We start from the raw sequence: 54,965 nt of genomic DNA on the forward strand, positions 1-54,965 counted from the left end.
GGTCATTCGCAATACCAATACCCGCTCTGGGGACTATGCTGATCTCCGGGACATTCCCCGGCCGGGACATGCCGACTATACCGCCCAGGTGAAATACGGGGGCTTTCAGGATGTGGCGGGCGGGGGGCATTTCTCCGGTCGGCTCACCGCCCCCCTGTGTATCGCCGGCGGGATCTGCAAGCAGATGTTGGCCCGTCGGGGCATCTGGGTGGGGGCCCACATCGCCGCCATCGGAGGAATTTGGGACCGGGCCTACGATCCGGTGGCCCTCTCCCGGGAGGACCTGCTGGCCCCCGGCAGGACGCGGTTTTCCGTCCTTGCCCCGGAGGCGGGGGAGCGGATGCAGGCGGCCATTGCCGCGGCCAAGGCCGACCGGGACTCTCTGGGCGGGATCATTGAGTGCGGCGTGGTGGGTCTGCCTGCCGGTCTGGGGGACCCCATGCTGGACGGAATGGAAAACCGCATTGCCCGGCTGGCCTTCGCCATTCCCGCGGTCAAGGGCGTGGAATTTGGCGCGGGCTTTGGCGTGGCGGCCCTGCGTGGCAGCCAGAACAACGACCCATTTTACATGGACGGGGGACAGGTAAAAACCCGAACCAACCACGCGGGGGGGATTCTGGGCGGTATCACCAACGGTATGCCCCTGGTATTCCGGGTGGCGGTAAAGCCGACCCCTTCCATCGCACAGCCCCAGGACAGCGTCAGTCTGTCCCGGGGAGAAAATACCACCTTAGAGATACACGGACGCCATGATCCCTGCATTGTCCCACGGGCTGTGCCCTGTGTGGAGGCGGCGGCGGCCATCGCCGTCTGTGACGCGCTGTTGGAGCAGCAGAGAAGGAGTGAACTGTTATGAACTTAGAGGAACTGAGAACAGAAATTGATGCCATTGACGACACCCTGGTCAACGCCTTTGCCCAGCGGATGGACGTGGTGGCCCGGGTGAGCCAGGCCAAGAAGGAGCAGGGACTGCCCACCCTGGACCCTGCCCGGGAACGGGCCAAGCTGGCGGACATCGCCTCCAAGCTGCCCCCGGAGCTGGCGCAGTACGGCTATGCCCTGTGGTCCATGCTCTTTGAGATCAGCCGGGGCTATCAGAACGCCATGAATCCCCAGCCCTCCGCCCTGCGCAAGGAGATTGAGGGGGCTATGGCATCTACCCCCAACCTCTTCCCTCCTTCTGCCACGGTGGCCTGTCAAGGGGTGGAAGGCGCCTACTCCCAGCTGGCCTGTGAAAAACTCTTCAAGCACCCCCAGGTGATGTATTTCGGCAGCTTCGAGAGTGTGTTTAGTGCCATTGAGAACGGGTTCTGTGACTATGGGGTGCTTCCCTTGGAAAACAGCACCGCGGGCTCCGTCAAGCAGATTTATGATCTGATGCTCCGCCACAGCAGCTTCAAAATTGTCCGCTCCACCCGCCTGAAAATTGACCATAACCTGGTGGCCAAGAAGGGCACTAAGCTGGAGGACATCAAGGAGATCTTCTCCCATCCCCAGGCCATCAGCCAGTGCTCGGCCTATCTGGAAAAGCTGGGTAAGGATGTGAAGATCACCCCCTGTGAGAATACCGCCGCCGCGGCGGAGGCTGTGGCCCAGTCGGACCGAAAGGATGTGGCCGCCATCGCCTCCCACAGCTGTGTGGCCCTCTATGGGCTCGAGCGCCTGGCCGCGGACATCCAGGACCGGAGCAACAACTACACCCGCTTTATCTGCATCTCCAAAAAGCTGGAGATCTATCCCGGCGCGGACAAGACCTCCCTCATGGTGGTGCTGCCCCACCGGCCCGGTTCCCTGTACCAGATTCTGGCGCGGTTCTATGCCCTGGGGCTGAACCTCATCAAGCTGGAGAGCCGCCCCCTGCCTGACCGGGAGTTTGAGTTCATGTTCTACTTTGATCTGGAGACCTCGGTCTATTCCGACGAGTTTATCCGCATGGTGGACGACCTGTCCGCGGTCTGTGAGGAGTTCCAGTACCTGGGAAGTTACAGTGAGGTGATTTAATGCGATGCGGATTGTTGGGAGAGAAGCTGGGGCATAGCTATTCCCCGGAACTGCATGCCTTTTTTGGGAACTATGACTATGAGCTCTTTGAGGTCCCCCCGGACCAACTGGGCGATTTTATCCGGGCCCGGGATTTTCAGGGCTTGAACGTGACCATCCCTTATAAGACCACCATGCTGGCCATCTGCGACGATCTCACCGAGGCCGCTGCGGCCATCGGCAGTGTGAACACCGTGGTCAAGCAGCTGGACGGGTCTCTGCTGGGGGACAACACCGACGCGGCCGGGTTTGAGGGCATGGTCTGGAAGAGCCGGATGCGGATTCTGGGCCGGAAGTGCCTGGTGCTGGGCTCCGGCGGGGCCAGCCTGTCGGTTCAGTATGTCCTGCGAAAGCTGGGGGCTGGGGAGATCGTGGTGATCTCCCGCACCGGCGAGGACAACTATACCAACCTGGACCGGCATCGGGACGCCTCCATCCTGGTCAATACCACCCCTGTGGGCATGTATCCCAACACCGCTGCGTCCCCTGTGGACCTGCGGGAATTTCCCCAGTGCGAGGGGGTTCTGGACCTGATCTACAACCCCGCCCGCACCGCGCTGCTCCAGCAGGCGGAGGCATTGGGGATTCCCTGTCTGGGCGGGCTGTATATGCTGGCGGAACAGGCCCGGTGCGCCGCCCAGATTTTTACGGGAGAGGTCATCCCCGCCATCCGCACCAAGGAGGCCTACCACGCCCTGAGCCGCCGGAAGGAGAACCGAATCCTGATCGGTATGCCCGGCTGTGGGAAGAGCACCGTGGGGCAGGCGCTGGCCCAGCGCCTGGACCGGCCGTTTGTGGACTGTGACCAGGAGCTGGAAAGAATTTTGGAGATGCCGGTGGGCGAGTACATCACCCACTATGGGGAGGAGGCCTTCCGGGCCCAGGAGACCGCCCTGCTTACCCAGCTGGGGAAGGCGTCGGGACTGGTGATCGCCACAGGTGGCGGTTGCGTGACCCGGCCGGAGAACTATCCCCATCTTCACCAGAACGGCGCCATCATCTTCCTGGAGCGGGAGCTGTCCAAGCTGCCCAAAAAGGGCCGCCCCCTGTCCCTGCGGGGGAGCCTCCAGGATATGTATACCATCCGTCTGCCCATGTACCGGCGGTTCGCGGACATCACCGTGGCCAACGACGGCCCGGCGGAGACTGTGGCCCAGACCGTGGAGGAAGCCTATGAACATTTTAGTGATTAACGGCCCCAACCTGAATCTGCTGGGGGTCCGGGAGCCGGACCTCTATGGGAAACAGGACTACACCGCCCTGGTGGCCCTGGTGGAGGAGACCTGTGCCCAGGAGGGGATGGAGGTGGAGGTATTCCAGTCCAACCACGAGGGGGCCATTGTGGACCGGATTCAGGCGGCTCTGGGGACTGCCGACGGCATTGTAATCAATCCCGCCGCCTATACCCACACCAGTGTGGCGATTTTGGACGCGCTGAAGGCGGTGAACCTGCCCGCGGTGGAGGTGCACATCTCCGATGTCTCCCAGCGGGAGGACTTCCGCCAGGTTTCCTACGCTGGCATGGCCTGCGTGCAGACCTACATGGGATTGGGGCTGGAGGGCTACCGAAAGGCCATCCTTTTCCTGAAGGACTATTTGCAGCACCGCTGACACAGAAAGGAAAACGGCCAGACTGTGGTCAATTCCACGGTCTGGCCGTTTTTTGTCTTGTCATGGTTCTGCCGCGATCCGGCGGCGGATGTAGTCCTCCAGAAAATCCGTGGTGCCGGAGAGCCCCAGGCGGGAGGAGTTGATGGTGAGGTCATAGGTGTCCCCATGTCCCCACTGGGTGGGACAGTGTTCGTTGTGGTAGGCGGCGCGGCGCTTATCTCCCTTGCGGATAAACTCCAGCGCCTCGTCCTGGGTCAGGTGATGGGCCTGCTGGATGCTGGCCACCCGGTCTGCCAGGTCCCCCCGGACGAACAGAGAGATCAGCCCGGGAAACTCCCGCAGAATGTACCCCGAGCACCGACCTAAGACGACAAAGGAGTCCCCTTTGGCCGCCTTTTCCCGCAGGAAGAGAAACTGCATGCCGGCCAGTCCCGCCTCGGCGGAGTTGCTGAGGCCCCGGATACTCCGGGAAAGGTAGGGATGCCGGGGCGCCTCTTCATACTTTCGCAGCGTCTCCGGGTCCAGCTCCCGCTGGGCCGCCAGCTCGGCAATGAGATTTTTGTCGTACAGCGGCAGGGAGAACCGCTCCGCCAGAGCCTCCGCGATCTTATGACCGCCGCTGCCCACCTGTCGGCCCAGGGAAATGATCAGTTGCTTCATGGCAAACCCTCCTTTTTGTCGCTTTCTTTTCCTCCATTATGGCAAAGGCGCGAAGAAAAATCAATGTGAAAGGACGGGAAAACCCTTGGTTTTTTCTTAAAAACACGTTTTTAAGACGTACACTTGTCCATAAAAAAGGAGTGGCGTTTCTGACTGCCCAGATGGGAACGTTGACAGAGCAAGGACAAAAATGCTATATTCTGAATAGAACATATGTTCTAATTTGGCAAAATAAAGGAAAATGTTTAGAGCAAATGGAGATGATTCATGAGAAAGCAGGCAAGCAGGAGCAGTCCGCCTAAGCAGAGATTACATACCGTAAAGCAAAGAAGATATTTCTTCCGCTGGTCGGGGTATTCTTTGGCAACAACCTTGTAGGAAATGAGGCTGGCCATTGAGGCGATGAGAGAACCAAGTCCCCCTAAGTTACATCCGATCATCAGTGCTTGCCATTGGGAAGTAAACCCGGATAGTAATAGAGCGGTTGGTACATTGCTGATCACTTGACTGGTCAACATAGCCACCGGTGCCACGTGATTTGTAAGGAGGGAGGCAAGGAAAGTCTGGAAGTCACCAATGCATCCGAGGTTTCCAATGAAAATAAAAAGAGCAAAAAATGTTCCCAGAAGGGAATAGTCAAGGTCAGCCAGTACACTTTTGTCTGTGAAAAAAAGAAAAATAAAAATGCAAAGGGCGATGAGAATAGGAGGGATGGTTTGAAAAATCCCTAAAAGACATAGGGAGAAGCCGACGGAGGAACATAGAAAGCACTTTGGGTCCGGTGGCTTTGCTGGGGAGAAAGACATCGGAACGGAGGTGGACCTCCGGAAAAGGATGAGAAGCGTCAAGCAGAGCGCGGATAGTAAGACATAGGGAAGCATGAGTTGGCAGAGTTGTCCAAAATGAAGGTTAAACTTGGTATACAGGTATAGATTCTGGGGGTTTCCCATCGGGGTTAGCATACTACCTAAATTTGCAGCGACGGTTTGCATGACGACCAGAGGGACTATGAGGGATTCTTGATTTGCCATTTGCAGCACGGTGAGACCGAAAGGAACAAAAATAAGTAAGGAAACATCGTTTGTAATTACCATGCTGGAGATAAAAGGTAAAAAAACGAGAGAGAATAGCATTTTCCGGGAGGTAGTGGCTCTCTTGATTAAGTGATTCCCAAGGTAGAGAAACAATCCGGCTTTTTGAAATCCTTTGGTAACTGCCATCAGGCTAAACAAAAGAAATAGTGTGTCCCAATCAACATAGGCAATGTAAGAAAGATTGGGAGGGACAATCATGGAGAAGATGAGAGCTAATGCAATTGCGATACACAGAATCGTTTCTTTCTGAACAAACCCAATACAGCGTTTTACAAATTTTGACATAAGGACATGAACTCCAGGAAAAGGAAAGAAATGAAAAAGTGACCGATTATAAAATCGATCACTTTCTTGTGGTGGAGGAGGATGGATTCGAACCATCGAAGTCGTCGACAACAGATTTACAGTCTGCCCCCTTTGGCCACTCGGGAACTCCTCCATATGAAATTGGAGCTGGTGGACGGACTCGAACCCCCGACCTGCTGATTACAAATCAGCTGCTCTACCAACTGAGCTACACCAGCATAGGTACTCATCCGCAGCGAGGATTAGTCTAACAGATGGCAGCTGTTTTGTCAATAGTTTTTTGAAAAAAGAAGGGATTTTTTGTGGAGTGAAACCGGAGGCAGGTGGGGAAGGAGGACATGGAAGCTGAGGAGAAGGCAGAGTGGGTTTCCCTTTCGGGACAAGCAGCGGGATTTCCCCTGGGCAATCTGCCCCGTATGCGGACAGGAACAGTATCAGGAGGATCTGCCGCTGGAGGAAGGCCGGTGCCTGGCGTGCCGGCGGCGGGCGCGTAAGAGAGAGGAGGATGCTATGACATTGCGGGAGATGTCCGTGGAGTACCGGGCCCAGGCCCAGGCGCTCCGGGGACGGATGCAGGAGCTGGAGAAGGCGTGGAAACAGACGAAGGACCCGGCGGAGCGGGCCAATTTGGAGGGAAGAATCTGGACGCTGGAGGTCCTCTGGCGGGAGACCCGGGATCAGGCGGTTTTGCTGGAGCGTTACTATGAAAGGGGGTACCACCGCAATGAAAAGTATACGTTATAGGAGAGGACGGGAAAACGAACGGGACCTGGCGGTGTACACCCGCCTGATGGCCGAGGACAACGGCAGCCAGCTCCAGCAGCTGCGCCGAAATCTGGCCCAGGCGCTTCGGGAGGAGGTGACGGAGCGCCAGAAGCAGGTCCTGTTTTTATACTATAACCAGGGGCTTACCATGCGGGAGATTGGAGCGGCGCTGGGGGTGGACCGGAGTACGGTGTCCCGCACCATAAAGCGGGGAGAAGCCCGGCTCCACCGCTGCCTGCGCTATGGCGGGGCGGCGTTGCTCCGAGGGTCTCTGGGGGAGGAGGGAAGAAAAAATTTTCGGCACGCCGTTGACAAACGGGTTTTCCGGGGAAGATAATACAGACACGAAGTAAGCCAAAGGGGGAAGGCGGCATGAAAGAAAATCCGATCCGGGACCTGTTGGCCCAGGGAAACTGGGGGGAGGACCAGGCCCTGCTCCAGGGGCTGAGGCAGTGGCAGTATGCACCTGTGCTCTGGCAGGCCTATGAGACCTTGCAGGAGGAGGCTTTGTTTCACAGCCAGGTGCATGGCCCCGGCCACATTCACCGGGTTCTTCTCCTGGCGGCGCTGCTCTGCTGGAAGGAGGGTGCGCCGGAGGAGATGGTCCGGCAGGTGTTCCGGGCGGCCAGCTATCACGATGTGGGAAGGACCTTTGACGGATATGATATCTACCATGGGGCTCGGTCCGCCCTCCGTCTGGCGGCGCTGACAGGCCAGACGGGGGAGGCCCTGGTGGAGCTGCAGGCGGCGGTGACCGCCCATTCCCGTCCGGACCGGGAGATGGCGTCCATTGTGGCCTCGTTCCAGCCGCGGGACCTGCCCCACGCCATGGCGCTGACCCGTCTTCTGAAGGATGCGGACAACCTGGACCGAGTGCGTCTGGGCGACTTGGACCCAAAGTTTCTCCGGCATGACAGCGCTAAGGACTTAGTGGGTTTTGCCCAGCGCTTGTTTCAGAGGGACCAGGCGGCACGAGAACCATAAGGATGCCCAGCGGGATGGCCGGCAGTAAGCCGGCTGTCCCGTTTTTTGTCGAATCTGCCTGAAAACGCCCCTGGAATGTTGTGCAGTCGGTGCAGCGGTTTGGAAGAAAGAAACCTTTACATTTGCCGGGTCGAATGATACAATAGCCGCGTTGGCCGGCCCCCAATCGCTTTTGAAGGGCCGGGCGGCAAACGGATGGTATTCCGAATAGGAAACTGTACCGGCATATTCCCTGCGGGTCCGCTGCTCCGGCACGGGACCCATCGCGTCACCCTGACCTGTGGAAAGGCAAGGTGATCGGATGAAGATTGGATTCATTGGAGCGGGAAAAGTTGGCTTCTCCCTGGGGCAGTTTTTTGTCCAGGGTGGCCTCCCAGTGACCGGCTATTACAGCAGGCACCGAGGGTCGGCCCAGGAAGCGGCGGCATGGACTGGCACGAAGCAATACGAATCTTTGGAGTCGTTGGTTCGGGCGAGTGACGCGTTATTTTTGACCGTTCCGGATGGAGCGATTGCCTCAGTGTTTGCACAGCTGAGGGAATTTGACCTGGCAGGAAAACAGATTTGTCATTGCAGCGGCGCACTGACCGCCCGGGAAGCCTTTCCCGGGGTGGAGGAGACAGGCGCCGGTCACTATTCGATCCACCCGTTGTTCCCCCTCTGCGACAAGACCGTCGCCTGGCGGGAATTACCGGGTGCTTTTTTCTGCCTGGAGGGCCATGGCCCCCACCTGGACTGGTGGGCGGAGCGGCTGGCTTCTCTGGGGGCCAGGGTGCGGATTCTCCCCAGCCGGGGAAAAGAGGCCTACCATGCCGCCTGCACCGTGGCCAGCAACCTGATGTGTGCGCTGGTTCAGGAGAGTGTGGCACTGTTGCGGGGCTGCGGGTTCTCCCAGCGGGAGGCCCTGGACGCATTGGCCCCCCTGATGAAAGCCAATCTGGCCCATCTTCTCCAGGTGGGTCCCCAGCAGGCTTTGACAGGGCCTGTGGAGCGAGGGGACACTGCCACGGTGGCCAAACATTTGGCCTGCTTGACCGGGGAGGATGCCCGGCAGGTTTATCGGGGGGCCTCCCGCATGCTGGTGGAGTTGGCACGAAACAAGCACCCGGACATTGACGCGGAGTCTATGAACGAGATACTAAAGGAAGGATCGAACCGATGAAACAGAACAATGTTGTCACCTTAGCAGCCATGAAAGCCCGGGGGGAAAAAATCTCCCAGCTCACCTGCTACGACTATTCCACCGCCCGGCTGATGGACCAGGCGGGCATCAACATGATCCTGGTGGGGGACAGCCTGGGGATGACCATGCAGGGCTATTCCGACACCCTGCCGGTAACCCTGGAGGAGATGATCCTCTATGGCCGCAGCGTGGCCCGGGGATGCCGGAATGCCTTTGTGGTTTTGGACATGCCCTTTATGAGTTACCAGGTCTCCCCGGAGCAGGCCCTGGCCAATGCCGGCCGAATGATGAAAGAGACCGGCGTGGACGGCGTGAAGCTGGAGGGCGGCGAAGGGATCTGCCCCCAGATCCGGGCCATCACCGCCGCCGGCATTCCGGTCTGCGCCCATGTGGGGATGACCCCGCAGTCCTACCACGCTTTTGGGGGCTTTACGGTACAGGGCAAGGGGGAAGCCGGCGCGGCCCGTCTGCTGAAGGATGCCTTGACGGTGCAGGAAGCTGGGGCCTTTGCCGTGGTTCTGGAGTGTGTTCCCCCTAAGCTGGCCGCGCTGATCTCCCGGAAGCTGGACATCATCACCATCGGCATTGGGGCCGGCGGGGGCTGTGATGGCCAAGTGCTGGTCTACCAGGATATGCTGGGGATCACCGAAGGACAGACGCCAAAGTTTGTCAAGGCGTTTGCCCAGGTGGGACAGCAGATGATGGAGGCCTTTCAGGCCTATGACAGCCAGGTGAAGAGCGGTGCTTTTCCCGCCCCGGCCCAGACCTATGCCAAAAGCGACTGCGGCGATGAAGTGCTGAACCGACTGGACGAGAGCCAGTCGGCCCCGCTGCTGTCCGTCTGTTCTACGCAGTGAGGAGGAAGACCATGCTGATTGCAACAACCTGTTCTGAGGTGCGGGCCCAGGTGGCGGCCTGGAAAAAGGAGGGACTGACCGTGGGGCTGGTCCCCACCATGGGATATCTCCATGAGGGCCATGCCAGCCTGGTGGAGGAAGCGGTCCGCCAGTGCGACCGGGTGGTGGTGTCCGACTTTGTCAACCCCACCCAGTTTGGCCCCAATGAGGACCTGGAGGCCTATCCCCGGGATTTCCGCCGGGACTGCGCTATTCTGGAGGCCCACGGCTGCCATTTGGTGTTTCATCCCACTGTGGAGGAGATGTACCCGCCCGACGCGGCGACCTATGTGGAAATGCTATCTGAGATGCCCAAACAGCTGTGCGGCAAGACCCGCCCCATCCATTTCCGGGGCGTGTGCACCGTGGTGGCCAAGCTATTCAATATTGTCACCCCGGACAAGGCGTTCTTTGGCCAAAAGGACGCCCAGCAGCTGGCCATTCTCCGCCGGATGGTCCGGGACCTGTCCTATGGAATCACGCTGGTGGGCTGCCCTATTGTCCGGGAGCCCGACGGACTGGCCAAGTCCTCCCGCAATACCTATTTAAGTAAAGAGGAACGCCGGGCCGCATTGGTGCTTTCCCAGGCTGTGGCCCTGGGGGAGGACCTGGTGGCCTCCGGGGAGACCGATGCCCGCAGCATTGTGACGGCGATGACCGACCACATTGCCGCAGAGCCCCTGGCCAGAGTGGACTATGTCTCCGCTGTGGATGGGGAGACCATGGAGCCGGTGGATCAAATTCGGGAAGGGGTTCTGGTGGCGCTGGCGGTCTATATTGGAAAAACCCGTCTCATTGATAATTTTCTTGTGGAGGGCAGATGATATGACGGTGGAGATGCTGAAGGGAAAAATCCATCGGGCCACGGTGGTCCAGGCGGAGCTTCATTACGTGGGGTCTATCACCGTGGACCAGGCACTGCTGGAGGCCGCTGGGATTTTGGAGTATGAGAAGGTCCAGATTGTGGACATCGACAATGGCAGCCGCTTTGAGACTTACACCATCGCCGGGGAGCGGGGCTCGGGGATGATCTGCCTCAACGGGGCTGCTGCCCGGTGCGTCAGCGTGGGGGACAAAATCATCATCATGTCCTATGCCCACATGACGCCGGAAGAGATTGCCCGGGGATACCACCCCAATGTGGTTTTTGTGGACGAAGAGAACCAGGTGGCCCGGGTAACAGCCTATGAAAAGCACGGCCTGCTCAAAGACATGGCCTGAGCCATTCCCCCTGTGGGGACGTGAAGAAGGATGCGTCGGTATGCCGGCGAGATTGGAGCGAGAGATTCATGGAAAATCTGCAAGGAAAGTGCGTCCTGCTGTGTGTGTCCGGCGGCATTGCCGCCTATAAAATGCCCAACGTGGCCAGCGCCCTGCGGAAAGCGGGGGCGGAGGTCCATGTGGTGATGACCCAGAACGCCACTCAGTTTATTACCCCCCTGACCTTTGAGTCCCTGACCAACCACCGGTGTGTGGTGGACACCTTTGCCCGGGACTTTCAGTATGACATTGCCCACGTCTCCCTGGCCACCGCTGCGGACCTGATTTTGGTGGCGCCGGCCACCGCCGATGTCATCGCCAAGCTGGCCCATGGCATTGCCGATGACATGCTCACCACGGTGGTTCTGGCGGCCCGCTGCAAAAAACTGGTGGCCCCGGCCATGAACACGGCGATGCTGGAAAACCCCATCACCCAGGACAATCTTGCTGCCTTGGAGAAGTACGGTTTTTCCATTATCCCCCCGGACAGCGGCCTCTTGGCCTGCCAAGCGGTGGGCAGTGGGAAGATGCCGGAACCGGAGGTTTTGCTGGACCACATTGCCCGGGAACTGGCCCGGGAGAAGACCCTGGCCGGGGTTCGGGTGACAGTGACGGCCGGCCCCACCCAGGAGGCCCTGGACCCGGTGCGCTACCTTACCAACCACAGCTCCGGCCGGATGGGGTATGCCATTGCCCGGGAGGCCATGCTCCGGGGGGCGCAGGTGACCCTGGTCTCCGGACCGGTGGACCTGCCCTTGGTTCCCTTTGTGGAGACCCGTCCGGTGACCACGGCGGCGGACATGTTCCGGGCGGTGCGGGATCTGCTGCCCGCCACGGATGTCCTCATCAAGGCCGCCGCTGTGGCGGACTACCGGCCGGCCCAGGTGGCCTCGGATAAGATGAAAAAGTCGGACCAGGACTTGTCCATCCCCCTGGAGCGCACCGATGACATTCTGGGATGGGTGGCGGAGCACCGCCATCCCGGCCTCTTTGTCTGCGGCTTTTCCATGGAGACCCGGGATATGGTGGCAAACTCCCGGGCCAAGCTGGAGCGAAAGAAGCTGGATATGATTGTGGCCAACAACCTGAAAGTGGCCGGCGCGGGCTTTGGGACCAAGACCAATGTGGTCACCCTCATCACCCGGGAGGGGGAGCGGGAACTGCCCCTCATGGGAAAGGATCAGGTGGCGGCCCATCTGCTGGACGAGATTCAGCGGCGCCGGTGAATGCCCAGTGCCGAAGGACCCAGGAAGTGTATACACTTCCTGGGTCCTTATTTTTCTCGGAACAATCGCCTGCCAGCCTTTGCCCTTTCCCTTCAACTTTCGCCTGACCGTTTTTCCAGAACGCCGCCCCTTGCCGCCGAAGAAGACGGGACAAGGGAAAATGCTGGAGAAAGCCCCCATCTTTCCCCATGCACCGTCCGACAGCCTTTTTTTCCTCCGGTGGGTATAATCTGGGCACACGATGCATAGAAAAACAGGTTCGCCAAACACAGGAGGGATCATCCATGGCAACGAAAGAAAGAGCGGGGGGACGGCTGCTTCGGTTCCCACGCCGGGACACCGTCAATCTGTCCCGACGGGCCTTCATGGGCATGGCAGAGGCGGGGGTGGGATTCCTCCTGGGGGCTGTGCTGTCGGGGGCGGAGATCTTTGGGCTCTATTCCCCCTTCGGGGTGGCCGCGGTGGCGGCGGCCGGGTCGGGGATCAGCGGGTTTTGCACCCTGGCCGGGGCCTGCCTGGGGTACCTCTGTCTGGAGGGGATGACCGATGGGATGCGCTACGCGGCCTCCGCCATTTTGACATATTCCGTGGCTTTCGCCTTTTATGATGCAAAGTTTTATAAACGGGCCTGGTTCATGCCTGCCATTGCCGCAGTGCTCAGCGCCCTGACGGGGATCATCTGCCGAGGAGGCGAGGGCTGGTACGGGGAGGACCTGGTTTACTTTGTCACAGAGGTCCTGTTCACGGGGGCGGCGGCCTATGGCTACCGGATCATTTTCACCCAGTGGCCCGAGGCTCTGGACGGACCCAGAAACTTAACGCCAAGGCAGAGTATCGGTCTGATGATGTTGGCGGGCACGGTGCTCATGGCCCTGGCCCGGGTGGAAATTTTGGGGACCTTCTCCATGGGCCGCCTCCTGGCGGCGGTGGGGGTGATGCTGGCGGCCCGCAAGGGCGTGGGGGAAGGGGTTCTGGCCGGGGCCTGTGCCGGGGTGGCCCTGGACCTGGCCTCTGGAGAACAGCCCTATTACAGTATGGTTTTTGCCCTGGCGGGCCTGGCCTGCGGGCTGTGTAAGGGAACCCGAAAGATCGTGGCCGCGCTGGTCTACGTGCTGACCTGCTTTGTGGCGGTGCTGTGGAGCTGGGACGGGGGACTCCATGTGGGCCTGCCCATGGAGGCGGTGGTGGGGGCCATTGTCTTCTTGGTGCTGCCCGTCCGCCCGAAGAAGGAACAGGCCCTTCCAGCCGCCCCGGGGGCAGGGCGGGGACCGGACCTGGAGAGCAGCCGGCAGGCAATTTCCCGTAAAATGGGGGAGATGGCCTCGGCCTTCCATGCCCTGTATGATACGGTGCAGGAGACCCTCCATCCCGAGAGCGCCAATACGGAGAATCCAGCGGAAATTTTTACCAGTACGGCGGACAAGGTGTGCGCCAAATGTGTGCTGCGCACCACCTGCTGGCAGAAGGAGTACCAAGACACGCGGCGGGCATTCAACGATGCCACCGGCCCCATTCTGGAACGGGGCCGGGCATTGGCCACGGACTTTTCCGGGCAGTTTAGCGCCCGCTGTGTCCATTTCCCGGAGCTGTTGGGGGAGGTAAACCGCCAGCTGACCGCCTTTCTCCGCCGGAGGCAGGCCCTCCGGCGGACTTGGCAGACCCGGTCCGCCCTGTGCAGTCAGTATGCCCGGCTGGACAAGTTCATGCGCAGCGCGGCCACGGAGCTCTCCACAGGGCTGACCCCCGACCTGCCCCGGCAGGAAAAATTGGACGGGTTTCTGCGGAGCATGAATCTCTCCGGCGGGGTGGTATACTATGACAAGGAGGGACGTCTCCGGGTGGAGGTTCCCGCCGCAGAGGAGCTCAAAACCCGGTCGGCCCGCCGGGAGCTGGCGGAGATTTTGGGTACGCCTCTGCGGGAGGGAGAGGAGGAAAACAACCGAATTTTGTTTGCCCAGGCAGAGCCCTTTCGGGCCACCGCCGCCCTGGCCGGGGCCCCCAGACAGGGGGAGCCGGTGAGCGGAGACACCGGCATCTGGTTCCGGCGGGAGGACGGGATGCTGTTTCTCCTCCTCTGCGACGGTATGGGGTCCGGCCCGGGGGCGAAGCAGGAGAGCGCCCAGGCGGCCAAGCTGATTGAGCGATTTCTCCGGGCGGGCATGGACCCGGCGGAAGCGGTGGAGACCGTCAGTTCCGCCCTGTCCCTCCGGGGAGAGGCGGGGGGCAGCACCACCATTGACCTGCTCTCCGTGGACTTGTTCACAGGGCGGTGCTGTGTCCATAAGCAGGGAGCGGCCCCCACCTATGTCCGGCGGGGAAGGCAGATCAAATGCGCCGTGGGGAGTTCTCTGCCCGCCGGCATTGTGACAGGGGAGCAGGCAAAGCCCGATGTCCATCGTTTCCGGGGGGAGCAGGGGGATTGGATCGTCATGGTGACAGACGGAATTCTCTGCGGACGGGAGGACATTTGGATTCGGGACCTGATGACCGCCTACCAGGGGGACAGCCCCAGTGACCTGGCCCAGCGAATTTTGCAGCAGAGTGAGGAAATCTGTCAGGGAGAGGACGACGGGACGGTACTGGCAGTGCATTTGGAACGGGGAAAGGAGGGCTGAGGCAGAGAAATCCGGCAGAGCAGAATCGGGAGAGGAGGCTGCCTGTGTTGACAGACCGCAGGGGCGCGTTGCGCGCCCCTGCGGTCTGTCAATTTTCCTGGCAATTTGCCATCCGGTATGGTATGCTGTTGATGACTGGTTTCCACACCCCGGTCCAACCGGCGGAGAGATGTCTCTTCGCCGCTGCGTGGCCCGCGCACCACGTTCTAAATACGAAAATGGAGGCAATTTATTTTGACGCGCACAAATACCCACTTGTTGGCCCTCAATGGGGTCATCGCGGCGGCCTACGCCGCCCTCACTTATGTGGCTGCGGCCATGAATCTGGCCTATGGCCCGGTGCAGTTTCGAGTTTCCGAGGCTTTGACTGTGCTGCCCTTCCTATTTCCTGGCACCTGGCCGGGGCTCTTTGTGGGCTGTCTGGTGGCCAATTTAATGAGTCCTTACGGTCCTTTGGATATCCTCATCGGCTCGGCGGGCACGCTTTTGGCGGCATGGCTCACCCAGAGGACCAACCACCCGTGGCTGGCGCCGCTGCCCCCGGTGCTGAGCTGCATGGTTCTGACCGGGGGGATGCTGACCTGGTACGAGGTGGGCTTCTCCGCCCAGTTCCCCGCCCTGTTTGCAGCCAACGCCCTCTGGGTTGGCATTGGAGAGGCGGTGGTATGCTATCTGCTGGGCATGCTGCTTCTCCGGGGACTTCCCAGGGTGCCCTCCCTCCGGCGCTATATTCCGGAAGCCCGCCAAGGGCTTGCCCGGGCCCGAAAAGAGTAGGATCGTTGCACAAATGGTAGAAAAAGCAGGTCCCCGTGCGCGGCGGGGACCTGCTTTTTTAAGGAAGTGCCTGGGGCGGCGCCGGAGAAAAGACGCCCGGGGTATGGAGCAAGGCCTCCAGTTGTTCCGGAGTATCCGCCAGGGCCGCCGCACCGGCTTCCCGCATGGCCTCGACCTGGCCGTAGCCCCAGGTGACGCCGATGGTGGGGATGCCGTGGACCTTGGCCCCCAGAACGTCAAAGGCGGTGTCCCCCACCATCACCACCTGGCCGGGGTCGCCGATCTGGGCGAGAAGATAGGAGATGACGTCCTCCTTGGTCTCCCGGCCTGCGTCCAGGGAGGCCCCGCAGACGCGCTCGAAGTAACGGGCCAGCTGGAAATGCTCCAGCACCTCCTGGGCGGTGACCTGGGGCTTGGAGGTGGCCACGAAAAGACGGTATCCCGCACCTTGCAGCCGGTCCAGCAGGCCGGCAATGCCGGGGTAGGGGGTGTTTTCAAATTTTCCAATGGGGACATACCGGGCCCGGAAACGGGCAATGGCCTCGTCCAGGGACGCCGGGGGAACCCCGAAGCGGGCAAAGCTCTGCCGCAGGGGCGGGCCCACAAAGACCCGGAGCTGATCGCGGTCCGGCACCTGGATGCCAAAATGGGCCAGGGCCAGCTGGGCGCAGTTGATGATCCCGGGACCGGAGTCGGTCAGGGTTCCGTCTAAATCAAAGAAAATGGCGCGTGACATAGGGGGTCTCCTCTCGACTGGAATGACGCTGTTTGGGTATTATACGACAATGGGCGGCGGTTTGCAATGGGGGCATTTCCATTGACACAGGCGGGGAAGGTGTGCTATCCTAAAGCAAAAGAAATGCTTTCTTCGGAAACGAGGTATTCTCTACTGGCGGTCAAAGCCCGCGAGCCATGCGCTGATTCGGTGAAATTCCGAAGCCAACAGTTGGTCTGGATGGGAGAAGAAAGAGGTTCAGGCGTGTCGCCGGCGGCCTCCCATCCCCTTGTTGTCTGGAACGTGAGCTTGGGATGGCATCCGGTGGCCCAGAGACCAGGGGCGTATCCGGGTGCTTTTTTTGCTGCCCGTCCGCCCCGCCGTGGAAGAAAGGAGCAGGAACGATGGAACAACCCCAACGGAAACAGAATCCCCTGGAGACCGAACCCATTGGCCGTCTGATCCGCCGGTATTCGATCCCCACAGCCCTGACCCTGATGGTCAACTACTTGTACAACATTGTGGATCAGATCTTTGTCGGCCAGGGGGTGGGGGTCACGGGGATGGCCGCCACCAACGTGGCCTTTCCTCTGACCATTGTCACCATTGCCCTGGCGCTGATGATCGGGGACGGCTGCGCGGCGAATATGAGCCTCTGCCTGGGCCGCCGGCAGCAAGAGGAGGCGGACCGGACCGCCAGCCATACCGTGACCCTGCTGGTGGCCGCAGGGGTTTTCCTGGCGGTGGCGGGAAGCCTGTTCGCCCGGCAGATTGTCCTGCTGTTCGGGGCCACGGAGACGGCTTTTCAGGCGTCTCTGGATTATACCCGGATCATCGTCTGGGGGCTGCCCTTCCTGCTCTTTAGCTCTGCCCTCACGGCCATTATCCGGGCGGACGGCAACCCCAAATACACCATGAAGTGCATGATTTTAGGGGCGGTGATCAACACGGTGCTGGACCCTGTTTTCATTTTCGGTCTGCACATGGGGGTGGTGGGGGCCGCCATTGCCACCGTCATTGGACAGGTGGCGGCCGGCGGTCTGTGCCTGGTCTATCTGCGGCGGCTTCAGTCGGTGCGGATTCGCCGGGCCTGGCTGCGTCCCACGGCGGCCCTCACGGGCCGGATTTTCAAGCTGGGCATCCCCAGTTTTCTCACGCAGATTATGACCGCTGCCGTTCAGGTGACCATGAACAACTTGATGACCCGGTATGGGGCCCAGACGGCCTATGGCGGGGATGTGGCGCTTTCGGTTTATGGCATGGTGATGAAGGTGTACCAGATTGCCCACGCCATGTTTGTGGGGGTGTCCTCGGCCACCCAGCCCATCAACGGCTATAATTTCGGCGCCAAACGGTATGACCGGGTGCGGGCTACCTACCGTATGGCGGCTACCATCGCGCTGGTGGTGTCCGTGGGCTGGTTCGCGGTCTATCAGCTCTTCCCCCGGGCCATTGGCACATTGTTTGTCTCAGGGGACCCGGTGTACCTGGACGCCTGCCAGCACATCTTCCGGGTTTACATGCTGGCCTTTTTCCTCTATGGGATTCACATGGCCACTTCCTCCTTTTTCCAGGGGATTGGGAGACCCGTGCAGGCTCTGGCCATTCCCTTGGTCCGGCAGGCTGTGGTGCTGATTCCCCTGGCGCTGCTGTTGTCCCAGGCCTTTGGTTTCAATGGGGCGCTGCTGGCAGCCCCCATCGCCGATGTGGTCTCCTTTCTCCTCTCCCTGGCGCTGGTACTGCGGGAGTTCCGGCGTTGGAAAAAACAGGGCTGGCTCTCGTAAGCCGGCGGAGATGGAACCAAACCGCACACCGCGCCGTCCAATTAGGACAGCGCGGTGTGCGGCTTTTCTATGGAGAACCGGGGCTCCCTCAGGGGCGGTCCTGCTTTCGGAACACGTGAATCCGAAAAGAGATGGTGGTGTCCAGCTGGGGCAGCCCAGCCAGGCGGAGGGCGCCCTGCCGGGGCGTTTTCCAGAAATACGGGGTCATTTGAAACAGGTCCAGGATGGCCTGGGTATCCGGCAGATGGATGGTGCCGTCCACCGCCTGAATTTCCTGGTAAGAGAGGCCGGGGTATGGGGTTTCTTTTTCCTCGTTGGGATAAGGCGTGTCATAGAGCACCTGCTTGAGCTCCCACAGGTGGCGGGCGCCGGGAACCACATAGCAGTAGAGCCCGCCGGGCCGCAGCACCCGGAGAAACTCCTCCAGGGCCAGGGGGGAGAAGCAGTTGACCAGCAGGTCGATCTGCTGGTCGGCCACCGGCAGGTCATAGACGGAGGCCACGGCAAACTCAATGCTGCCCTGGCGCTTAGCCGCCCGGCGCAGGGCGTGCTTGGAGAGGTCCACCCCAGCCATCCTGGGGTGTTTTCCCGCCTGGAGCAGGGCCTGGAAAAGGGCGGCGCTGTAATATCCCTCTCCGCAGCCGGCGTCCAGGATCTGAGCCCGGTCCGGTGCGTAGGCCAGCGCCAGACGGGTCAGGGCATCCCGGAGCGGGTCGTAATAGCCCCCCGACAGGAAACGGTTCCGGGCAGCGGCCATGGCCTTGTCGTCTCCCGGGTCTTTGGAGTGGAGCTTGTTGGCGGGGAGGAGATGCACATACCCAGCGGCGGCCCGGTCAAAGCTGTGGCCCCGGGGGCAGAGATAGCGGGTGTCCTGCCGGTCCAGGGGCTGGGCGCAGAGGGGGCAGCGCAAGAGACTTTCCATGGGATCGCTTCCTTTTCAATGGATGAGATGGGTCAGAGGGACACGATGGTCTTGACCAGTTCAGGGGGCTTGTCCCTCATGAGGGCAAAGGCGGTCTCCACCTGGGGCAGTCCCTGGAACCGGTGGGTGATCAGCGGGACCGGGTCCACCCGGCCGTATTGGAGCAGGGCCAGGAGCTTTTCCATCCGGGCCCGCCCCCCGGGGCACTCACCGCCCCGAATGGTTTTGTTCCCCATGCCGAAGCCATACCGCACATTGGGAATGGGCAAGTCCCCCTGGGTGGTAAAATAGTTCACATTGCCCACGGTGCCGCCCCAGCGGACCATGGTGACAGCCTGCCCCAGGGCGTCGGGACCGCCGCCGGCACAGATGCAGCAGTCGGCGCCCTGCTTGTGGGTGAGCAGGTGGATTTGCCGGGTGACGTCCCCCTCTTTGTAGTTGACCAGGTCGGTGGCCCCGTAGAACTGGGCCAATGCCAGCCCGGCTGGCCGGCTGCCGATGGCCAGGATGCGTCCGGCCCCCCGGAGCTTTGCCCCGGCAATGGCCATAAGCCCCACAGGCCCCACGCCCATGACCACCACCGTGTCCCCGGGCTGGACGTCGGCCAGCTGGGCGCCGTAGAGGCCGGTGTTCAGCATGTCCGCCGCCATGACAGCCCCCTCCCAGGAGACCCCGGGGGGAATCCGTGCGGCATTGGCGTCCAGGTCACGGATGCGGACGTACTCGGCCAGAAGACCGTCCTCTCCGTTGGACAGCTTCTGCCCGGTGATTAGCCCCGCGCAGTGCTGGTGGGCGCCCAGCTGGGAGGGGACGGTCCGCCAGTCGGGGGTCACAGGGGGCACCACCACGATCTCTCCCACCTGGAAGTCACGCACCTGGTCCCCTACGGCCACGATCTCTCCCAGACCCTCGTGGCCCAGGATGCGGTGGGGGGCCAGACAGCCGATCTCCACATTGTGGACATCAGAGGTGCAGGGGGAGACCAGCAGGGGGCGGATGATCCCGTCAAAGCCTGTGGCCTGGGGCGGCGCCTTCTCCACCCATCCTGCCTGACCCTGGGACAGGTAAGCAAATGCTCTCATAGGACAACCTCCTTTGGGGCGCGATCCCGGCGTTGGGATGGCCGATTTTTTACCAGTGTAGCACAGTGGGGGCCTGGGGCGCAAGGGCGGAGACGGGCTTTGACTTGTGTTTTCCCCAAATTATGATATAATGAGGACCTATTGCAGGGGAGAAGGCGATTCTTGTCCGGGGACGGAGGGGCCGCCTTCTGCCGTGCACTGTGTCAAGAGGACAGACCGGCGCTGTTTGCCGGAGAAAGGAGGGACGCATGCAGGAACTCATAGCCCGTTTGGGCGTGATTTTCTCCCAGCTTGGCGACCAGGTCCGGGCCGCGGTGGAAAACGCGGACACCGGCGCGGCGCTGGGCGCCGCCATTGATGTGATTCTGCCTGTGGCCTGCGGGATTCTGCGGGTGGTGGCGGTCATTGTCGCCATTGTGATCATTGTCCGCTGCCTAATGTCCCTGTTCCGGGAGAAACCCGGAAAGGAAATCTGGGGGTGGCTCACCCTGGGAGATGGGACCCGTCTGGACCTGTGCCATTGGGAGAACGCCATTGGACGGGGGCGATGGGCGGATGTCAGTCTGGATTTTCCCACCGTCTCCCGCAGCCATGCGGCCCTGCTGCGGGACGACAAGGGGAGCTGGAAACTCCAGCCCCTGCAGACCAAGAACGGAACCCGGCTCAACGGAAAGAAAGTCACCCACACCGTGCCGGTGAAGACAGGGGACGTCATTGACTTGGGCGGCATCGGCCTGTCGTTCTACGCCATCAGCGAGAAGGAGGAGCGGGAGCAGGCGATGCGCTGGGGGGTGGCGGAGCGGCCCCTGAGCCCCGGCAGAACCCTGGGATACCTGACCGTTTTCCAAATCATGATGGCAGTGCAGTGCCTGCCCGACCGGGAGAGCCCGGAGATCGCCATGATCGGGGTGGCCTTTGGCATTCTCATGGCGGCCATGTGGGGGACCTATCTGCTCTACCGCACGCTGAAGCGAACGGCCTTTGAGGCGGAGACCATCGCCTTTTTTCTGTGTACCATTTCCTTTGCCGTGACGGCGGCCTATTCCCCGGAGGCCCTGCTGACCCAGACCATCTGTGTGATCGCGGGCATCGCGGTGTTTCTGGTGCTGAGCCTGCTGCTGCGGGACCTGAAGTCCACGGTGTCCCTGCGCTGGCCGGTGGCCGTGTTTACCTGCCTGCTGCTGATTTTCAATGTGGTGCTGGGCTCCCGGATTTTCGGGGCCAAGAACTGGATCTCCCTTGGCCCCATTGGATTCCAGCCCTCGGAGTTTGTGAAGATTGCCTTTATTTTTACCGGCGCTGCCACGCTGGACCGGCTGTTTGCCCGGCGAAACCTGATTTTTACCGTCCTCTTCTGCGGCTTCTGCATGGGATGCCTGGCCTTGATGAGTGACTTTGGCACGGCGCTGATCTTCTTTGTGGCCCTGCTGGTCATCGCCTTTCTCCGGTCTGGAGACCTGGGCTTCCTGGCCCTGATGGCCACGGCGGCGGGGGCAGGCGGCTGGATGATTCTCCAGTTTAAGCCCTACATTGCCAACCGTTTTGGGGCCTGGCGGCACGTCTGGGAGCACGCCGCGGACTCCGGCGGCTTCCAACAGACCCGCACCATGTCGGCCATTGCCAGCGGCGGCCTCTTTGGCAAGGGAACCGGGGAGGATGCCTTCCTGAAGAACATCGGCGCGGCCAACACGGACCTGGTCTTTGGGGTCATCAGTGAACAGTTTGGCCTGATTCTGGCCCTGTGCACGGTGTTTATTTTGCTGGTACTGGTGCTCTATGCCACCCGTTGTGCCGCCACGGCCCGGTCCAGCTATTATGTCATCGCGGCCAATTCCGCCGCCGCCATGCTGGTGTTCCAGGCGACCCTGAATGTGCTGGGTGCGGTGGATATCCTGCCCCTGACCGGTGTGACCCTGCCCTTTGTCTCTGTGGGCGGCTCCAGCATGATCTCCTGCTGGGGGCTTCTGGCCTTTTTGAAGGCGGCGGACACCCGGCCCAATGCCAGCTTTACCCTGAAGCTGCCCAAACGCATCCGGGGTTGGATTCCCCCGGACGCGGACCGGATGTACGATGACCGGTACAACGGCTGGTATGACGACTACGATGAGGATGCCTATGAGGACTATGGGTATGACGACGGATACGAGGACTATGACGAGTATGAGGACTACGACGACTACGACCAATTTGCGGAGGACTGGACCCAGGACCGGGGCGGCTGGGAGGACCTGATCGACGGCCCCCTGTGGCCGGAAGGGGAGGACCCCTTGGCCGATCCCCCGCCGGCCTGCGGACGGTCGGATGAAAGGAGGCGGCGCAGATGAAACGACTCAGACGGCGGACAATCATCGCTCTGGTGCTGGCCGGGGCGCTGGCCGCCGGGGTGCTGTTCTTTTGCTTCCAGCTGATCGGGAAGGGCAATGACTGGGTGGGCTTCTTCGGCACCCGGTACTATGATTCCGGCGCCATCTATGATAGAAACGGTGTCCTCCTCTACGACGGGCAGACCAAAAGCTATGCGGAAAACCAGGCTACCCGGGTGTCCACCCTTCACCTGGTGGGGGACCAGAATTTCGGCACCTCCCTGCGCTCAGTGCTGGCCAGCCGGCTGACAGGCTATAATCTGGTCACCGGCACCTCCCTGGGCAGCCATGACGTGACCCTCACCATTGATGCGGCCCTCAACGAGACGGCCTACGCCGCCCTCAACGGACGCAAGGGGGTGGTGGCGGTGTATGACTATACCACGGGAGACCTGCTGTGTGAGGTGAGCTCCCCCTCCTACGACCCCAACAATCCCCCTTCGGACATCAACGAGAACCCCGCCTATGAGGGGGTGTATTTGAATCGGTTCTTTTCCAGCACCTATCCCCCCGGCTCGGTCTTTAAGCTGGTGACCACGGCGGCGGCCATTGAGCAGAAGAAGGACCTGGACCAGTTCCGCTATACCTGCACTGGCAGTCTGGAAGTGGACGGAGATGTCATCACCTGTCCCTATGCCCACGGCGAGAATATGGACATCAAGCAGTGTCTGGCCACCTCCTGCAATGGGGCCTATGCCACCTTGGCCATGGAGCTGGGGGGCAAGACCCTGGGAGAGTACATGGAGCAGGCGGGCCTGCTGGATTCCCTGGCAGTCTGCGACATCCATACCGCCAAAGGAAGCTTTGTGGCCCAGGAGGATGGAAGCGCCTTTTTGGGCTGGTCGGGTGTGGGGCAGGACAAAGACCTGGTCAACCCCTGCAATATGCTGGCCTTTATGGGGGGCATTGCCAATGACGGCGTGGCGGTGGTGCCCAAACTGGTGGAGCGGGAGACCATCACCGGAACGTCCATTCCGGCGGCCTTTCCCGACGGCAAGGACACCTATTCCATCTATGGAGAGGAGACCTGCCGGCAGCTGAAAGAGATGATGCGCAACAATGTGGCCAGCCAGTATGGGCAGGCCCAGTTCGGGGACCTGGCGGTCTGCGCCAAGTCCGGCACGGCGGAAGTGGGCGGGGGACAGGAGCCCCACGCCTGGTTTGCCGGCTTTATCGACGACCCGGAGCATCCCTTGGCCTTCCTGGTTCTGGTGGAAAACGGCGGCGGCGGCGCCCGGGTGGCGGGTTCCATCGCGGCCCAGGTTTTGGCCCAGGCAACTGCGGAGTAAGAGAAAACGCCTCCCTTCAAAGGGAGGCGTTTTTCTTGGGTTGCGCTTTTTCCAGTGCCCGCAGAACCCGGTCCAAGGTGTGCTCGATGTCCTGCCCGCCGCAATCCACCGTAATATGGGCGTATGTCTCGTACAGGGGAATGCGCTGTTCGTAGAGCATTCGGAGGGTCTGGCCCGGGCGGAGAACCACCCCGCGGTTTTTGAGGTTGCCCAGCCGGCGGGCCAGTGCCTTGTAGCCCAGCTTCAGGTAGACGACGGTACCGATTTCCCGGAGATGGGCCATGGCCTCCGGCTCATAAACCACGCTGCCGCCGGTGGCGATCACGGCGTTTTCCGCCTGGAGGCCGGCGCAGACGGTGCCCTCCAGGGCCAGAAAGCCGTCGATGCCGTGCTGGGCGATCAGCTCCCGGAGCAGGGCCTTTTTTTGATCCTGAATGACAAGATCTGTGTCAAGAAAGGTCATGCCCAGGGTTTTGGCCAGCAGCACCCCCAGGGTGCTCTTGCCCACACCGGGCATGCCGATGAGAATGACGTTGTGCATGGCGCTCTCTCCCTTTCTGTTTTTGGAGATAGCCTGAGTATACCACCGGAGGAATTAAAAGGGAAGAGGAAAAACCCCAGTGGCAAAAAGCCAGATCACCGAGGCGACCCCGCCGCCCGCCAGGGCGGAGACCGCGGGAATCCAGATCCGCCGCCGTTTCCCCTGGGGGGAGGTGCGAAGAAGATAGGCGTCGGCCACTTCCTGGGCCCGTTTCAGCACTTGCTCCTCCGGCGCGTCCTCTGCGCCGGCCTCTTCCCGGAGCAGAAAGATGGCCTGTTCAAACCATTTTGGGTCCGGGGACTTGACCACCACGACCCGTCGGGAGACTCCTTTTACCATGGATACCACTCCTTTCCGTTTCCCTCAGTATGGACGGGGCGGGGCCATTTTATACCAGGGGGGAAGGGAGGATTACCGGCAGAGCGCGGGGTGGTAGAGCTGGGGCTGCCGGTGGTGGAGGTAGTTGAGAAAATCGTCGGGGGCGGTGGTGTCCTCCATATCTATGAGGGCATAGAGGGTGGTCTCCTCCTGGGTGCCGGCCTCCGCCAGAATGCGCCCGGTGGGGTGGAAGGCTCCGCTCTGGCCGCAGTAGTGGAACCGCTTTTCATCTCCGACATAGTTGCAGTAGAGGGTATACGCGCGGTTCTCCATGGCCCGGGTCCGCATGTACAGGAAGTGGTAGTCCTCATAGGGGCTCATGTTGGCCGCACACATGCAGATCAGCTTGGCGCCATCCAGAGCCAGCGACCGGGCAGTCTCGGGGAACTCCCCGTCATAGCAGACCAGAATCCCCATGCGGCCGAAGGAGGTGTCAAAGGCCCTGAGGCTGGTGCCTGGCGCGAACATCTTCTCCTCCCCGCCAAAGAAGTGGGTTTTGGCCTGGAACCCGGCGGGGGTACCGTCCCGGTCGATCATGACCACGGCGTTGTAGGGCTTGCCGCCGGGGTTTGCCAAGGGCATGCCCATGACCACCCCCAGGGAAAGGGCTTTGGCTTTCTGGCCCAGGACGGTGAGGGCGGGGCCGTTGGGGTAGGGCTCTGCCAGCTGTGCCAGCTGGTCCCGGATGAGATAGCCGGTGAGGAACATCTCGGGGAAGAGAATCAGGGACGCGCCCCGGGCGGCGGCGGCCTCCATGGCGCGCAGGGCCCGGTCCAGGTTGCCCTGCTTGTCATAGGGCAGGGAGGTGGTCTGGACGATGCAGGCGGTAAAGGGGGACATAAAAGCATCTCCTTTCAGGTTGTCTGGGTAGAAAAAAGACGCGCCGGAGATGCGGCGCGTCTTTTGGTAGAAACCGAAATCAGTCGGTGACGTAAGGCAGCAGAGCGATCTGACGGGCGCGCTTGATGGCCTCGGTCAGCTGGCGCTGGTGCATGGCGCAGGTGCCGGTGGTTCTGCGGGGCAGAATCTTGGAGCGCTCAGAAAGGAAACGGCGCAGCTTGGCGGAGTCCTTATAATCGATGTGCTCGACCTTATCGACACAGAAAGTACAAACCTTACGGCGTTTACGGCCGCCGCGAGGGCGTTCTCTATCCATAGCCATGATAGCAAACCTCCTTAAAATAGAATGAGAGTGGTCTGACAGGGTCTCTCCCGGAGGAGAGGATCAGAAAGGCAGCTCCCCATCGTCGTCGGTGAGATCAGCAAACTGATCCACCGCAGGGGCCGCGGTGTAACCGCCGCCGGAGGGGGGGTAGCTGTTGTTGCCGGCGGGGGCACCGTAGCCGCTGCTCCGGCCAGCCTGGGGGGCGGGTGTGTAGCCGCCTTCTCCATCCCGGCGGGAATCGCCGAAATAGACGTTGTCGGCCACCACTTCCGTGGCGTACCGGCGGTTGCCGTCCCGGTCGGTGTAGTCGCGGGTCTGGAGCTTGCCCTCCACCACGGCCAGACGGCCCTTGGTGAGGAAGCGGGAGACGAACTCTCCCGTCTGACGCCAAGCCACGACATTGATGAAATCGGCCTTCCGCTCCCCGGTTTCCCGGTCCTTGAAGTCCCGGTCCACCGCCAGGCGGAAGGAAGCCACGGCCACGCCGTTCTGGGTGTGGCGCAGCTCAGGGTCGGCCACCAGCCGGCCCTGGAGGAAGATCTTGTTCAGCAAAGCAAGAGCCCCCTTATTCGTCCTTGCAGATGATCATGGAACGCATCACGCCTTCGGTGATCTTCAGCACACGGTCCAGCTCAGCGGGGAGCTCGGGCGCGGCGGTGAAGGTCATGAGGACATAGTGGCCCTCGTTCAGGTCGTTGATGGGATAGGCCAGACGGCGCTTGCCCCAGTCGTCGATGGCGGCCACCGTGCCCTGGGTTTCCACCAGAGTCTTGAACTTCTCGATCATTGCGGCGATGGCCTCTTCGCCCAGCGCGGGGTCCATGATATAGACCACTTCATAGTTTGCGTTTACCTTTGCCATGGTTCGTTGCACCTCCTTATGGACATTTGGCCGGCAATCCTCGTTGCCGGCAAGGATCTGCCTGCATAGAAAGACAGGCTATACTATTATATCGAAAAGGGGGAATTTGTCAAGGCTTTTTTCCTTTTCCCGGGTTTTCCGGAAGGGAGCGTGTGCTGGGGCAGGCATAATTTGCTTTCACCGGGACATACTGCCTGTGAGGTGATATCCATGGAGTTGAACAAACTGAGCAATGAGGCGTACAACGCCTATGTCCAGAGCAAGGCCAAGCCCTCCCCCATGGGGAAGAACATGGTGTGGGCTTTTCTGGTGGGGGGACTGATCTGTGTGATCGGGCAGGGGCTGCTGGACTGGTACCAGACGATGGGACTGTCCCGGGAGCTGGCGGGCACGGCGGTTTCCGTTACCCTGATTTTCCTCACGGCGCTGCTCACAGGGATTGGGGTGTTTGACAGCTTTGCCAAGCACGCCGGCGCGGGGACGCTGGTTCCCATCACAGGGTTTGCCAACGCGGTGGTGGCGCCCGCCATGGAGTTTAAGCAGGAGGGACTGGTCACCGGGACCGCCGCCAAACTCTTTACCGTGGCTGGCCCGGTGCTGGTCTATGGGATTTCCGCCAGTGTGCTCTATGGCCTGATTCTGTGGCTGATCCAGGTTCTGTAAGACAGACTGCCCGTGCCTTCCCTGGCACGGGCAGTCTGCTGTATGGGGCTTGTCTCCGGCGGACGAGTGGCCTGCCGGGCTGTTGTGGCTCTGTCTGCCCGAAAGCCATGGGGGATTGGATGGGGAGCGACCGATTCAAAAAAGAAGATCCAGGGCGCAGAGGGCCAGCACGGCGGCCATGGCCCCGTTGAACGCCCGGGTGTGCCGGCGCAGAAAGGACTGCAGCAGCCCGCCGGCCACTGCCCAGGTGAGAAAGCCCGCAGTGCCGAAGAGGGTGAGGACAAAGGGCTGTATGGGGAACAGGGCGCCGCTGCCGGCGGGCAGGACGTAGCCGGTATAGATGGTGATGGCGTACAGAATAATTTTCCCGTTGACAAACTGGAGAAAAAATCCGCTCCAAAAGGTAGACCGGGGACTGACATCCTTTGCAGGGGTGCTCCGGAGCAGATGGAGGGCCAGCCAGAAGAGATAGAGGGCCCCGGCGAAGGGGAGCACCTGGGTCAGCGCGGGGAGCAGCCGCTCCAGCTGGTAACAGCCCAGCGCGCAGACCGCCATCACGGAAAAAAAGCCGGCGACAATCCCGGCCAGGGTGGCCCGCCCCTGGACCCAGCCCTTCTGGCCCACGGTGTGGAATGCCAGGATGTTGTTGGGGCCCGGCGTAAAGCTGGTGACTAAGGCGTAGGGAAGGTAAGATAGAACAACCGAAAAAAACACTTGAGATCAGCCTCCTTTTCTGCTATCCTACACGCGAGAAAAACTGAAATCAAATTGAAAGTTTTTATAAAACGATGCAAAAAAATTGAAATGAGTGAGGCGGCCTATGGATCTCAAGTATTTGAATACCTTTCGGGTGATTGCGGAGGAGGGGAGCTTTACCAGGGCGGCGGAGCGGCTGGGTTATACCCAGTCCACCATGACCTTTCAGATGGGACAGCTGGAGCAGGCCCTCTCCGCCCGGCTCTTTGAGAAGGTGGGGCGGCGGATGGTGCTCAGCCAGGCGGGGCGGCAGCTGCTGCCCTATGTGGAGCGGGTGCTGGAGGCGGTCAATCAAATGCACTGTTTTACCCAGGACCTGACCCAATGCCGGGGGGAAATCACCATCGGGGTGGCGGAAACCCTGCTGTGCTACCGACTGCCGCCGCTGCTGAAGGCCTTTCACCGGCGGGCGCCCCAGGCCCGGCTGCTGATCCGCTCCATGGGCTGCTATGATATCCGGGATGGGCTGATGGATGGGTCGCTGGATGTGGGGCTGTTTTATGAGAACATCGGGGGACTTAGCAGCCAGTTGGTGACCCATCCTGTGGGAACCTTTCCCGTGGTGCTGACGGCGGCGCCTCAAGTCAAGGCATTGGGCCCTGATTTCGTGGCTCCTGACCATCAAGTCCCCCTGCCCTTCCTCATCAACGAACCCAACTCCATTTTTCGCCAGATGTTTGAGGGATACCTGCGGGAAAAAGCCATCCGAATGGACCACACCATTGAGCTGGGGAGCATCCCCACCATCAAGCACCTGGTGGAAAACGAGGTGGGGGTGACCTTTCTGCCCCGGTTTGCCGTGGAGGATGCCCTGGCGGCAGGGCGGCTCGTGGAGCTGGAGACCGGGATGGAGGAGCCCGTGCTCTCGGCGGTGTGCGCTCATCACAAGAGCAAGTGGATCAGCCCGCTGATGGCGTGCTTTTTGGAGATTGTCACTGCAGCGGGCGTATAGCCCCCTCCGCCGCTGAGAAGCAATGACTTCCCAGGCGGGGGAGGCTCCCGCCCCGACTGCTTAGGGGCAAGGGCCCCAACAAAACGCCCCTCCCCAAGACGAGATGTCTTGGGGAGGGGCTTGTGCTTTGCAGGCAGCGTTATTTGAACTTTACCGCGGTGCCGTAGGCCATGACCTCCGCGGCACCCTGCATCACGGCGGCGGAGGCGTAACGGACGTTGACCACGGCGTCCGCACCCAGATGCTCCGCCTCCCCCACCATGCGTTTGGTGGCCAGGGCGCGGGCGTCGTTCATCATGTCGGTATAGGCGCCCAATTCACCGCCCACCAGGGTCTTGAACCCCTGGGTAATATCCCGGCCGATGTTTTTGGACTGAATGGTGCTGCCCTTGACCAGGCCCAGCATTTCCAGCTCCTGGCCGGCAATGTAATCAGTATTGACTAAGATCATCTTCTTCTCCTCCATTGATTTCTCGAATTCTTGCACAGGCTGCCACGATCACCGCGACGGCGGCAGCGGTCAGCAGGAGGGCCAGCACCCAAAACAGAGGGTGAGAGCCCAGCAGGGTCCAGATCCAAGCGACCCCTGCGATCTGGACAGCCAGAGGCGCCAGCACGGCTGCCACAGACAACCACACACCGACCTTTTTCCCACGGTGTATATCCATGTTTTCCGACTCCTTTCCCGGCTACTCAAGGTCCAACTCCGGCGGTACATCAAGCTCGTCGGAGACATACTTGCCGTTTTTCTTCCGCTGGCGGACGCATTCTGTGAGCAGGTATTCAATCTGCCCGTTCACTGAGCGGAAGTCATCCTCGGCCCAGGCCGCGATGGCGGCGTAGAGCTTGGCGGAAAGCCGGAGAGGGATCTGCTTTTTCGCGTCCTTCTTGCCCTCAGCCATCTTCAGCACCTTAATACAGGCTGCCGGTGTTCACCACGGGCTGGGCCTCGTGGTTGCCGCAGAGCACCACCAGAAGGTTGGAGACCATGGCGGCCTTCCGCTCCTCATCCAGCTCCACCACACCGCTCTGGTTCAGACGCTCCAGGGCCATTTCCACGGTGCCCACGGCGCCCTCCACAATCATCTTCCGGGCGTCGATGATGGCGGAGGCCTGCTGACGCTGCAGCATGGCGGCGGCAATCTCCGAGGCGTAGGCCAGGTGGGTGATCCGCGCCTCTAAGATCTCCAGACCGGCCTCCTGGACCTTGGCCTGAATTTCCTCCCGAATGCGGGCGGCCACCACGTCGCTGGACCCCCGGAGGCTGCCCTCATCGGGGACGCCGTCGCCGGTGGTGTCCACGCCGGGAGATACATCGTAGGGGTAGAGCCGGACGATGTTCCGCAGGGCGCTGTCACACTGGAGGGAGAGAAACTCCTTGTAATTGTCCACGTCAAAGACCGCCTTCCCCGTGTCCACCACCCGCCAGGTGACGGCGATGCCGATTTCCACAGGATTGCCCAGGCAGTCGTTGATTTTCTGCCGGGCGTTGCTGAGGGTCATGATCTTCAGGGAGATCTTCTTGGTGACAGCCTCCTTGGGCAGGGAGACCGAGCTCCCGCCCAGGGCGGCCAAGACCTTGGAGCCTTTGGCGCTGTCCACGTCGCCGCTCTGGCTCAGCTGGGTCTTGGCGGCGGGGTTCACCGCGGTGCAGAAGGGGTTGACGAAGTAGAACCCCTCTCCCTTCAGGGTGCCGATATAGTTGCCGAACAGGGTGAGCACCAGGGCTTCCTGGGGGCCCAGTACCTTCAGGCCCAGCAGGGGCAGCCAACCTAAGCTCAGGTAGAGGATGCACAGGACCAAGGGGGCGATCTGCGCCTCGTCCGCGAAAAAGATGGTGCCCAAAACGGCGAGAATGTACAGGACAATGGTGAGCAGAAGCACGAGCATACCGTGCTTCTTATTGGATAAAATAATTTCCGTCATAGACAGTCCTCCTGGTTGATCTATTTGATATCAAAAAAATATCATATTGATTTTTCGCTGTCAAGAGGAATTTGAAAAAATCAGGTGGAAAACTTATCCCAGACCCCCGGGAGGCGTACACAGGAAAAAGGCCAGCAGCAGGGGCAGACTCACCCCCAACACCAGGCCGGGGAGGACCCAGGGCGCGCAGGCAAGCAGGCCGGTGAACAGGGGAAGGCCCAGGCACAGCAGCAGGGCGGCCAGCAGACGAGTCAAAAGGGCGGGCAGGGGACTGCCGCCGGAGAAGAGCAGGGGGAAGAGATCGGGCAGCTGAGAAAAACAAAAGGTCCAGAGAGAGGACCACAGTGCGGCCAACAAACTGGACGGGAGAGAGAGGGGGTGCATATAGATTCTCCTTACGAGGGATAGTTGATATCCAAATGGATATCACATGGGCATTATATCGTCGGGGCGGATTAATGTCAAGATATCCAAATGGATATCAATGGAGGAATTATGGGATACTATAAACGGATCCGCGATCTTCGGGAGGACCATGACCTCACCCAACGGCAGCTGGCGGCCAGACTTCGGATGACCCAGACCCAGTATTTCCGCTATGAGCAGGGCTACCGGGATATCCCCAGCGACATTCTGATTGCCCTGGCCGATCTCTACGGCACATCCACAGATTATATCTTGGGACGCACCGACGATCCCCGGTTTTCCGGGGCCAAGGGGAAGTGAGCCGGCCTGGGGAGGGAATGGCGCCTTGCCAAGAGTGGAAAGATATGGTATTCTATAAAGGTATCCCAGCAAGCAAATCGACGTTTAAGGGGACTTTGCCTTGAAGACAGCCATTGTAACTGATACCAACAGCAGTATTTCTGCCAAAGAGGCCCAGGAGATGGGCATTGATCTGATCCCGATGCCCTTTTTTGTGGATGGGGAGACCTATTTGGAGGGAAAGGACTGTACCCCTGAGACGTTCTTTCAAAGGATGAAAGCGGGGGCGGAGATCAGCACCTCCCAGCCTGCCCCGGAGGAGATTACCTCCCTGTGGGACACCCTGCTGAAGACCCATGACGCGGTGCTCCACTTCCCCATGTCCTCGGGGCTGAGCGGCTCCTGCCACACCGCCAAAGCCCTGGCCCAGGAGTACGGCGGCCGGGTGCTGGTGGTGGATGACCGGAGAATCTCCGTCACGCTGGCCCAGTCCATCCGCAACGCCCAGGTGCTGCTGGCCCAGGGAAAGACAGCGGCGGAGGTCCGGGACATTCTGGAGGCGGAGCGGGATGCGTCCAGCGTCTACATCGCGGTGAACACCCTGGAGTATCTGCGGAAAAGCGGCCGGGTGACCGCGGCGGGCGCTGCGATGGCGGCGGTGCTCCATATTAAGCCCGTCCTGCAGATCCAGGGCGGAAAGCTGGACGCCTACAAAAAGGTCCGGGGAATGCTCCAGGCCAAAAAGACCTTGTTGGAGGCTCTGCGCCATGACTTGGCCACCCGGTTTTCGGGGATGAAAATGGCCGTGTTTTCCGGCTATTCCGGCGGCGACCCCACCCTGGGGGAGACCTGGCGCAGGGAGGTGCAGGCCGCATTTCCCGATTACGCGGTGGGGATGATCTCCCTCCCCCTGAGCATCTGCTGCCACACGGGAGAGGGCGCGGTGGGCGTGGCCTGTGCAAAACTTTGGTGAAGGGAACGCAGCGGTTCCGGCATCCACGCCGGGACCGCTGCTGTATTTTAATTAAAATTTAAGAAAAATCCTATCCTTTCTTCATTTTCCTCCCGTATAATCAAACCCAGAAGAGGAGGGAAGTCCATGAAGAGCAAGCGCAGGTTGGGGATCTGCTTGGCCGTGGGGATTCTGGTTTTGGCGGTGTCGGCGGCAGCGGCCTTTGGCAGCGTCAATGGGTATGCCCGGTATAAGCAGGCGGTGAAGGACCTGCTGCTGCGGGAGGACAATTTCACGGTCCAGGCCCAGACCCACCTGTCAGTGGACGGGGAGAGACTTCTGTCTGTGCAGATGGACTATGCAAAAGCCGGCCTCAACAGTGCCTATCACAGCAGGGAAGACCACGGCGGGGAGAGCCACCAGGAGTACCGCACCGTGCTCGACGGAGTACGTACCCGGTTTGCCGGGGACAGTTCCTTTTACTCCTGCGAGTCCATAGAGCGGGGGGAGGCCTTTTCCAACCTCCTGGGCTATGATGTGGACAACGAGATGGAGCGGCGCCTGGTGGACTTCGCGGAGACCGCGGTGGATCTGGTGCTGGGCGAGCTGAAGAACAACGTGGTACAGTTGGGCACCGAAGGGGATGAGACGATCTATCAGGTGCGGGTGGCCCGGAGTCAGATTCCCACCCTCCTCAACGCTGGACTTTCCCTGTTTGTCTATGACAACGTAGGTGTGCCGGTGTCGCGGTTTCTCACCTATGAGGATGAGATAGGCCTGCTGTTCCAGCGCTATGAGGCTGTCACGGGGGAAACCCTGCCGGAGGAATTCCGCGCCAAATACGCCAGCGGAGATTACGATGACGCCTGGTACCAGGCCAACCGGCGCCTCATCGAACGGCTGGACACCTTCAGCACGGACTGGAATGCGCCATATTGGACCCTGTTTGAGAAAAAGGACCAGGGTGTGCTCTATGTGAAAGCCGATGGCAGCGTCCAGGACTATGACACGGTCCAGGCATTTTTGACCGACCATCCTGAACAGAAGTACCACTATCTGGAGTATTACATGGGCGGCAGCGCTGCCCTCTGCGATGTGGTCTGCACCTTCCGGGTGAACGGGGCGGGAAAGCTGACCGCCAACCAAATACAGGCCAACTTGAAGACCACGGACAGCGCCGGCGGAAGCCACGCCATGCAGATGGTCCTGGACCTGACCATAACAGACTATGGCACCACCACCGTGGCTCCCCTGGATGTGGGGGACCGGGTGATGCGTTCCTGATACCAAGTTCTCTCTCATTTTGATTGGATCAAAGCGCCGCCGCCCTCCGGGAATCCTGTCCCCGGAGGGCGGTGGTGCGTTTCCATGACATGAGGGAAGGAGAACCGTGTATTTTTTAATGAATTTTTAAGAGTTTCCCCATTCTTTTTTTAGAGATGTACGGTATAATAACAACAGTCAACAAAGCCCGTCTCGGGGCGGTGCGCTGGCAGAACCGAGCGCGAAGGTCCCGTGACGCAGTGAAGGAGGAACTGAGGATGAAGAAGCGAAATCGATTGACCATCTGCCTGGTGGCCGGTGTGCTGATCCTGGCGGTATCCGCCACGGCGGCCTTTGGGAGCGTCAATGGGTACAGTAAGTACAAGGAGGCGGTCAAGGCCCTGGCCCTGGAAACAGACAATTTCACCGCCAACGGAACCCTGAAAATGATCTGTGACGGGAAAGAGGTCGTGCATGTGACGGAGGACTACGCCATGGACGGTCATAATATGTCCAGCCATAGCATCAGCAAGGACAGCATGGGGTCTCATGAGCAGTACGAAACCATTCTGAACGGCGTGAATACCTGGTTTGATGTGAACGACCGGTACTATTACCAGTCGGAGTATGAAACCGACAGCAGCAGCCTGGGAGGCAATCTGCTGGGGGTGGACCAGGACGACGAGATGGCCCGGCGCATGGTGAACTTTATGGAGATCGCCGCGGACACCGTGGTGGGTGAGCTGAAGAACAACTTTGTCCAGGTGGGCAAGGAGAACGGCGCCACCCTGTACCAGGTGGAAATTGCCAAGAACCAGGTGCCCTCCCTGGTCAACGCCGGCCTCTCCCTTTTTGCTTACAGTGTCGGCCAGTCCCATGACTACGATTATACCGTGAATTATGAGGATTACTCTGCCACCGCCATCCAGAACTATGAGAAGGTGACGGGGGAGACCCTGCCGGAGACCTTCAAAGAGGGCTATATCAACGGCGGGAATGAGCAGTGGTATGAGGACAACGCGGAGAACTGGGAAGAAAAGTATTACGAGGTCCTGGAGAAGAACAACGGCGGCATTGTCTACGTCAAGGCGGACGGCACCTATGACTACTATGCCGATTACGACGCCTTTGCCGCGGCAAAGCCGGAGCTGGTGGCGGATAACCTGGAGTCCTATATCGGCCAGGACATGACCTTGGAAAAGGTCCTGTGCAACTTCGGCGTGGACGACAAGGGCAACCTGACCTCCAACCAGATTACGGTGAACTTCAACACCACCGATCAGGACGGGGAACACCACACGCTGGTGATCACCGGGGATGTGACCATCTCCAACTACGGCACCACCACGGTACAGCCGCTGGATGTGGGGGACCGGGAGAAATACGCGTGAGGCATCCGCGGAGGCGGAAAGCAGACTGATACCATCGAGGGCGAAACCCCGGAGGCCAAGGGCCTCCGGGGTCGTCCCGCCCTCACAGGTCCTTTGGACCGCGGGAAAGGAGCACAGAATTTGGATACCGTTTTGACCTTGGACCACGTTTCCAAGATTTATCACAACGGCCGGGGCGCCCGGAACATTACCTTCTCTGTGGAGCGGGGACAGGTGGTGGGACTGCTGGGCCCCAACGGCTCAGGGAAGACCACCATTATGAAATCCATCACGGGGCTTTCCCAGCCCACGGAGGGGACCATCACGGTGTTCGGCGCCCCTGTCACCGACCGGGAGAAGGCGCTGATGCAGGTGGGGGCCCTCATTGAGCAGCCCGCTCTCTATGAAAATCTCACCGCCCAGGACCACCTGCGTATGGCGGCCCGATACTACCCCGGCGTGGACCAGGCCCGCATGGACAAGGTGCTGGAGATTGTGGGACTGACCCCGTACCGCAAGGAGCGGTGCGGAAAATTTTCCCTGGGCATGAAGCAGCGGATGGGCCTGGCCCTGGCGCTGCTGTCCGAGCCGGAGCTGATGATTTTGGACGAGCCCACCAACGGCCTGGACATTGAGGCCACCGTGGAGATGCGGGAGGTCATTCTCCGCCTGGCCAAGGAAAAAGGCGTGACCTTCCTGGTGGCCAGCCATCTGGCCGCGGAGATTGAGAAGATGTGTGACAAAGTGCTGGTGCTCTACGAGGGGGAGATGCTCTCCTTTGACACCAAGGAGGAGGCCCTGCGGCTCAACCCTTCCCTGGAGGACTACTTCCTGGCGAAGGTCCGGGACAAGAAGGGCTCTGTGGTCCTGTAAGGAGGAGACGATGGAACGATTTTTGGCCAGTTTGAGCAATGAGCTGTTTAAGCTCCGCAAGCGGAAAAAATATCTGGTGTTTCTGATCATCGGCGCGGTGATCTGCGTGGCCAGCGCCCTGCGGGTTCTGATTGTCAACTACATCACCGACGGGGGCGTGTCCCGGGAGGCCATTCTGGGGGGGCTGATGTCCTCCAACCTCCCCTTTATCCTGTTGATCTTCCTGCCTTTGATGGCGGTGATGGCCGCCAGCGACCTCTTTGTGGGGGAGCAGGTGGACCATACCCTCCGATTTTCCCTCATGCGCCCTGTGGGAAAGGGAAAGCTCTTCTTTTCCAAGGCGGCGGCGGTGTTCCTTTTGTGCGCCTTTGACCTGGCGGTGCTGTATGTGGTCAGCACCGTGGCCCAGGTGGGCCTGGGAGGGGGCACGGAGGGGATCCTCACCAGCCTGGGGGCCTGCCTGCTGGACCTGATCCCCCTGGCGGTGCTGGTTCTTTTCTTCTGCCTGATCAATCAGCTGGTGAGAGGGTCCAGCCTGACGGTCCTGCTGTGTGTGGTTTTGTACATCGGGCTGCTGGTTATGGGGACCTATCTGCCCGCGGTGGGGGGGCTGGTGTTCACCGGGTATCTCCGGTGGCACAATCTTTGGATTGGGATTGCCCTGCCCTTCTTCTCGTTGCTGCCCCGCATTGGCCTTCTGGCGGGGTACGGCCTGGTCTTTGGATGCTGCGGCTATCTCCTCTTTGACAGGAAGGAAGCCTGATGGTAAAATGGCGGGGAGAAATCCAAAAGGAGGCGGGCGCCATGCCGAAAAAAACCACCCTGAAGGGACAGTTCCTGCGGACCAGTCTGGCGATGCTGGTGCTCTCCCTGCTGATCGGCGTGGCGGTCATGGTGGCGGTGATGATTTTTTTCACCGTGCGGGTTCCCGATGGAGAGAAGTTTCTGATGGAGAGCCTGTCCTTCCTCTTTGGCAAGCAGACCATCGGCCCCAGCAGGATGGTGCCTGTTTTGGTGCTGGCGGGGGTTTTGCTGTGCCTGATGGTGACGGGGGTGTGCATTCTTCTCACCTCCCGGCTCACGGGAAGGATCACAGCCACCCTGAAAACCCTGCGCCAGGCGGCGGACAATCTGCGGGACGGAGAGCTGGATTTCCAAATCCTCTCCTGCGACGAGCGGGAGCTGGACGAGCTCAGCCACTCCCTGGAGAGCGTCCGCCAGCGCCTGAAGGCCACCGCGGTGGCGGAGGCCGCCGCCCAGGAGGAGCGGGGGCTGCTGATGGCCAATCTCTCCCACGACCTTCGCACCCCCATCACCGCCATCAAGGGATATGTGGAGGGGATTCAGGACGGCATTGCCAATACCCCGGAAAAGCAGCGCCATTACCTGGAGATTGTCTATAACAAATCTGTGATTCTGGAGAGGCTGGTCCGGAATATGTCCGATTTCTCGGAGTATGAGCTGGGACGGATGCAGTATCATTTTGAATATGTGGAGATGGGGCCCTTCCTCCGGGACCTGGCTGAGGAATACCAGGTGGACGTGCAGCAGAACGGCATGACCTTTACCGCCCAGATCCCCCAGGGCCATTACGTGGTGACCGCGGACCGGAGCAAGCTCAAGCGGGTGCTGGACAACCTGGTCTCCAACGCCATCAAGTATGGACGGGCAGGCGGGGCCATTGCCCTGACCGCAGAGGAGTATGAGCGGGGCTTGGTGATCCAGGTCTCGGACAACGGGAAGGGCATCAGCGCCCAGGCGCTGCGCCATGTGTTTGACAGCTTTTTCCGGGAGGACAGCGCCCGAACCAGCTCGGTGCCAGGCAGCGGCTTGGGGCTGGCCATCTGCCGGAGCATTGTGGACAGCCACCACGGCAAGATTTGGCTGACCAGTGAGGAGGGAGAGGGCACCCGGGCCTTCCTCTATCTCCCGCTCCAGAAAGAAGAGGGGTTGCTGTGATGAAAATTTTGATTATTGAAGACGACCAGAGTGTGGCGGAGCTGGAGCGGGATTACCTGGAGATCAACGGCGGATTCCAATGCGATCTGTACACCGACGGTACCCAAGGGCTCCAGGCGGCGCTGGCGGGGGACTATGCCCTGGTCATTGTGGATGTGATGCTGCCGGGACTGAGCGGCTTTGAGATCTGCCGGCGGCTGCGGGAGGTGAAGGACACCCCTGTCATCATCATCTCTGCCCTGGCCGACGACATTGACAAGGTGCGGGGCCTGGGGTTGGGGGCGGATGACTACATGACCAAGCCCTTCTCCCCCAGTGAACTGGTGGCCCGGGTAAAGGGACACATTCAGCGGTACCAGCGCTTGGTGGGCAGCCGGGAAAAGGCCCGGCCGGAGATGCTGAAGGTCCGGGGGCTGGAGATCGACCGGGAGAGCCGGCGGGTCTGGGTCAACGGCAAGGAGACCAACATGACCAGCAAGGAGTATGATCTGCTCCTCTTTTTGGCTGAGCATCCGGACACCGTGTTTTCCAAGGACCGTCTGTTTGACAGCGTCTGGGGGGTGGATGCCTATGGAGATGTCTCCACGGTCACGGTGCACATCAAACACATCCGGGATAAAATTGAACTCAACCCCGACCGCACCCAGTACATTGAGACCGTCTGGGGGGTAGGGTACCGGTTTCGCGGCTGATTTGCCCAAGGGCTCCTTTGCAGGAGCCCTTTCCTTTTGCCTGGCGGCCCTTTCGGGAGCGTGTACGGAGGAGAAACCGGACCCAAAAAGCCCCCTGCCCGGGGTTCCGCCGGGCAGGGGGCTGGCTGTTTTCAAAAAGTGCTGATGGGAATGTCCGGGTCCTCGCCTGTTTTCTCGATCTTTCGGATCTGGACGTAGTAGTGGTAGCTGTCGCTGACATGGATGCAGACCCGGTCGCCCACCTGATGGCCCAACAGGGCCTTTCCCACAGGGGACTCCTTGCTGATGAGGCCTTTGAGGGCGTCCTGGCGAAGGGTGGTGACCAGCTGGATGGTCTCTTCGGTCTCCTCCTCTTCCAGGTAAAAGGTGACTTTGTCAAACAGGGCCACCCCGTCCCCGGCGGCGGTGCCGTCGATGACCACGGCGGTCTTGATCATGTTCTCCAGATAGCGAATGCGGCTGTCGTTGCGGTTCTTCTCCCGCTTGGCGGCTTTGTACTCAAAATTTTCACTGAGATCGCCAAAGGAGCGGGCCACCTTGACCTCCTCAATGAGCTGGGGGCGGAGGACCTGAATCCGGTGCTGGAGCTCTTCCTTCATTTTGTCAATGTCAACCTGGGTCAGTTCGTCGTGCATGATCATACGCCTCTTTTGTATCAAATCCGTGGGGACTGTCTGCCGGTCCAGTGTCACGGTGTCCCTGAATTATAGCACGGAAGACCGGCGGGGGCAAGCCTTATGGGTGGAGACGGACGGTCTCATCCCCCTCAAAGAAGAGGGCCAGCGCACCGGGGCCGGCGTGGCAGCCGTTGGCGGGATCAAACGGCGCGATGAGAATCTCCTTGGGCGGATTGGTCTGGCGGAGGCGCTGGGCCAGGGCCTCCGCCTCCTGGGGGGCATTGCCGTGGGCGATGCACACCGTCTGGTCCCCGGGGTACCGGACCAGGGCGTTGTATTGGTCGGCCAGCTTCCCAATGGCCTGGGCCCGCCCGCGGGCTTTGCCGCACAGGACAATGCGGCCGTTTGGGTCTCCCTTGAGCAGGGGCTTGAGGCCCAGCGCCGTCCCCAGCATGGCCTTGGCGCCGGAGAGACGTCCGCCCCGGCTGAGGTACATCAGGTCATCCACCGTGAAAAGGTGGGCAATCCGGTGCCGGAGGGAGAGGAGGGTGCGGGCGGTGTCCTCCAGGCACATCCCCCTCTCCCGCAGGTCGAAGGCCCGGAGGACCAGTAGTCCCTGCCCCAGGGAGGAGGAGAGGGAGTCCACAATCTGGAGCTTCCGCTGGGGAAATTCCTCCCGCAGCTGTTCCGCCGCCATGCAGGCGGACTGATAGGAGGAACTGAGGCCGGAGGAGGCGCTGAGAAAGAGCAGGTCCAGGCCGGAACGGAGCAGGGGCTTTAGAAAGGTGAGAAACCGATGGGGCGGAACCATGGAGGTGGAGACCTCTCCCCGCAGCTTCATCGTCTGAAAAAAGGCGGCGCTGTCATAGCCCTCGGGCGCCAGGCAGAGGTGTTCTTTGCCGCTTATGGTATAGGACAGGGGGATGACCACCAGGCCGCGCCGGGCGATCTGCGCCAGGGGCAAACCGGCCAGGGAATCGGTAACAATGGCAAATGACATAATTTCTGCCTCCTTGACATATAATATACAACATTAGATTAACAGGAGATTGTGATTATGTCAAGCAGTAATGAACGTGAAATTTCTTGCACAGAGAACAGGAAAGCGCCCTTCCCCATCCGGAACAGGACAGCCGGGCGGGGGAGGGCGCTGCATCGGGCGGCGCTCAGCCGAACAGAGAAACGGTTTTGGTGGCCATACGCTGACCGTAGAGACGGAAGAGCTCCTTGCTCTCCTCCAGGTGTCCGTGGAGGGCCACAGGCCCCAGGTGGATCACGGGCTTGCCAAAGGAGCCGCCCCCGGAGTAGGTGAGCATGCCCAGAACCATCATGTGATTGAGGATGGTTTGAATGCCCAAATCCCCGCCGCCGTGGAGATAGTCCGCCGTGGCGAACGCACCCCCCACCTTGCCGGCCAACCCGGCTTTCAAAGCGGGGCCGTCCAGCCAGACCTTGACGGCACTGCACAGATCAGCCAGATAGATGGGTGTTCCCAGAACGACACACTTGCTCTCCTTCACCCAGGCGGCGTCCCAATTTTCAATGGGAAAGGCCTTGGCCTCCACCCCTGCCACGGTCATCATCCCTTCCGCAATGACTTGGGCCATGGTTTTGGTGTTGCCGGTGACAGAATGGTATAGTACGGTCATTTTCATCATGGGTTCCTCCTTTGCTTCTACTGCGAGTATGGGAAGGGGGACGGATGTGGGGCCCGCCTTCCTCTCTTACCATAGCATAGCACAAGATGGTGCGAACGGCAAAGAAATTAAGAGGAGGAAACGGCTCAGGGGACGAAGTCGCTGCTTTTTGAGTGGAGCTGATTGTAACACGACATCGCAGCGGCAGTATAACAATTGCCGTAGCGGGACAGCAATTCTGGCTTGCTGTAATCAAACATCAGGGAATCAGTGTCGGTCGTATTTACCCATTGATAAATGGTTTCCGTTCCGGTGGTTTTCCGATAAAAGAGAAGGTAGGGCTGACCAGTGCTTCCCCATTCTGTCAGCCAATTCTTTCCGTGGATGCGCTCTGAGGACATGCCTCCCACTAAGAGGCTGTCGAGATTCCCCTCTACACACAGGCGATATTCCAAGCGGTATATCTCGACCCCGTCGTTTAAGCTTGCAACGCCTGTGGGAATCGGTGTTAAGCCGGTAATTTTTGCCTCTGTGATGAGGCGGTTGTCTTTGTGCTCTGACCAGCTTTGGTTCAAAGCGTGAATTTTTTCGGCGAGGAAATCCTCGGACCAGGACACCACGGCATCGGGAACTTGGTCCGAAAAGGCATGTTCTATGACAATATCTCCTTTGGAAGAGATCGAGGCTGTGCGCCCTCCAGTGAAGGTGCAGCCTGCCGCCATCAGTACGAAGAGCAAAAGAGCAAGCACAGTACCGCGTGTAATTTTATTTTTGCCTTTTTGAACAACTCGAGCAATTCGCTCTCGAAGGAACTGACGATTGTCAGCCAGCGGAGCGGAAAGGATAAAGGGGTTTACGGATTTCTGGCAGGCCATACGGATTAAGGTCCTCCCGTAGGCGGCCCGCTCTTCCTGGCCCAGGCGCTGAAGGGTGGCTTCATCGCAGGCAGTCTCGCTGTCCCGGTGAGATAGAACGGCTGCCCACCAGACCAGGGGATTGTACCAATGCAGCGCCACACATATCCCCCGTAATAAGGACCAGAAAGCGTCTCCGTGGAGGAAATGTGTGGTTTCATGGGCGATGACATGGCGGAACACGGTAGGATCTTCCAGTGCCTCAGACGTCACATAGATGGCGGAAGGGAACAGTCCAAAAAGACAGGGGGAGCCAATGGCATCCGTCTTATAAACAGGAAGGCGGGCCTGTTTGCATTTTACCGCCTGCCGGGACCGCCGCAGGCGGAGGGCAAAGTGAAGGTTGACCGCCGCGAAGTACGCGCCGATCCCCAGCGTCCCGGCCAACCAGAAATAGAACAGCACCCGCGTCGGGGTTATCTGGTCAGGTGAGGAGATTGGCTGGGGCGAGAGGGAGGGACCTGTTTCTTGCTGGGAGGAGGCAAGAGATGTAATGCCGTCAAAAGAGGAATCTATCCCCGCAGTGAGCATCTGGACCGGCGGGACATTCATCACAGAAAATCCTGTTTCACCAAAGCTGAATGGCAGGAGAAGACGGAGTAGGACAATGGCCCAAAGAGCGTATTGCAGCCGACGGCTCATCGCTGCCGTTAGAATATGCCGCAGGACAAGGAACCCTGCAAGCAGGACGGAAGAACTAATGATCCATGTCAACATCATGCTTTTCCTCCAGTTCTCGTAATAGAGCGTACAGCGCGTCAATTTCTTCCTGGGGCAGGGCCTGTTTTTGGGTGAGCGAGGAGACCATGAGGCTTAGGCTTCCATGGTAAACGCGGTGCAGGAAATGTTTTGTTTCCTGCAGAACAGCGGCATCCCGCTTGACAAGGGGGCGAAAAGACTTTTTCCCATGGTCGGTATCACTGGCGACTGCCCCTTTGCTCTCCAGCCTTCGCAGTAGTGTCAGTGTGGTGCTGCGGCTCCAGCCCATTGTTTTTTCCAGGCAGCTGGTCGCCTCTCTGCCAGTGCATGGGGTATGGTCCCAAAGAAATTCCATGACATGCCACTCGGAAGAGGTCAGATGAATGTTCTCGGCAGACATGTTGGGAAACCTCCTTTTGTCTACGTCTGTAAACAAATTGTACTACATATGTTTACAAACGTCAACAAAAAGAGGAGAAAAGTTATTGGTAGAACACAAGATGCCCTCCCGACACACGACAGGTGTTGGGAGGGCATCTTGAACTTGTTGGTGCCGGTGACCGGACTCGAACCGGTACGGTGTCGCCACCGGTGGATTTTGAGTCCACTACGTCTACCAATTCCATCACACCGGCAGAGGGATGACTTGGAATCGCAACCAATTATACAACAGCTTCTCCCACTTGGCAAGAGTTTTTCTGCGGGAAAATTGAAATAAATGATAGGAAATGAGAGACAAGTGTGGTATGATAAACTACTGGAAAGAATTTCGAGGCTTGTACCGTCCTTCGGCGGGGCAGGCGGGAAAGAGGAGGGCCGGCATGGGAAAGCGGATGCTGGGCTGTCTGGTTCTGGCCATTTGCATGCTGGGGCTGGGGGGCTGTATGTTTGGAAACGTGGACGAGATGTACGCCCTGCCCAAGTCCTCAGAGGCCTATGTCAATCTTCAGGCGAAGATCAACCAGGAGAAAGGAAGCGCGGAGTACATTGCCCCCCTCAGCGGGGAAAACCGGCAGACCATTCAGCTGGTGGATGTGGATGGAGACGGCGTGCAGGAGGCCGTGGCGTTTTTCCGGGACACAACCTCGGAAAACCCCTTGAAAATTGTGATTTTCAAGCAGGATGAACACGAGGAATACCAGGTCTATACCCGGATTGAAGGGGTGGGCAGCGAGATTGAGTCCATCGACTACCTGGACCTGGGGGGAAGCGGCGGCATGGACATCCTGGTGAGCTGGCAGGTCAGCGGGGCGGTGCACACCTTGGTGGGTTACACCTTGGCGGAAGAACAGCCTGTGGAGATCATGCGCAGCGGATACAGCCAGTACCTGGCAACGGACCTGGATGGCGACGGCAAGGAGGAAATCGTCCTGGCCCAGGCGGAGAGCGGCAGCAAAGCCCAGCTGCGAATTGAGTACTACGATGGCCGGGACGGGATCATGGAACTGACCTCCACCGCCCCCCTGTCCGAGGGGACCACAAGCATCAGCAGCTGGACCGATGGATTCTTGGAAGGGGAGATTCCCGCGCTGTTTGTCACGTCCTTTTTTGGAAAGGACGGGCTCATTACCGACGTGTTTTACCTGGAGGAGGGCCACGGGCTAAAGAACATCGCCATGGACCCGGAGACCCGCCGCAGCAAGAATGTGTTTCACTACTACGCGGGGGTCCAGCCGGAGGACATTGACGGAGATGGATGTATGGACGTTCCGGTGGCCCAGTCTGTGCCGGCCTATGGAGAGAGCTCGGCGGACCGGTTCTGGTGGCTCCAGTGGATGCACTACCGGGTCGACGGAAGCCGGGACCTGGTGATGACCACCTACCACAGCGGGGATGGCTGGTACCTGGAAATCCCGGAGGACTGGACCGGGGAATTCTCGATGCGCCGGCAGGAGAGCTCCACCATTGGGGTGCGTACGGTGACCTTTGCCAGAGGGGAGAAGGCACAGACGGAAGCGGAGGAGAGCAAAACCGTCCCCTTCCTGGAGATCAGCTGTCTGGTGGGCAGCGACCGTACCCGCCAGGCCCGCCAGGGAAACCGGTTTATTCTCTATGCGGACAGCACCACCATCTACACCGCAGAATTTCTGGAGAGCGGCTGGGACTGCGGTTTGGACCAGGAGGGGCTGAAAGCCCGGTTCCATGCGGGCTTGGACGGCTGGAACACCAGGGAGTAAATGCCCCCGGAATACCAAAAACCCAGGGAGAGCCCCGTCTGAACCGGGCTGGGGAACCTCCCCAAATTTGAGGCAGGAGGAGCAGGACGATGAAAAAAATTCTGGTTCTGGAGGATGAGGCCAACATCCGCAGTTTTGTGGTGATCAATCTCAACCGAGCCGGCTATGAGACCATTGAGGCCGGGACTGGGGAGGAGGCGCTGGAGCAGCTCCGGCTGAACCCCGATGTCCGGGTGGCGCTGCTGGATATCATGCTGCCGGATATGGATGGGTTTGAGGTTTGCCGCCGAATCCGGGCGGGCAACTCCAAAATTGGCATCATTATGCTCACGGCCCGGACCCAGGAGATGGACAAGGTCACAGGCTTTATGACCGGCGCGGATGACTATGTGACCAAGCCCTTTTCCCCGGCGGAATTGACCGCCCGAATTGACGCCCTCTACCGCCGGATTGGGGGGGACATGATGGATGACGGAGAGATTCAGCAGCCTCCCTTTGTGCTCAACACCCGCAAGCGGACTCTGGAGAAAAACGGCCAGCGGATCAAGCTCACCCAGGTGGAGTATGCCATTATGAAGATGTTTATGGAAAATCCGGGGAAGGCCCTCTCCCGGGAGGAGATCCTGAAGTTCGTCTGGGGAGAGAACTATTTGGGGGAGTTGAAGATCGTGGATGTGAACATTCGGCGCCTGCGGGTGAAGATTGAGGATGAACCCACCAGCCCCGCCTTCATCACCACCATCTGGGGCTACGGCTATAAGTGGGAATTTTGAGGAACAATCGGGAGGAAGGGAGAGAGCCATGATTCCATTCCTGAAGGTGAAGGGGATCCGCCAGCGGTGGCTGCTCAACAGCATCAGTATCTTGGTGATGATTCTGGTGGTGGTGGTCGCGGCGTTCTCCCTGATCATCAAGAACTACTACGACAGCAGCATTCTCACGGACATGGAGAGCAAGGCCCGGATGGCGGCCAGTTATTTCAGCACGGAGGCCAGCAGCTACAATTACAACAGCAGCGGGGATTATCTCACCGCGGCCCAGGATTATGTCAGCTCCTTTGAGGACGGCACGCGGATTGAGCTGCAGTTTCTCAACCCCGGGGGCAAGGTGATCTACTCCTCCAACGGCCTGACCCTCTCAGGGACCATGCCGGGGACCGGGGACATCACCCAGGTGCAGAGCTACCAGGAGGTGGCCACCTGGAAGGGGGTCTCCAGCCAGACCGGCGAGCGGATCACCGCGGTCTCCGCCCCGCTGCTGTACAATGGGGAGCTGGTGGGGATCATGCGCTATGTCACCTCCATGCGGCTGGTGGACCGCCAGGTGCTGGTGATGACTCTGGTGGCGGTGATCCTGTCGGTGAGTATCCTCATTTTGGTCTATATTTCCAACATTTACTTTGTCCGCTCCATTGTGGACCCGGTGAAAAACATCACCGGCATCGCCCGGCGGATTGCCGGGGGGAGTTATGGCATCCAAGTGGAGAAAAAGTTTGACGATGAGGTGGGCGATCTCACCGACGCCATCAACGACATGTCCCTGCGGATCAAACAGGCCGAAAGCATGAAGTCGGAGTTTATCTCCTCGGTATCCCACGAGCTGCGCACGCCCCTGACCGCCATCACCGGCTGGGCGGAGACCATTATGAGCGGCGAAGCCCGGGATGAGGGGGATGTCCGAAAGGGCATGGGGATCATCGCCAGCGAGGCCCGCCGCCTGTCGGGCATGGTGGAGGAACTGCTGGAGTTTTCCCGGATTGAGGACGGCCGTTTCACCTTGTCCGTGGAGCCCATGGATATTAAGGCGGAACTGGAGGACGCGGTTTACACCTACCATGAGTTTCTGGCCGCGGAGGGGATTGCCGTGTACCATACCGACTGCGAGGAGGAGTTCCCCCCCATTCCAGGGGACCCCGACCGGCTGCGGCAGGTCTTCTGCAACCTGCTGGACAACGCGGCCAAGCACGGCGGGGCCGGCAAGCGGATTGACACCGCTATTTTCCCCGACGGCAATGAGGTGGTCATCACCGTCCGAGACTACGGCCCGGGCATTCCGCCGGAGGAACTGCCCAACGTCAAGTATAAGTTCTATAAGGGAAGCTCCACCGCCCGGGGCAGCGGCATCGGCCTGGCGGTGTGCGAGGAGATCGTCTCCCGGCACAATGGAGAGCTGATCATCTCCAACGCGGAGGATGAGGCCGGAGGCTGTGTGGTGGAGGTCCGCCTGCCGACTGGAACATAAGTTCGAAAAAAGAGCGCCATATTCTTGCATTTTTGGCTGGGGTCTGCTACAATCGCCCCAGAACCAAGGAAACACTGTTTAGGAGATACTATGAAACAAGAAAACAACTGCGCGCTGCCCCAGGAGGGCGCGTTTCGCACCACCATCGGCGGGCAGGCGCTCATTGAGGGAATCCTCATGCGGGGGCCGGAAAAACAGGCCATTGTGGTGCGCAACCAGGAGGGAGAACTGGAGGTCAAGGAGCAAACCCTGAAGCTCATCAAGGACCGCTATCCCATTCTGGGGCTTCCCTTCCTCCGGGGGGTGGTAAACTTTCTGGCCTCCCTGGTGGAAGGGGTGAAGGCCCTGATGTGGTCGGCGGAATTTTACCCTGACGAGGAGGAGGAGAAGCCGCCCTCCAAGTTTGAAACCTGGCTGGAAAAGCACTTTGGCAGCGAGGGGCTGATGAAGTGGGTCATCGGTTTTTCCGTGGTGGTGGGCATTGCCTTTGCCATTGCCCTGTTTATCATCCTCCCGACGCTGGCCACCTCCGCCCTGCTGTATTTCTTTCCCGACGCCCCCATGTGGCTGCGGAACCTGCTGGAGGGTGTGCTGAAGCTGGTGATTTTTTTCCTCTATCTGTTCCTCTGCTCCCGGCTGAAGGACATTCACCGGACCTTTCAGTACCATGGGGCGGAGCACAAAACCATTTTCTGCTATGAGCGGGGCCTGGAGCTGACGGTGGAAAACGCCCGCCGGATGCCCCGGCACCATCCCCGGTGCGGTACCAGCTTTCTCTTTGTGGTGATTGTGGTGGCGGTGCTGGCCTCCTGCGTGGTCTTTGCCCTGCCGGTGGTGCGGGAGGTGGCCGCCAATCCCATTGTGCGGATTCTTCTCCATCTGCTCCTGCTGCCCATTGTGGTGGCGGTGACCTATGAGATCAACCGCTTCATTGGCCGGCATGACAATCCGGTGACTCGGGCGCTGTCGGCGCCGGGCATGTGGATGCAGAATTTTACCACCTTCGAGCCGGATGACTCCATGCTGGAGGTGGCCATCCACGCCCTGAAGCTGGTGCTGCCCCGGGAAAAGGGGGCCGACGCCTGGTGAGGCCGGGCAGATTTGGTTCCAAGGAAAGGATTCTTTGAAAAATGATTGATTGGGGTGGAGATGTGTGGCGATCACCTACCATGATTTGTATTTGAAGACCCGGATGGCGCTCTCGTCAGCGGGGATCGAGGCCGCCCAGCTGGAGGCCCGGGAGATCCTTTGCGCCGCGGCGGAAAAGACTGCGGAGGAACTCTATCGAGACATTTCTTTGTATACCACAGACGCCATCGCGGAGAAAACGGAGGCCCTTCAGGCCCGGCGTCTGGCCGGGGAACCCATTGCCTATCTTTTGGGGGAGTGGTCCTTCTGCGGTCTGCCGTTTTTCGTCTCCCCGGCCGCGCTGATTCCCCGGGTGGACACGGAGATGCTGGCCCAGCTGGCCATGAACCGCCTGAAGGAGCACCCCGGCCATACCCGGATTCTGGACCTGTGCGCGGGGACGGGCTGCGTGGGCCTGACAGCCGCGGCGCTGCTGAAGAATACCCGGGCGGTGCTGGTGGACCTCTCCGACGGGGCACTGGACCTGTGCAAGCGGAACATCCGGCGGCATAAACTCACCGGCCGGGCGGTTTCCCTTAAGGGAGACGCGCTGCAGGCCCCCAGCCATGCCCTGGGACAGTTTGACGTGCTGGTGTGCAACCCGCCTTACATTCCCACCGGGGACCTGGCGGCCCTGGATACCTCGGTCAAAGATTTTGAGCCGCTGCTGGCCTTGGACGGCGGGGAGGACGGCCTGGATTTTTACCGGGGCATTACAGAGCTGTGGCAGCCGGCGCTGAAGCCCGGCGGCCATCTCCTCTATGAGGTAGGCATCGGCCAGGCGGAGAAGGTGGCCTGGCTGCTGGTGAAAGCTGGCTACGAGAACATCCGCATCACCCGGGACACTGGCGGCATTGATCGGGTGGTGGAGGGCCAGCGGCCCAAGGAGCGGGAGATTCCCGATATGCTCCACGAGACCATGGAGGAGGACGTGTAACAATGGCAGAGAAAAAGAAAATGATGGAGTCCGCGGCCCCTGCCGCGGACAAGAAGAAGGCACTGGAAACCGCCATGGCGCAGATTGAGAAGACCTATGGCAAGGGGGCCATCATGCGCCTGGGCACCAACACCCGGGTGGTGGTGGAGAGCATTCCCACCGGCTCGGTGGCCCTGGACCTGGCGTTGGGCATCGGCGGGGTTCCCCGGGGGCGGATCATTGAGATCTATGGGCCGGAATCCTCCGGCAAAACCACCCTGGCCCTGCACATCGCGGCAGAGGCCCAGAAGCGGGGGGGCGAGGTGGCCTTCATCGACGCGGAGCACGCTCTGGACCCCACCTATGCCCGGGCCCTGGGGGTGGACATTGATAATATGCTGATCTCCCAGCCGGACACGGGAGAGCAGGGCCTGGAGATCTGTGAGGCCCTGGTGCGCTCTGGGGCCCTGGACGTGATTGTGGTGGACTCCGTGGCCGCCCTGGTTCCCCGGGCGGAAATTGAGGGGGACATGGGGGACGCCCACGTGGGCCTGCTGGCCCGGCTGATGAGCCAGGCCCTGCGGAAGCTGGCCGGTTCCATTTCCAAGACCAACTGTGTGGTCATCTTCATCAACCAGCTCCGGGAAAAGGTGGGGGTGATGTACGGCAACCCTGAGGTCACCACCGGCGGCCGGGCCTTGAAATTCTACTCCTCTGTGCGGATGGAGGTGCGCCGGGTGGAGCCCATTAAGGCGGGCAGTGAGATCATCGGCAACCGGACCCGGGCGAAGGTGGTAAAAAACAAGGTGGCTCCCCCCTTCCGGGAGGCGGAATTTGACATCATGTACGGGGAGGGAATCTCCAAGTATGGCGAGCTGGTGGACCTGGCGGTGAAGCTGGACATCATCCAGAAAAGCGGCTCCTGGTTCTCCATGGGAGAGGAGCGGATTGGTCAGGGCAAGGACGCTGCCAAGCAGTACCTGCGGGACAACCCGGAAATCTGCGAGCGGGTGGAGGCGGAAATCCGTCAGAACTCCTTTAAGCTCCTGTCCAACCAGGCCCAGGCGGCGGCCCGGGCGGCCGGACGGGCCCCCCAGGAGGCGGTGGTCCACAGCGCCCAGCCCGCCGCGGCGCCGGCAGCGCCCAAAGGGATCGACGTAAGCGCCGACGACTTTGACGACGATGAGGATTGAGCGCCTGCTCCCCCCGGCCCAGCCAGGCAGACCCTGGACTGTGGTACTGGAGGGGGGAGATGCCCTCCGGGTCCCAGAGGGGACGGTGGCGGCATTTTCCCTCTACGATGGTCTGACCCTGGAGGAGGAGCGGCTGGCGGAACTGAAGTCTGCGGCCTTCGTGGCCACCCTGCGGGAAAGAACGGTTGCCCTCCTCTCTGCCCGGATGCTTTCCGCCGGCCAGCTCCAGGAGAAGCTGATGGCCAAGGGCGCCACGGACCGCCAGGCGGCGGAGGTGGTGGCCTGGGCCCTGGAGATCGGCCTGCTCAATGAGGAAGAATATGCCAAGATCCTGGCCCGGCACTATCAGGCCAGGGGGTATGGCATATATAAAATCAAAGACGAACTGTACCGCCGCCAGGTTCCCCGCCGGTATTGGGAGCAGGCCCTGGCGGAACTGGAGGACCCGGAGGAATTCATTGACGCCTTTCTCGCCCGGAAAGTCCAGGACCCCGGGGACAGGAAACAGATCAAAAAAGCCTCAGACGCCTTGGTGCGCCGGGGCTTTTCCTGGCGTCAGGTGTCTGAGGGGGTTGCCCGCCTGCGCTGGGGGGATTGACGGTCCCTGGTCTGGAACGGGCCCAAACGCGACGGAGAGGAGAAGACCATGAAAGTAGGATTTATTTCCCTTGGCTGTGCCAAGAATCAGGTAAACTGTGAGCAGATGATTTGGCAGACCTACGAGGCCGGCTATGAGGTGGCCTTAGGCGCTGCGGGCTGTGATGTGGCGGTGGTCAACACCTGCGGCTTTCTCCAGGAGGCCCGGGAGGAGGCCCTGGCGGAGATTCAGAAGCTGGTGGAGCAAAAACAGGCCGGTCAGCTGCAAAAGATTCTGGTCACTGGCTGCATGGCCCAGTGGTGGCGGGACCAGCTGGCCCAGCGCTGTCCCCAGGCCGACGGCTTTGTGGGGGTGAGCGGCTATGAGAACCTGCCCCAGGTTATTGACCAGGCCCTCCGAGGGGAGCACCCGGCGCTGTTTGGGGACATTGACGCACCCATTCCCGAGACCGACCGGGTGGTCTGCACCTCGGACTACTGGGCCTGGCTGCGGATTGCGGAGGGCTGCGACAACCGCTGCGCCTACTGCATCATCCCCATGATCCGGGGAAGGTTCCGCAGCCGCCCGGAAGAGGCCATTCTGGCCGAGGCGGAAAACTTGGCCCAGGCGGGAATGAAGGAGCTCATTGTGGTGGCCCAGGACATCACCCGGTATGGCCTGGACCTCTATGGCCGGCGCACCCTGGCACAGCTGCTGCCCAAGCTCTGCGCCATTGAGGGCATCCAGTGGGTCCGGCTCCATTACCTCTATCCCGATGAGATCACCGACGAGCTCATAGATGTCATCGCCCGGGAACCGAAGATCGTGAAGTATTTGGATATTCCCATCCAGCATATCAGCGACCGGGTCCTCCGCGCCATGCATCGCCGGGGGACGGGGCAGGAGATTCGCACGCTCTTTCGAAAGCTGCGGGAGAGAATCCCCGGCCTGGTCCTGCGCACCAGTTTGATCGCAGGATTTCCGGGGGAGACAGAGGAGGAGTTCGAAGAACTTTGTGAATTCCTGCTGGCCTTCCGGGTGGAGCGGGCGGGGGTTTTCCCCTACTCCCCCGAGCCGGGCAGTGCGGCGGCGGCCTTCCCCGACCAGGTGGACGAGGATGTGAAGCGCCGCCGGGTGGAACTGCTCACCGATCTGCAAATGCGGATTGTGGACGACTACTGCGCCGCGATGGTGGGCAAAGTGCTCACGGTGTTGTGTGAGGGCTATGATGAGGAGACCGAGCTTTTCTTTGGCCGGGGAGAGGCGGACTCCCCGGGGATTGACGGACTGATCCACTTTGAAGGAGAGGAAGGGGGCGTCCGCCCGGGCGAATTCTATTCCGTGAAAATCACCAACACCTATGACGGGGAACTGGTGGGTGTGCTGTATGAGGAGGAAGAGGCATGAACACGGCGAATAAACTGACCCTTTGCCGGGTGGTGATGATCCCCATCTTCATCGTCCTGCTCTATCTGGAGTTTGCCGGCCATCTGTGGGTGGCTCTGGCAGTGTTTATCCTGGCCAGTGTCACCGACTTTGTGGACGGATATGTGGCCCGGCACTACGACCAGGTCACCGACTTTGGTAAATTTATGGACCCCCTGGCGGATAAGCTCTTGGTGATGTCCGCTATGGTCTGGTTTGTGGAAGTGGGTTGGATGCCTGCGTGGGCATTCTTTATCGTGATTGCCCGGGAACTGGCGGTTACCGGATTGCGCCTGGTGGCGGTGGAGCAGGGGCTGGTCATTGCCGCCGGCAAGTCTGGAAAGGTAAAAACTGCCTCCACCATGGTCTGTATCTGCTTGCTGCTGGCCATTCCCAACGAGACTCTCCGGCTGGTCTGTGTGGCGGTCATTCTGGTGACGACGGTCTACTCCGGGGTGGAGTATTTTGTGAAGAACCGGCAGGTTATTTTGAATGGGAATATGTGAAAGCCGTCCTGAGACGGGATGGAAGCGCAGCCGCCTCCCCCTTTCGTGCCCCGGCGCGGACACGAGAGGGAGAGGCGGCTGGCGGTTTGAGAGGGGGGCTGGGCGAGCCCTCTTTTTTTATGTTCTAATCTCAATTTCCTCTTGCAATTTATAAAATATAGAGTAAAAATAAGAATCAGGCCAAGAAGAATGCTTTTCTTAATAGTTACTTTTGCGCACCTGTAAGCGGCGAAAGCGGGGCGGAGAGAGGGAGAAGGTCCCCCGGCACAGGTGCGCCGGGGGATTGGAGAATGGAAACGGGTTAGACGGAGGATTTTTTCCGTTTCTCAGCCTCCCGTGCGATGATCTCAATAAACTCAGAGACCTTGGGGTAGGTAAAGAGCGTATAGCCTGCCATTTCCCGGAGCTTGGCAGGGTCCTTCCGCCAGGCCTGCTGGATGATGGTGCGGATGTTCCGTTCCACGTTGTCGGAGGTACAGCGGCAGCGTTTTGCCGCGGGTTTATAAATTTCGTCGATCACGGCGGAGAGTCGGTTGGGGTCTTCCAGGTAGAGCTCGACGGAAGCCACGAGCATGGGAAAGCCCGCGTAGCGAGGGGTTACGCCAAAGGGCCGCATGATGTCTTGGATGATCGCATTCATAACAGTGTCTCCTTTGTGAAATATAGATTTGGCATTTAGAAAGAAGAAAATAAACCGTTATGCACGATTTGGTGGGGGAAATACCCGGTTATATGCCATGGTGAAGGGCGGGGAAATGTAGTGGCTCACAACGAATCACCTCCTTTCCAAAGGGGGTCTCTGCCCAACCGGTTAGCCGGCGTTGGTACCTTGGATGGGGAGCATGGCTTTTTTCAGGTGGGAGACCATGATTTGCAGAAAGTCAGAGACAGAGGGCGGCGCGAGCAAAGGGTATTCTGACAAGGCCTGGAGCCCCGGCCGGTTGACTTTCCAGGCGTGGTGGATCACGGTACGGATGTTTCGCTCCACATCGGACCGGTTGCATCCGTGCAGCTCCGCGGTCTCCCAGTAGACCTCCTTGGTGACCGAGCGCAGGCGGCTGGGGCGCTCGAAGCAGAGGCTGATGGCTGTGACAGCGAGGGAAAACCCAGCATACTTCTCTGTGATCCCCAGACTTCTCAATGTACTTTGCAGAATGAGCTTCATTAACAAAACCTCCTTGTTAGTTGGTAATTAAATCATACGACAAATTCCAACAAAAATGTCAAAAACGACTATTTTGGACATAATTCGACACATAGAAAGCTTGCAAAACAGAAAATCCCCTGACGCAGCACGTCAGGGGAAGGGAAGAAAGGGGATCGGGGAAGGGAAAGGCCCCTCTTGACACCTTCGATGGGGCATGGTAATATACTACTACCATAGTAAGATGGAAAACTTTATCTCGTGTGGAACGGGAAGAGTACCCTGTCAGATCCGGACAGAGAGGGGCGGCCACCGACTGCAAGCCGCCCTGCGGGGAGGGAGGGGAACGTGCGCCCGGGAGCGAGAGGGATGCAGATGCCCTCCGGTTTGGCACCGTTACCGGCCCTTTGAGTGAGAAACAAGAGTGGAACCGCGGTAGACATCGCCTCTTGACCCTGGGGGTCGGGCGGTGTTTTTTCTATGCGGTTTTCCGTCCCCTTTGGGGCGGCGCGGGCATAGCATGCTATGGTATTTGCTGAAATTTTTTGTGAGGTGACCGGAAATGTCCCATCTGAGTGAAACCCTGGCGGCCTATCAGGCCCGAGACCCGGCGGCCCGGAGTAAATTGGAGATCTTCCTTCTTTACCCCGGGGTCCATGCCACCCTTTACCATCAGGCGGCCCATTTCTGTTACTGTCACAAGATGAAATTTTTGGCCCGGACCATCTCCCAATGGAGCCGGTTCTGGACGGGGATTGAGATCCACCCGGGGGCGAAGATCGGACGCCGGCTGGTCATCGACCACGGCATGGGCATCGTCATTGGCGAGACAGCTGAGGTGGGGGACGACTGCCTGATCTACCACGGGGTCACCCTGGGCGGCACCGGAAAGGACCAGGGAAAACGCCACCCCACCATTGGCAACAATGTGCTCTTGTCCACCGGGTCTAAGGTGCTGGGGCCCTTTAAGGTGGGGGATGGCGCCCGCATCGCGGCCAACGCGGTGGTGCTGAAGGAAATCCCGGAGAATGCCACCGCCGTGGGCGTTCCCGCCCGGGTGGTTCGCATCGCGGGGGAGAAGACCAACTTTGTGGGGGATGTGGACCAGGTCAGCGTGACCGATCCCGTCCAAAAGGAGCTGGAGGCCATCAACTCCCGCCTGACC

General features: G+C 60.1%; 61 protein-coding genes, 3 tRNA genes and 1 riboswitch (2 of these 65 running past the window's edge). Of the genes, 37 read left to right on the top strand and 27 right to left on the bottom strand.

What is annotated here, in order from left to right:
* The 4 genes in view from aroC to aroQ are tightly spaced (each overlapping or abutting the next) and all read left to right on the top strand, a layout consistent with a single transcriptional unit that may run on beyond the window.
* Window positions 1-856: the 3' portion of a chorismate synthase gene (aroC, locus tag DV520_RS05215; protein ID WP_117142019.1), read on the top strand. 245 nt of this gene lie to the left of the window's left edge; the window shows 856 of its 1,101 coding nt (coding positions 246-1,101); the start codon falls outside the window, past its left edge; the stop codon is at window positions 854-856.
* Window positions 853-2,001, top strand: a complete 1,149-nt coding sequence (gene pheA / locus DV520_RS05220; RefSeq protein ID WP_117142020.1) for a prephenate dehydratase — start codon at window positions 853-855, stop codon at window positions 1,999-2,001. The genes aroC and pheA overlap by 4 nt, the downstream gene beginning before the upstream one ends.
* Window positions 2,001-3,233, top strand: coding sequence for a shikimate kinase (locus tag DV520_RS05225; RefSeq protein ID WP_021919025.1), 1,233 nt, complete (start codon window positions 2,001-2,003; stop codon window positions 3,231-3,233). The genes pheA and DV520_RS05225 overlap by 1 nt, the downstream gene beginning before the upstream one ends.
* Window positions 3,214-3,651 (top strand): type II 3-dehydroquinate dehydratase, encoded by a 438-nt coding sequence (aroQ, locus tag DV520_RS05230; protein ID WP_117142021.1) that lies wholly within the window; start codon window positions 3,214-3,216, stop codon window positions 3,649-3,651. The genes DV520_RS05225 and aroQ overlap by 20 nt, the downstream gene beginning before the upstream one ends.
* 60 nt (window positions 3,652-3,711) lie before the next feature.
* Here aroQ and DV520_RS05235 read toward each other — a convergent pair whose 3' ends face one another.
* The 4 genes from DV520_RS05235 to DV520_RS05250 form a co-directional block, all read right to left on the bottom strand.
* Entirely contained in the window at window positions 3,712-4,311 is a 600-nt protein-coding gene (locus DV520_RS05235) for a cytidylate kinase-like family protein (protein ID WP_117142022.1), read from the bottom strand.
* 245 nt (window positions 4,312-4,556) lie between these two features.
* Window positions 4,557-5,690 carry an SLC13 family permease gene (locus DV520_RS05240; protein ID WP_117142023.1) on the bottom strand — a complete coding sequence of 378 codons (1,134 nt, stop codon included), beginning with the start codon at window positions 5,688-5,690 and terminating at the stop codon, window positions 4,557-4,559.
* 69 nt (window positions 5,691-5,759) lie between these two features.
* Window positions 5,760-5,844, bottom strand: a tRNA-Tyr gene (locus tag DV520_RS05245).
* A 9-nt stretch (window positions 5,845-5,853) separates the two neighbouring features.
* A tRNA-Thr gene (locus tag DV520_RS05250) sits at window positions 5,854-5,929 on the bottom strand.
* 292 nt (window positions 5,930-6,221) lie between these two features.
* Between DV520_RS05250 and DV520_RS05255 the strand changes: the two genes are divergently transcribed.
* The 10 genes from DV520_RS05255 (at window position 6,222) to DV520_RS05300 (ending at window position 15,414) form a co-directional block, all read left to right on the top strand.
* A complete protein-coding gene (locus DV520_RS05255) occupies window positions 6,222-6,455 on the top strand; it encodes a hypothetical protein (RefSeq protein ID WP_117142024.1) in 234 nt (77 codons plus the stop codon).
* Complete coding sequence (locus DV520_RS05260) at window positions 6,436-6,813, top strand: sigma-70 family RNA polymerase sigma factor (RefSeq protein WP_117142025.1); 378 nt, start codon at window positions 6,436-6,438, stop codon at window positions 6,811-6,813. Before DV520_RS05255 ends, DV520_RS05260 begins: the two co-directional genes overlap by 20 nt.
* A 35-nt stretch (window positions 6,814-6,848) precedes the next feature.
* Complete coding sequence (locus tag DV520_RS05265; protein ID WP_021919030.1) at window positions 6,849-7,460, top strand: HD domain-containing protein; 612 nt, start codon at window positions 6,849-6,851, stop codon at window positions 7,458-7,460.
* A gap of 301 nt (window positions 7,461-7,761) precedes the next feature.
* A complete protein-coding gene (locus DV520_RS05270) occupies window positions 7,762-8,622 on the top strand; it encodes a Rossmann-like and DUF2520 domain-containing protein (protein ID WP_117142026.1) in 861 nt (286 codons plus the stop codon).
* Window positions 8,619-9,500 carry a 3-methyl-2-oxobutanoate hydroxymethyltransferase gene (gene panB / locus DV520_RS05275; protein WP_117142027.1) on the top strand — a complete coding sequence of 294 codons (882 nt, stop codon included), beginning with the start codon at window positions 8,619-8,621 and terminating at the stop codon, window positions 9,498-9,500. Before DV520_RS05270 ends, panB begins: the two co-directional genes overlap by 4 nt.
* Before the next feature lie 11 nt (window positions 9,501-9,511).
* Window positions 9,512-10,363 (top strand): pantoate--beta-alanine ligase, encoded by an 852-nt coding sequence (gene panC / locus DV520_RS05280; RefSeq protein WP_117142028.1) that lies wholly within the window; start codon window positions 9,512-9,514, stop codon window positions 10,361-10,363.
* A gap of 1 nt (window position 10,364) precedes the next feature.
* The gene (panD, locus tag DV520_RS05285) at window positions 10,365-10,760 is read left to right on the top strand and encodes an aspartate 1-decarboxylase (protein ID WP_021919034.1); all 396 of its coding nucleotides are present in this window, start codon (window positions 10,365-10,367) and stop codon (window positions 10,758-10,760) included.
* Window positions 10,761-10,828: 68 nt separating this feature from the next.
* The gene (coaBC, locus tag DV520_RS05290) at window positions 10,829-12,025 is read left to right on the top strand and encodes a bifunctional phosphopantothenoylcysteine decarboxylase/phosphopantothenate--cysteine ligase CoaBC (RefSeq protein ID WP_117142029.1); all 1,197 of its coding nucleotides are present in this window, start codon (window positions 10,829-10,831) and stop codon (window positions 12,023-12,025) included.
* Window positions 12,026-12,309: 284 nt separating this feature from the next.
* A complete protein-coding gene (locus DV520_RS05295) occupies window positions 12,310-14,640 on the top strand; it encodes a SpoIIE family protein phosphatase (RefSeq protein ID WP_117142030.1) in 2,331 nt (776 codons plus the stop codon).
* 234 nt (window positions 14,641-14,874) lie between these two features.
* Window positions 14,875-15,414, top strand: coding sequence for a QueT transporter family protein (locus DV520_RS05300; RefSeq protein WP_117142031.1), 540 nt, complete (start codon window positions 14,875-14,877; stop codon window positions 15,412-15,414).
* Window positions 15,415-15,472: 58 nt separating this feature from the next.
* Here the strand turns inward: DV520_RS05300 and DV520_RS05305 are convergent, their stop codons facing one another.
* Window positions 15,473-16,150 carry an HAD-IA family hydrolase gene (locus DV520_RS05305; protein ID WP_117142032.1) on the bottom strand — a complete coding sequence of 226 codons (678 nt, stop codon included), beginning with the start codon at window positions 16,148-16,150 and terminating at the stop codon, window positions 15,473-15,475.
* Window positions 16,151-16,274: 124 nt separating this feature from the next.
* Window positions 16,275-16,385: riboswitch (FMN riboswitch) on the top strand.
* Between the two features lie 148 nt (window positions 16,386-16,533).
* Here DV520_RS05305 and DV520_RS05310 point away from each other — a divergent pair.
* Window positions 16,534-17,913, top strand: a complete 1,380-nt coding sequence (locus DV520_RS05310; protein ID WP_117142033.1) for an MATE family efflux transporter — start codon at window positions 16,534-16,536, stop codon at window positions 17,911-17,913.
* Between the two features lie 88 nt (window positions 17,914-18,001).
* Here the strand turns inward: DV520_RS05310 and DV520_RS05315 are convergent, their stop codons facing one another.
* Both DV520_RS05315 and DV520_RS05320 read right to left on the bottom strand, forming a co-directional pair.
* Window positions 18,002-18,835 (bottom strand): putative RNA methyltransferase, encoded by an 834-nt coding sequence (locus DV520_RS05315; RefSeq protein WP_021919040.1) that lies wholly within the window; start codon window positions 18,833-18,835, stop codon window positions 18,002-18,004.
* A gap of 32 nt (window positions 18,836-18,867) precedes the next feature.
* Window positions 18,868-19,917 carry a zinc-binding dehydrogenase gene (locus tag DV520_RS05320; protein WP_021919041.1) on the bottom strand — a complete coding sequence of 350 codons (1,050 nt, stop codon included), beginning with the start codon at window positions 19,915-19,917 and terminating at the stop codon, window positions 18,868-18,870.
* A gap of 248 nt (window positions 19,918-20,165) precedes the next feature.
* Between DV520_RS05320 and DV520_RS05325 the strand changes: the two genes are divergently transcribed.
* Both DV520_RS05325 and DV520_RS05330 read left to right on the top strand, forming a co-directional pair.
* A complete protein-coding gene (locus tag DV520_RS05325; RefSeq protein WP_117142034.1) occupies window positions 20,166-22,241 on the top strand; it encodes an FtsW/RodA/SpoVE family cell cycle protein in 2,076 nt (691 codons plus the stop codon).
* Complete coding sequence (locus DV520_RS05330; protein ID WP_117142035.1) at window positions 22,238-23,569, top strand: penicillin-binding transpeptidase domain-containing protein; 1,332 nt, start codon at window positions 22,238-22,240, stop codon at window positions 23,567-23,569. The genes DV520_RS05325 and DV520_RS05330 overlap by 4 nt, the downstream gene beginning before the upstream one ends.
* Before the next feature lie 16 nt (window positions 23,570-23,585).
* Here DV520_RS05330 and DV520_RS05335 read toward each other — a convergent pair whose 3' ends face one another.
* The 6 genes from DV520_RS05335 to rpsF form a co-directional block, all read right to left on the bottom strand.
* Window positions 23,586-24,110: a shikimate kinase gene (locus DV520_RS05335; RefSeq protein ID WP_117142036.1), complete on the bottom strand. Its 525-nt coding sequence runs from the start codon at window positions 24,108-24,110 to the stop codon at window positions 23,586-23,588.
* 54 nt (window positions 24,111-24,164) lie between these two features.
* Window positions 24,165-24,449, bottom strand: coding sequence for a hypothetical protein (locus tag DV520_RS05340; protein WP_021919045.1), 285 nt, complete (start codon window positions 24,447-24,449; stop codon window positions 24,165-24,167).
* Between the two features lie 72 nt (window positions 24,450-24,521).
* Entirely contained in the window at window positions 24,522-25,328 is an 807-nt protein-coding gene (locus DV520_RS05345) for a carbon-nitrogen hydrolase family protein (protein ID WP_021919046.1), read from the bottom strand.
* A 79-nt stretch (window positions 25,329-25,407) separates the two neighbouring features.
* On the bottom strand, window positions 25,408-25,650 hold the full coding sequence (gene rpsR / locus DV520_RS05350) for a 30S ribosomal protein S18 (protein WP_021919047.1): 243 nt from the start codon (window positions 25,648-25,650) through the stop codon (window positions 25,408-25,410).
* Window positions 25,651-25,713: 63 nt separating this feature from the next.
* Window positions 25,714-26,205: a single-stranded DNA-binding protein gene (locus DV520_RS05355; RefSeq protein ID WP_117142038.1), complete on the bottom strand. Its 492-nt coding sequence runs from the start codon at window positions 26,203-26,205 to the stop codon at window positions 25,714-25,716.
* Window positions 26,206-26,218: 13 nt separating this feature from the next.
* On the bottom strand, window positions 26,219-26,515 hold the full coding sequence (gene rpsF, locus DV520_RS05360) for a 30S ribosomal protein S6 (RefSeq protein ID WP_021919049.1): 297 nt from the start codon (window positions 26,513-26,515) through the stop codon (window positions 26,219-26,221).
* Between the two features lie 210 nt (window positions 26,516-26,725).
* Here rpsF and spoVAC point away from each other — a divergent pair, with 210 nt between their 5' ends.
* Window positions 26,726-27,178, top strand: a complete 453-nt coding sequence (gene spoVAC, locus DV520_RS05365) for a stage V sporulation protein AC (RefSeq protein ID WP_021919050.1) — start codon at window positions 26,726-26,728, stop codon at window positions 27,176-27,178.
* Window positions 27,179-27,313: 135 nt separating this feature from the next.
* Here the strand turns inward: spoVAC and DV520_RS05370 are convergent, their stop codons facing one another.
* Window positions 27,314-27,892 (bottom strand): LysE family transporter, encoded by a 579-nt coding sequence (locus DV520_RS05370; RefSeq protein ID WP_117142039.1) that lies wholly within the window; start codon window positions 27,890-27,892, stop codon window positions 27,314-27,316.
* A 106-nt stretch (window positions 27,893-27,998) separates the two neighbouring features.
* Between DV520_RS05370 and DV520_RS05375 the strand changes: the two genes are divergently transcribed.
* Window positions 27,999-28,886 (top strand): LysR family transcriptional regulator, encoded by an 888-nt coding sequence (locus DV520_RS05375; protein WP_117142040.1) that lies wholly within the window; start codon window positions 27,999-28,001, stop codon window positions 28,884-28,886.
* Window positions 28,887-29,025: 139 nt separating this feature from the next.
* Here the strand turns inward: DV520_RS05375 and DV520_RS05380 are convergent, their stop codons facing one another.
* The 5 genes from DV520_RS05380 to DV520_RS05400 form a co-directional block, all read right to left on the bottom strand.
* Entirely contained in the window at window positions 29,026-29,337 is a 312-nt protein-coding gene (locus DV520_RS05380) for a YbjQ family protein (RefSeq protein ID WP_021919053.1), read from the bottom strand.
* On the bottom strand, window positions 29,318-29,554 hold the full coding sequence (locus DV520_RS05385; protein ID WP_117142041.1) for a hypothetical protein: 237 nt from the start codon (window positions 29,552-29,554) through the stop codon (window positions 29,318-29,320). The genes DV520_RS05380 and DV520_RS05385 overlap by 20 nt, the downstream gene beginning before the upstream one ends.
* Before the next feature lie 21 nt (window positions 29,555-29,575).
* Complete coding sequence (locus DV520_RS05390; protein ID WP_021919055.1) at window positions 29,576-29,788, bottom strand: type II toxin-antitoxin system antitoxin; 213 nt, start codon at window positions 29,786-29,788, stop codon at window positions 29,576-29,578.
* 10 nt (window positions 29,789-29,798) lie between these two features.
* A complete protein-coding gene (locus tag DV520_RS05395) occupies window positions 29,799-30,812 on the bottom strand; it encodes an SPFH domain-containing protein (RefSeq protein WP_021919056.1) in 1,014 nt (337 codons plus the stop codon).
* A 93-nt stretch (window positions 30,813-30,905) separates the two neighbouring features.
* Window positions 30,906-31,196 (bottom strand): hypothetical protein, encoded by a 291-nt coding sequence (locus DV520_RS05400; protein ID WP_021919057.1) that lies wholly within the window; start codon window positions 31,194-31,196, stop codon window positions 30,906-30,908.
* A 111-nt stretch (window positions 31,197-31,307) separates the two neighbouring features.
* Here DV520_RS05400 and DV520_RS05405 point away from each other — a divergent pair, with 111 nt between their 5' ends.
* From DV520_RS05405 to DV520_RS05440, 8 genes are all read left to right on the top strand, one after another.
* Window positions 31,308-31,538: a helix-turn-helix domain-containing protein gene (locus DV520_RS05405; RefSeq protein ID WP_117142042.1), complete on the top strand. Its 231-nt coding sequence runs from the start codon at window positions 31,308-31,310 to the stop codon at window positions 31,536-31,538.
* 100 nt (window positions 31,539-31,638) lie between these two features.
* Window positions 31,639-32,490, top strand: coding sequence for a DegV family protein (locus DV520_RS05410; RefSeq protein ID WP_117142043.1), 852 nt, complete (start codon window positions 31,639-31,641; stop codon window positions 32,488-32,490).
* Between the two features lie 126 nt (window positions 32,491-32,616).
* A complete protein-coding gene (locus DV520_RS05415; protein WP_117142044.1) occupies window positions 32,617-33,753 on the top strand; it encodes a hypothetical protein in 1,137 nt (378 codons plus the stop codon).
* 257 nt (window positions 33,754-34,010) lie between these two features.
* Entirely contained in the window at window positions 34,011-35,123 is a 1,113-nt protein-coding gene (locus tag DV520_RS05420; RefSeq protein WP_117142045.1) for a hypothetical protein, read from the top strand.
* Window positions 35,124-35,243: 120 nt separating this feature from the next.
* Window positions 35,244-35,975: an ABC transporter ATP-binding protein gene (locus tag DV520_RS05425; protein WP_021919062.1), complete on the top strand. Its 732-nt coding sequence runs from the start codon at window positions 35,244-35,246 to the stop codon at window positions 35,973-35,975.
* A gap of 10 nt (window positions 35,976-35,985) precedes the next feature.
* On the top strand, window positions 35,986-36,738 hold the full coding sequence (locus DV520_RS05430; protein WP_021919063.1) for an ABC transporter permease: 753 nt from the start codon (window positions 35,986-35,988) through the stop codon (window positions 36,736-36,738).
* 41 nt (window positions 36,739-36,779) lie between these two features.
* Window positions 36,780-37,934, top strand: coding sequence for a HAMP domain-containing sensor histidine kinase (locus tag DV520_RS05435; RefSeq protein ID WP_021919064.1), 1,155 nt, complete (start codon window positions 36,780-36,782; stop codon window positions 37,932-37,934).
* Complete coding sequence (locus tag DV520_RS05440) at window positions 37,931-38,626, top strand: response regulator transcription factor (RefSeq protein ID WP_117142047.1); 696 nt, start codon at window positions 37,931-37,933, stop codon at window positions 38,624-38,626. The genes DV520_RS05435 and DV520_RS05440 overlap by 4 nt, the downstream gene beginning before the upstream one ends.
* A 131-nt stretch (window positions 38,627-38,757) precedes the next feature.
* Here DV520_RS05440 and DV520_RS05445 read toward each other — a convergent pair whose 3' ends face one another.
* From DV520_RS05445 to DV520_RS05470, 6 genes are all read right to left on the bottom strand, one after another.
* On the bottom strand, window positions 38,758-39,261 hold the full coding sequence (locus DV520_RS05445) for a GreA/GreB family elongation factor (protein ID WP_021919066.1): 504 nt from the start codon (window positions 39,259-39,261) through the stop codon (window positions 38,758-38,760).
* Window positions 39,262-39,361: 100 nt separating this feature from the next.
* Window positions 39,362-40,243, bottom strand: coding sequence for a DegV family protein (locus tag DV520_RS05450; RefSeq protein ID WP_117142048.1), 882 nt, complete (start codon window positions 40,241-40,243; stop codon window positions 39,362-39,364).
* Between the two features lie 166 nt (window positions 40,244-40,409).
* Window positions 40,410-40,901: a flavodoxin family protein gene (locus tag DV520_RS05455; RefSeq protein ID WP_021919068.1), complete on the bottom strand. Its 492-nt coding sequence runs from the start codon at window positions 40,899-40,901 to the stop codon at window positions 40,410-40,412.
* Between the two features lie 125 nt (window positions 40,902-41,026).
* A complete protein-coding gene (locus DV520_RS05460; protein ID WP_117142050.1) occupies window positions 41,027-42,514 on the bottom strand; it encodes a M56 family metallopeptidase in 1,488 nt (495 codons plus the stop codon).
* Window positions 42,492-42,893, bottom strand: coding sequence for a BlaI/MecI/CopY family transcriptional regulator (locus DV520_RS05465; protein ID WP_021919070.1), 402 nt, complete (start codon window positions 42,891-42,893; stop codon window positions 42,492-42,494). Before DV520_RS05465 ends, DV520_RS05460 begins: the two co-directional genes overlap by 23 nt.
* A 148-nt stretch (window positions 42,894-43,041) precedes the next feature.
* A tRNA-Leu gene (locus DV520_RS05470) sits at window positions 43,042-43,128 on the bottom strand.
* 186 nt (window positions 43,129-43,314) lie between these two features.
* On the opposite strand from DV520_RS05470, the gene DV520_RS05475 reads away from it, so the two are divergent.
* The 9 genes from DV520_RS05475 (at window position 43,315) to pgsA (ending at window position 52,656) form a co-directional block, all read left to right on the top strand.
* A complete protein-coding gene (locus DV520_RS05475) occupies window positions 43,315-44,670 on the top strand; it encodes a hypothetical protein (RefSeq protein ID WP_117142051.1) in 1,356 nt (451 codons plus the stop codon).
* An 89-nt stretch (window positions 44,671-44,759) separates the two neighbouring features.
* Window positions 44,760-45,443: a response regulator transcription factor gene (locus DV520_RS05480; RefSeq protein WP_021919072.1), complete on the top strand. Its 684-nt coding sequence runs from the start codon at window positions 44,760-44,762 to the stop codon at window positions 45,441-45,443.
* 28 nt (window positions 45,444-45,471) lie between these two features.
* Window positions 45,472-46,911: a sensor histidine kinase gene (locus DV520_RS05485; RefSeq protein ID WP_021919073.1), complete on the top strand. Its 1,440-nt coding sequence runs from the start codon at window positions 45,472-45,474 to the stop codon at window positions 46,909-46,911.
* 90 nt (window positions 46,912-47,001) lie between these two features.
* Window positions 47,002-48,000: a DUF1385 domain-containing protein gene (locus DV520_RS05490; RefSeq protein WP_117142052.1), complete on the top strand. Its 999-nt coding sequence runs from the start codon at window positions 47,002-47,004 to the stop codon at window positions 47,998-48,000.
* A 64-nt stretch (window positions 48,001-48,064) separates the two neighbouring features.
* Window positions 48,065-48,976: a peptide chain release factor N(5)-glutamine methyltransferase gene (prmC, locus tag DV520_RS05495; protein WP_021919076.1), complete on the top strand. Its 912-nt coding sequence runs from the start codon at window positions 48,065-48,067 to the stop codon at window positions 48,974-48,976.
* Window positions 48,977-48,978: 2 nt separating this feature from the next.
* Complete coding sequence (gene recA, locus DV520_RS05500; RefSeq protein WP_021919077.1) at window positions 48,979-50,148, top strand: recombinase RecA; 1,170 nt, start codon at window positions 48,979-48,981, stop codon at window positions 50,146-50,148.
* Window positions 50,138-50,746 (top strand): regulatory protein RecX, encoded by a 609-nt coding sequence (locus DV520_RS05505; RefSeq protein ID WP_117142053.1) that lies wholly within the window; start codon window positions 50,138-50,140, stop codon window positions 50,744-50,746. Before recA ends, DV520_RS05505 begins: the two co-directional genes overlap by 11 nt.
* Window positions 50,747-50,794: 48 nt before the next feature.
* A complete protein-coding gene (rimO, locus tag DV520_RS05510; RefSeq protein WP_117142054.1) occupies window positions 50,795-52,132 on the top strand; it encodes a 30S ribosomal protein S12 methylthiotransferase RimO in 1,338 nt (445 codons plus the stop codon).
* Window positions 52,129-52,656: a CDP-diacylglycerol--glycerol-3-phosphate 3-phosphatidyltransferase gene (pgsA, locus tag DV520_RS05515; RefSeq protein ID WP_117142055.1), complete on the top strand. Its 528-nt coding sequence runs from the start codon at window positions 52,129-52,131 to the stop codon at window positions 52,654-52,656. Before rimO ends, pgsA begins: the two co-directional genes overlap by 4 nt.
* Before the next feature lie 301 nt (window positions 52,657-52,957).
* Here the strand turns inward: pgsA and DV520_RS05520 are convergent, their stop codons facing one another.
* Window positions 52,958-53,296, bottom strand: a complete 339-nt coding sequence (locus DV520_RS05520; protein WP_117142056.1) for a sporulation initiation factor Spo0A C-terminal domain-containing protein — start codon at window positions 53,294-53,296, stop codon at window positions 52,958-52,960.
* Between the two features lie 171 nt (window positions 53,297-53,467).
* A complete protein-coding gene (locus DV520_RS05525) occupies window positions 53,468-53,821 on the bottom strand; it encodes a sporulation initiation factor Spo0A C-terminal domain-containing protein (protein WP_117142057.1) in 354 nt (117 codons plus the stop codon).
* 541 nt (window positions 53,822-54,362) lie between these two features.
* Here DV520_RS05525 and epsC point away from each other — a divergent pair.
* Window positions 54,363-54,965: the 5' portion of a serine O-acetyltransferase EpsC gene (gene epsC, locus DV520_RS05530; RefSeq protein WP_117142058.1), read on the top strand. Its footprint extends 81 nt past the window's final position; only the first 603 of its 684 coding nucleotides appear in the window; it begins with the start codon at window positions 54,363-54,365; its stop codon lies beyond the right edge, outside the window.

The sequence above is a fragment of the Evtepia gabavorous genome (genome assembly GCF_003425665.1).
GTDB classification, from domain to species: Bacteria; Bacillota; Clostridia; order Oscillospirales; family Oscillospiraceae; genus Evtepia; species Evtepia gabavorous.

Coding starts and splice junctions, on each gene's coding strand:
- spoVAC (WP_021919050.1), top strand. CDS start 26,726: ATGGAGTTGAACAAACTGAGCAATGAGGCGTACAACGCCTATGTCCAG.
- DV520_RS05460 (WP_117142050.1), bottom strand. CDS start 42,514: ATGATGTTGACATGGATCATTAGTTCTTCCGTCCTGCTTGCAGGGTTC.
- rimO (WP_117142054.1), top strand. CDS start 50,795: ATGAAAGTAGGATTTATTTCCCTTGGCTGTGCCAAGAATCAGGTAAAC.
- DV520_RS05240 (WP_117142023.1), bottom strand. CDS start 5,690: ATGTCAAAATTTGTAAAACGCTGTATTGGGTTTGTTCAGAAAGAAACG.
- DV520_RS05405 (WP_117142042.1), top strand. CDS start 31,308: ATGGGATACTATAAACGGATCCGCGATCTTCGGGAGGACCATGACCTC.
- pgsA (WP_117142055.1), top strand. CDS start 52,129: ATGAACACGGCGAATAAACTGACCCTTTGCCGGGTGGTGATGATCCCC.
- DV520_RS05235 (WP_117142022.1), bottom strand. CDS start 4,311: ATGAAGCAACTGATCATTTCCCTGGGCCGACAGGTGGGCAGCGGCGGT.
- DV520_RS05490 (WP_117142052.1), top strand. CDS start 47,002: ATGAAACAAGAAAACAACTGCGCGCTGCCCCAGGAGGGCGCGTTTCGC.
- DV520_RS05270 (WP_117142026.1), top strand. CDS start 7,762: ATGAAGATTGGATTCATTGGAGCGGGAAAAGTTGGCTTCTCCCTGGGG.
- DV520_RS05455 (WP_021919068.1), bottom strand. CDS start 40,901: ATGATGAAAATGACCGTACTATACCATTCTGTCACCGGCAACACCAAA.
- DV520_RS05330 (WP_117142035.1), top strand. CDS start 22,238: ATGAAACGACTCAGACGGCGGACAATCATCGCTCTGGTGCTGGCCGGG.
- DV520_RS05445 (WP_021919066.1), bottom strand. CDS start 39,261: ATGCACGACGAACTGACCCAGGTTGACATTGACAAAATGAAGGAAGAG.
- rpsR (WP_021919047.1), bottom strand. CDS start 25,650: ATGGCTATGGATAGAGAACGCCCTCGCGGCGGCCGTAAACGCCGTAAG.
- DV520_RS05320 (WP_021919041.1), bottom strand. CDS start 19,917: ATGAGAGCATTTGCTTACCTGTCCCAGGGTCAGGCAGGATGGGTGGAG.
- DV520_RS05400 (WP_021919057.1), bottom strand. CDS start 31,196: ATGCACCCCCTCTCTCTCCCGTCCAGTTTGTTGGCCGCACTGTGGTCC.
- DV520_RS05415 (WP_117142044.1), top strand. CDS start 32,617: ATGAAGAGCAAGCGCAGGTTGGGGATCTGCTTGGCCGTGGGGATTCTG.
- DV520_RS05485 (WP_021919073.1), top strand. CDS start 45,472: ATGATTCCATTCCTGAAGGTGAAGGGGATCCGCCAGCGGTGGCTGCTC.
- DV520_RS05390 (WP_021919055.1), bottom strand. CDS start 29,788: ATGGCTGAGGGCAAGAAGGACGCGAAAAAGCAGATCCCTCTCCGGCTT.
- DV520_RS05435 (WP_021919064.1), top strand. CDS start 36,780: ATGCCGAAAAAAACCACCCTGAAGGGACAGTTCCTGCGGACCAGTCTG.
- rpsF (WP_021919049.1), bottom strand. CDS start 26,515: ATGGCAAAGGTAAACGCAAACTATGAAGTGGTCTATATCATGGACCCC.
- DV520_RS05335 (WP_117142036.1), bottom strand. CDS start 24,110: ATGCACAACGTCATTCTCATCGGCATGCCCGGTGTGGGCAAGAGCACC.
- DV520_RS05395 (WP_021919056.1), bottom strand. CDS start 30,812: ATGACGGAAATTATTTTATCCAATAAGAAGCACGGTATGCTCGTGCTT.
- DV520_RS05430 (WP_021919063.1), top strand. CDS start 35,986: ATGGAACGATTTTTGGCCAGTTTGAGCAATGAGCTGTTTAAGCTCCGC.
- DV520_RS05520 (WP_117142056.1), bottom strand. CDS start 53,296: ATGAATGCGATCATCCAAGACATCATGCGGCCCTTTGGCGTAACCCCT.
- DV520_RS05480 (WP_021919072.1), top strand. CDS start 44,760: ATGAAAAAAATTCTGGTTCTGGAGGATGAGGCCAACATCCGCAGTTTT.
- DV520_RS05225 (WP_021919025.1), top strand. CDS start 2,001: ATGCGATGCGGATTGTTGGGAGAGAAGCTGGGGCATAGCTATTCCCCG.
- DV520_RS05265 (WP_021919030.1), top strand. CDS start 6,849: ATGAAAGAAAATCCGATCCGGGACCTGTTGGCCCAGGGAAACTGGGGG.
- DV520_RS05295 (WP_117142030.1), top strand. CDS start 12,310: ATGGCAACGAAAGAAAGAGCGGGGGGACGGCTGCTTCGGTTCCCACGC.
- DV520_RS05375 (WP_117142040.1), top strand. CDS start 27,999: ATGGATCTCAAGTATTTGAATACCTTTCGGGTGATTGCGGAGGAGGGG.
- DV520_RS05450 (WP_117142048.1), bottom strand. CDS start 40,243: ATGTCATTTGCCATTGTTACCGATTCCCTGGCCGGTTTGCCCCTGGCG.
- coaBC (WP_117142029.1), top strand. CDS start 10,829: ATGGAAAATCTGCAAGGAAAGTGCGTCCTGCTGTGTGTGTCCGGCGGC.
- DV520_RS05525 (WP_117142057.1), bottom strand. CDS start 53,821: ATGAAGCTCATTCTGCAAAGTACATTGAGAAGTCTGGGGATCACAGAG.
- DV520_RS05475 (WP_117142051.1), top strand. CDS start 43,315: ATGGGAAAGCGGATGCTGGGCTGTCTGGTTCTGGCCATTTGCATGCTG.
- DV520_RS05420 (WP_117142045.1), top strand. CDS start 34,011: ATGAAGAAGCGAAATCGATTGACCATCTGCCTGGTGGCCGGTGTGCTG.
- pheA (WP_117142020.1), top strand. CDS start 853: ATGAACTTAGAGGAACTGAGAACAGAAATTGATGCCATTGACGACACC.
- DV520_RS05345 (WP_021919046.1), bottom strand. CDS start 25,328: ATGTCCCCCTTTACCGCCTGCATCGTCCAGACCACCTCCCTGCCCTAT.
- DV520_RS05255 (WP_117142024.1), top strand. CDS start 6,222: ATGACATTGCGGGAGATGTCCGTGGAGTACCGGGCCCAGGCCCAGGCG.
- DV520_RS05310 (WP_117142033.1), top strand. CDS start 16,534: ATGGAACAACCCCAACGGAAACAGAATCCCCTGGAGACCGAACCCATT.
- panB (WP_117142027.1), top strand. CDS start 8,619: ATGAAACAGAACAATGTTGTCACCTTAGCAGCCATGAAAGCCCGGGGG.
- DV520_RS05340 (WP_021919045.1), bottom strand. CDS start 24,449: ATGGTAAAAGGAGTCTCCCGACGGGTCGTGGTGGTCAAGTCCCCGGAC.
- recA (WP_021919077.1), top strand. CDS start 48,979: ATGGCAGAGAAAAAGAAAATGATGGAGTCCGCGGCCCCTGCCGCGGAC.
- DV520_RS05305 (WP_117142032.1), bottom strand. CDS start 16,150: ATGTCACGCGCCATTTTCTTTGATTTAGACGGAACCCTGACCGACTCC.
- panD (WP_021919034.1), top strand. CDS start 10,365: ATGACGGTGGAGATGCTGAAGGGAAAAATCCATCGGGCCACGGTGGTC.
- DV520_RS05260 (WP_117142025.1), top strand. CDS start 6,436: ATGAAAAGTATACGTTATAGGAGAGGACGGGAAAACGAACGGGACCTG.
- DV520_RS05380 (WP_021919053.1), bottom strand. CDS start 29,337: ATGATCTTAGTCAATACTGATTACATTGCCGGCCAGGAGCTGGAAATG.
- aroQ (WP_117142021.1), top strand. CDS start 3,214: ATGAACATTTTAGTGATTAACGGCCCCAACCTGAATCTGCTGGGGGTC.
- DV520_RS05325 (WP_117142034.1), top strand. CDS start 20,166: ATGCAGGAACTCATAGCCCGTTTGGGCGTGATTTTCTCCCAGCTTGGC.
- panC (WP_117142028.1), top strand. CDS start 9,512: ATGCTGATTGCAACAACCTGTTCTGAGGTGCGGGCCCAGGTGGCGGCC.
- DV520_RS05465 (WP_021919070.1), bottom strand. CDS start 42,893: ATGTCTGCCGAGAACATTCATCTGACCTCTTCCGAGTGGCATGTCATG.
- DV520_RS05505 (WP_117142053.1), top strand. CDS start 50,138: ATGAGGATTGAGCGCCTGCTCCCCCCGGCCCAGCCAGGCAGACCCTGG.
- DV520_RS05385 (WP_117142041.1), bottom strand. CDS start 29,554: ATGGATATACACCGTGGGAAAAAGGTCGGTGTGTGGTTGTCTGTGGCA.
- DV520_RS05315 (WP_021919040.1), bottom strand. CDS start 18,835: ATGGAAAGTCTCTTGCGCTGCCCCCTCTGCGCCCAGCCCCTGGACCGG.